This is a genomic window from Vibrio sp. V39_P1S14PM300 (genome assembly GCF_009904765.1).
GTDB lineage: Bacteria > Pseudomonadota > Gammaproteobacteria > Enterobacterales > Vibrionaceae > Vibrio > Vibrio proteolyticus.
In genome coordinates, this window is sequence record NZ_WXWP01000397.1 from 1 (window position 1) to 45,895 (window position 45,895).

35 protein-coding genes are annotated in these 45,895 nt (G+C 51.3%); 9 read left to right on the forward strand and 26 right to left on the reverse strand.

What is annotated here, in order from left to right:
- Positions 1–4: 4 nt before the first annotated feature.
- The 9 genes from rpsA to tig all read right to left on the reverse strand — a co-directional run bounded on the left by rpsA (position 5) and on the right by tig (position 11,407).
- The gene (gene rpsA / locus CAG65_RS20630; protein ID WP_021704017.1) at positions 5–1,675 is read right to left on the reverse strand and encodes a 30S ribosomal protein S1; all 1,671 of its coding nucleotides are present in this window, start codon (positions 1,673–1,675) and stop codon (positions 5–7) included.
- 108 nt (positions 1,676–1,783) lie between these two features.
- Positions 1,784–2,464: a (d)CMP kinase gene (cmk, locus tag CAG65_RS20635; protein WP_021704016.1), complete on the reverse strand. Its 681-nt coding sequence runs from the start codon at positions 2,462–2,464 to the stop codon at positions 1,784–1,786.
- Positions 2,465–2,617: 153 nt separating this feature from the next.
- Positions 2,618–2,914, reverse strand: coding sequence for a ComEA family DNA-binding protein (locus CAG65_RS20640; protein ID WP_202599476.1), 297 nt, complete (start codon positions 2,912–2,914; stop codon positions 2,618–2,620).
- A 138-nt stretch (positions 2,915–3,052) separates the two neighbouring features.
- Positions 3,053–4,906, reverse strand: a complete 1,854-nt coding sequence (gene ppiD, locus CAG65_RS20645; RefSeq protein ID WP_161454833.1) for a peptidylprolyl isomerase — start codon at positions 4,904–4,906, stop codon at positions 3,053–3,055.
- A 154-nt stretch (positions 4,907–5,060) separates the two neighbouring features.
- The gene (locus tag CAG65_RS20650) at positions 5,061–5,339 is read right to left on the reverse strand and encodes an HU family DNA-binding protein (protein WP_281169117.1); all 279 of its coding nucleotides are present in this window, start codon (positions 5,337–5,339) and stop codon (positions 5,061–5,063) included.
- 186 nt (positions 5,340–5,525) lie between these two features.
- On the reverse strand, positions 5,526–7,877 hold the full coding sequence (lon, locus tag CAG65_RS20655) for an endopeptidase La (RefSeq protein WP_161454834.1): 2,352 nt from the start codon (positions 7,875–7,877) through the stop codon (positions 5,526–5,528).
- 131 nt (positions 7,878–8,008) lie between these two features.
- On the reverse strand, positions 8,009–9,289 hold the full coding sequence (gene clpX, locus CAG65_RS20660) for an ATP-dependent protease ATP-binding subunit ClpX (RefSeq protein ID WP_021704011.1): 1,281 nt from the start codon (positions 9,287–9,289) through the stop codon (positions 8,009–8,011).
- Positions 9,290–9,373: 84 nt separating this feature from the next.
- The gene (gene clpP / locus CAG65_RS20665; protein WP_021704010.1) at positions 9,374–10,000 is read right to left on the reverse strand and encodes an ATP-dependent Clp endopeptidase proteolytic subunit ClpP; all 627 of its coding nucleotides are present in this window, start codon (positions 9,998–10,000) and stop codon (positions 9,374–9,376) included.
- A 105-nt stretch (positions 10,001–10,105) separates the two neighbouring features.
- Positions 10,106–11,407, reverse strand: a complete 1,302-nt coding sequence (gene tig / locus CAG65_RS20670; protein WP_161454835.1) for a trigger factor — start codon at positions 11,405–11,407, stop codon at positions 10,106–10,108.
- Positions 11,408–11,979: 572 nt separating this feature from the next.
- On the opposite strand from tig, the gene CAG65_RS20675 reads away from it, so the two are divergent.
- Both CAG65_RS20675 and CAG65_RS20680 read left to right on the forward strand, forming a co-directional pair.
- On the forward strand, positions 11,980–13,761 hold the full coding sequence (locus CAG65_RS20675; RefSeq protein WP_161454836.1) for a sensor histidine kinase: 1,782 nt from the start codon (positions 11,980–11,982) through the stop codon (positions 13,759–13,761).
- A 4-nt stretch (positions 13,762–13,765) separates the two neighbouring features.
- On the forward strand, positions 13,766–15,103 hold the full coding sequence (locus CAG65_RS20680) for a sigma-54-dependent transcriptional regulator (RefSeq protein WP_161454837.1): 1,338 nt from the start codon (positions 13,766–13,768) through the stop codon (positions 15,101–15,103).
- Positions 15,104–15,435: 332 nt separating this feature from the next.
- On the opposite strand, the gene CAG65_RS20685 is transcribed toward CAG65_RS20680, so the two are convergent.
- The 10 genes from CAG65_RS20685 to CAG65_RS20730 form a co-directional block, all read right to left on the reverse strand.
- The gene (locus CAG65_RS20685; RefSeq protein ID WP_161454838.1) at positions 15,436–16,797 is read right to left on the reverse strand and encodes a TRAP transporter large permease; all 1,362 of its coding nucleotides are present in this window, start codon (positions 16,795–16,797) and stop codon (positions 15,436–15,438) included.
- A 3-nt stretch (positions 16,798–16,800) separates the two neighbouring features.
- Positions 16,801–17,472, reverse strand: coding sequence for a TRAP transporter small permease (locus tag CAG65_RS20690; protein WP_161454839.1), 672 nt, complete (start codon positions 17,470–17,472; stop codon positions 16,801–16,803).
- A 65-nt stretch (positions 17,473–17,537) separates the two neighbouring features.
- The gene (locus CAG65_RS20695) at positions 17,538–18,536 is read right to left on the reverse strand and encodes a TRAP transporter substrate-binding protein (protein WP_161454840.1); all 999 of its coding nucleotides are present in this window, start codon (positions 18,534–18,536) and stop codon (positions 17,538–17,540) included.
- Positions 18,537–18,899: 363 nt separating this feature from the next.
- Complete coding sequence (locus tag CAG65_RS20700; RefSeq protein WP_021704002.1) at positions 18,900–20,015, reverse strand: ABC transporter ATP-binding protein; 1,116 nt, start codon at positions 20,013–20,015, stop codon at positions 18,900–18,902.
- Between the two features lie 5 nt (positions 20,016–20,020).
- Positions 20,021–20,878, reverse strand: a complete 858-nt coding sequence (locus CAG65_RS20705; RefSeq protein WP_021704001.1) for a carbohydrate ABC transporter permease — start codon at positions 20,876–20,878, stop codon at positions 20,021–20,023.
- Positions 20,875–21,798, reverse strand: coding sequence for a carbohydrate ABC transporter permease (locus CAG65_RS20710; RefSeq protein ID WP_161454841.1), 924 nt, complete (start codon positions 21,796–21,798; stop codon positions 20,875–20,877). Before CAG65_RS20710 ends, CAG65_RS20705 begins: the two co-directional genes overlap by 4 nt.
- 87 nt (positions 21,799–21,885) lie before the next feature.
- Entirely contained in the window at positions 21,886–23,133 is a 1,248-nt protein-coding gene (locus tag CAG65_RS20715; RefSeq protein ID WP_021703999.1) for an ABC transporter substrate-binding protein, read from the reverse strand.
- A 139-nt stretch (positions 23,134–23,272) separates the two neighbouring features.
- The gene (locus CAG65_RS20720; RefSeq protein WP_161454857.1) at positions 23,273–24,715 is read right to left on the reverse strand and encodes an ATP-binding protein; all 1,443 of its coding nucleotides are present in this window, start codon (positions 24,713–24,715) and stop codon (positions 23,273–23,275) included.
- A gap of 2 nt (positions 24,716–24,717) precedes the next feature.
- Positions 24,718–25,446, reverse strand: coding sequence for a response regulator (locus CAG65_RS20725; protein WP_161454842.1), 729 nt, complete (start codon positions 25,444–25,446; stop codon positions 24,718–24,720).
- A gap of 157 nt (positions 25,447–25,603) precedes the next feature.
- Complete coding sequence (locus CAG65_RS20730) at positions 25,604–27,079, reverse strand: protein adenylyltransferase SelO (RefSeq protein ID WP_161454843.1); 1,476 nt, start codon at positions 27,077–27,079, stop codon at positions 25,604–25,606.
- A 797-nt stretch (positions 27,080–27,876) separates the two neighbouring features.
- On the opposite strand from CAG65_RS20730, the gene katG reads away from it, so the two are divergent.
- The 5 genes from katG to CAG65_RS20755 all read left to right on the forward strand — a co-directional run bounded on the left by katG (position 27,877) and on the right by CAG65_RS20755 (position 35,086).
- Entirely contained in the window at positions 27,877–30,051 is a 2,175-nt protein-coding gene (katG, locus tag CAG65_RS20735) for a catalase/peroxidase HPI (RefSeq protein WP_161454844.1), read from the forward strand.
- A gap of 337 nt (positions 30,052–30,388) precedes the next feature.
- The gene (locus CAG65_RS20740; RefSeq protein WP_161454845.1) at positions 30,389–31,123 is read left to right on the forward strand and encodes a response regulator transcription factor; all 735 of its coding nucleotides are present in this window, start codon (positions 30,389–30,391) and stop codon (positions 31,121–31,123) included.
- The gene (locus CAG65_RS20745) at positions 31,124–32,764 is read left to right on the forward strand and encodes an ATP-binding protein (RefSeq protein ID WP_161454846.1); all 1,641 of its coding nucleotides are present in this window, start codon (positions 31,124–31,126) and stop codon (positions 32,762–32,764) included.
- Between the two features lie 106 nt (positions 32,765–32,870).
- Positions 32,871–33,869, forward strand: coding sequence for a DUF2860 family protein (locus tag CAG65_RS20750; RefSeq protein WP_021703992.1), 999 nt, complete (start codon positions 32,871–32,873; stop codon positions 33,867–33,869).
- 122 nt (positions 33,870–33,991) lie between these two features.
- A complete protein-coding gene (locus tag CAG65_RS20755; protein WP_161454847.1) occupies positions 33,992–35,086 on the forward strand; it encodes a PKD domain-containing protein in 1,095 nt (364 codons plus the stop codon).
- A gap of 98 nt (positions 35,087–35,184) precedes the next feature.
- Here CAG65_RS20755 and CAG65_RS20760 read toward each other — a convergent pair whose 3' ends face one another.
- From CAG65_RS20760 to CAG65_RS20790, 7 genes are all read right to left on the reverse strand, one after another.
- Positions 35,185–36,033 (reverse strand): ABC transporter permease, encoded by an 849-nt coding sequence (locus tag CAG65_RS20760; protein ID WP_161454848.1) that lies wholly within the window; start codon positions 36,031–36,033, stop codon positions 35,185–35,187.
- A gap of 3 nt (positions 36,034–36,036) precedes the next feature.
- Positions 36,037–37,317: an ABC transporter permease gene (locus CAG65_RS20765; protein WP_161454849.1), complete on the reverse strand. Its 1,281-nt coding sequence runs from the start codon at positions 37,315–37,317 to the stop codon at positions 36,037–36,039.
- Positions 37,314–38,459: an ABC transporter ATP-binding protein gene (locus CAG65_RS20770; protein ID WP_161454850.1), complete on the reverse strand. Its 1,146-nt coding sequence runs from the start codon at positions 38,457–38,459 to the stop codon at positions 37,314–37,316. Before CAG65_RS20770 ends, CAG65_RS20765 begins: the two co-directional genes overlap by 4 nt.
- 80 nt (positions 38,460–38,539) lie before the next feature.
- The gene (locus CAG65_RS20775; RefSeq protein ID WP_161454851.1) at positions 38,540–39,454 is read right to left on the reverse strand and encodes a dihydrodipicolinate synthase family protein; all 915 of its coding nucleotides are present in this window, start codon (positions 39,452–39,454) and stop codon (positions 38,540–38,542) included.
- A gap of 60 nt (positions 39,455–39,514) precedes the next feature.
- Complete coding sequence (locus tag CAG65_RS20780) at positions 39,515–40,489, reverse strand: ornithine cyclodeaminase family protein (protein ID WP_161454858.1); 975 nt, start codon at positions 40,487–40,489, stop codon at positions 39,515–39,517.
- A gap of 46 nt (positions 40,490–40,535) precedes the next feature.
- Positions 40,536–41,612: an ABC transporter substrate-binding protein gene (locus tag CAG65_RS20785; RefSeq protein ID WP_161454852.1), complete on the reverse strand. Its 1,077-nt coding sequence runs from the start codon at positions 41,610–41,612 to the stop codon at positions 40,536–40,538.
- 125 nt (positions 41,613–41,737) lie between these two features.
- Positions 41,738–42,994, reverse strand: coding sequence for an NAD(P)/FAD-dependent oxidoreductase (locus CAG65_RS20790; protein WP_161454853.1), 1,257 nt, complete (start codon positions 42,992–42,994; stop codon positions 41,738–41,740).
- A 111-nt stretch (positions 42,995–43,105) separates the two neighbouring features.
- Between CAG65_RS20790 and CAG65_RS20795 the strand changes: the two genes are divergently transcribed.
- Positions 43,106–44,107: a 4-hydroxyproline epimerase gene (locus CAG65_RS20795; protein WP_161454854.1), complete on the forward strand. Its 1,002-nt coding sequence runs from the start codon at positions 43,106–43,108 to the stop codon at positions 44,105–44,107.
- A gap of 12 nt (positions 44,108–44,119) precedes the next feature.
- Positions 44,120–45,640, forward strand: coding sequence for an aldehyde dehydrogenase (NADP(+)) (locus CAG65_RS20800; RefSeq protein ID WP_161454855.1), 1,521 nt, complete (start codon positions 44,120–44,122; stop codon positions 45,638–45,640).
- Positions 45,641–45,895 lie beyond the last annotated feature (255 nt).

A 45,895-nucleotide genomic window follows, 5' to 3' on the forward strand; every position in this document is an offset into this window, starting at 1 on the left:
AGAATTATTCGCCTTTAGCAGCTTTGAACGCGTCAGCCATAGCGTTACCGAATGCACCTTCATCTTGCTTGTTGATAGATGCCATTGCTTCTTGCTCTTCAGCTTCGTCTTTAGCTTTGATAGACAAGTTGATTACGCGGTTCTTACGGTCAACACCGGTGAACTTCGCTTCAACACTGTCACCAGCGCTCAGGATCAGAGATGCGTCTTCTACGCGGTCACGAGCAACTTCAGAAGCGCGGATGTAACCTTCTACGCCTTCTTCCAGCTCAACAGTAGCGCCTTTAGCGTCAACGGCTGTAACAGTACCGTTAACTAGAGTGCCTTTCTTGTTGTCTGCAACGTAAGCGTTGAATGGGTCATTTTCCATTTGCTTAACGCCCAGAGAAATGCGCTCACGCTCTGCATCTACAGCTAGAACAACTGCAGAGATTTCGTCGCCTTTCTTGTATTCACGTACTGCTTCTTCACCTGGAACGTTCCAAGAGATATCAGACAGGTGAACCAGACCGTCGATGCCGCCGTCAAGACCGATGAAGATACCGAAGTCAGTGATAGACTTGATCTTACCAGTTACTTTATCGCCTTTAGCTTGCGCTTCAGCGAAAGACTGCCATGGGTTAGCTTTACACTGTTTCAGGCCTAGAGAAATACGACGACGTTCTTCGTCGATTTCAAGAACCATAACCTCAACTTCGTCGCCTACATTAACAACTTTAGATGGGTGAATGTTCTTGTTAGTCCAGTCCATTTCAGAAACGTGTACCAGACCTTCAACGCCTTCTTCGATTTCAACGAAGCAGCCGTAGTCAGTCAGGTTAGTTACGCGGCCAGTCAGTTTGTGACCTTCTGGGTAACGCTTAGCGATTGCTACCCATGGATCTTCACCCAGTTGTTTCAGACCTAGAGATACACGAGTACGCTCACGGTCGAACTTCAGAACTTTAACAGTGATTTCATCACCAACGTTAACGATTTCTGATGGGTGCTTAACGCGTTTCCAAGCCATGTCAGTGATGTGCAGAAGACCGTCTACACCACCTAGGTCTACGAACGCACCGTAGTCAGTCAGGTTCTTAACGATACCTTTAACTTCGCTACCTTCTTGTAGAGTTTCCAACAGCTCATCACGCTCAACGCTGTTTTCAGATTCGATAACTGCGCGGCGAGAAACAACTACGTTGTTACGCTTCTGGTCTAGCTTGATTACTTTGAACTCTAGCTCTTTGTTTTCCAGGTGAGCAGTGTCGCGGATTGGACGTACGTCTACCAGAGAGCCAGGAAGGAAAGCACGGATACCGTTTAGTTCAACAGTGAAACCGCCTTTAACTTTACCGTTGATGATACCAACAACAGTTTCAGCTTCTTCGTAAGCTTTCTCAAGAACGATCCAAGCTTCGTGACGCTTAGCTTTCTCACGAGAAAGTTGAGTTTCACCGAAACCATCTTCAACAGCGTCTAGAGCTACGTCTACTTCAGCACCAACTTCAACTTCAAGCTCGCCAGCAGCGTTCTTGAACTGTTCAGCAGGGATAGCAGATTCAGACTTAAGACCAGCATCAACAAGAACGAAACCGTTCTCGATAGCTACTACAGTACCTTTAACGATGCTGCCTTGTTGGAATTCTGTTTCGTTTAGAAACTCTTCAAAGAGTTGAGCAAAAGATTCAGTCATTTAATTAATCTTCAATAAAGTAAACGTCCACGGGTATCCTACCTCATGGGGTTATTAACTTCGCCAGTCATCATCCATGCGACCGACGCTCTCAGCTTGATGAACTCGTTATTCAGCAAGCTTTGATTCGATATAGTTTAGTGCCTTTTCTACCACTTCGTCGATACTCATTGCAGTAGAATCCAGCAAAAGCGCATCCTCTGCAGGGCGCAATGGCGCCACCGGGCGGTTACGATCGCGATCGTCACGCTCTTGGATCTCGCTCAAAAGGTCGTCAAATCTAACATCTAAGCCCTTGCCTTGCAACTGTTTCAGGCGGCGCTGGGCACGCTCTTCGGCACTGGCATCTAAAAAGATTTTGACTTCAGCTTGCGGGAAGACGACGGTCCCCATATCTCTGCCATCAGCCACCAGACCTTTGCCGTCTGCAAACGCGCGTTGACGACGCAACAAAGCTTCACGCACTCGTGGCAACGCTGCCACTTTCGACGCGGCCATCCCCGTTTCTTCTTTGCGCAGCTCTCTGGAAACGTCCTCGCCTTCCAGAATCACTCTGACCAAATCTCCTTCGGCAATGAACTGGACATCCAGATGTGTCGCCAGGGGCACGAGCGCGTCCTCTGATTCTGTGTCCACGCCATGGTGAATGGCTGCCAGTGCGAGAACCCGATAGATCGCCCCGGAATCAAGAAGGTGAAAACCCAGCTTATCAGCCAACTGCATACAAAGCGTGCCTTTACCAGCACCACTTGGTCCATCAACGGTAATAACCGGTGTTTGAGAGGACATGTCTTACTCCATTTTGATTCTAAACCAAGTCAGAAAACTCTTGGTTTTTGACGGCACAGAATTATAAAGGGATTACCTAAGAGGTGCTAGCCGGGATCGGACAAAAGCCCATTTTTTAACGGACACGAGTCACACTTGACCGTGTCCATACTTTTACAGCTGAATTCGTGCGCGATTTTTTTCCACTAAGGCCGGGCCAATGCCTTTCACTTCTGCCAACTGTTCGGCTGACTGAAAGCCTCCATTTTGTTCCCGGTAGTCGACAATGGCCTGTGCTTTCTTCAGACCGACACCACTGAGCAACGTCGCCAGTTCTTCCGCACTGGCGGTGTTTACATTCACCGTAATTTCAATCCCTTCATACTTTTCCACCGAATCTGCGGCCTGCACCGATGCAACAGGCAACAGCAAGGCAAATAACGCTGTTGCCATCCATTTTTTCACTGACATGAGAGTTCCTCGTTTGATTGTTAACCGAAGACACAAACTAAAGTATCCTGTATCGCATCGCATTGCGGACTAAGGAAAAATAAAACGGGCTGCAAATGCAGCCCGTCTTTGTCTCATTGTCAGTTGCATGAAAACTGCTTACTGACTCACAGAGTAGTACTCAATGTCGGTGTTGGCGCGCAAGATACTCAGCACACCCGACAAATCTTTTTGCGAGTTCAACTGCGTCAGTTGAGTACCGATTTGTTGGTTGTACTGAGGATCAATGTCCGCTTCAACCTTCTCAAGCTGCACAACCGCAATGTCACCGTTCATCTCTTTTGCCTGTGCATACACTGGCTTACCGTCCTGAGGTTTGGCCATCGCATAAACCGTGTTGGCCAGCGGCGAACTGCGGTCAATTTTCTCTAGTTCACCAAACGCCAGATTGTTCTGAGACAACAACTCCTGCTTACCGACTTTCAGCTCAGCCACCAACTGCTCAGCCAGTTCAAGCGCTTGTTGCTCGCCTTTCACCTTAGACAGTTGGGTCACGACCTGCTCTTTCACGTCTTCCAAAGGCAGAACCGTTTCAGGACGAGAGTCGTCGACTCGTACCACAACAACGTGTTCAGGTGCCACTTCGATGACTTCAGAGTTCATGCCGTCTTCTTTCACTTCAGGCGACGTGATTGCCTGCATTACCGACTGATTTTTCAGTACATCAGGTGCGTCTTGCTGAGAAATAAAGTCCGTGGTGTGAACCGTTTGACCCACCGCTTTCGCCGCATCATCCAAAGAATCGGAAGATTCAAACGCCACTTTCTCAAGCGTGGTCTGCAGGTCATAGAATTCATTGACCGCTATCTGATCTTTCAACTCTTGTTTTATTGATGCCGCGACTTCCGAGTATGGTTTGGCGACGGCGTCTTTCACATCATCCAGCTTGATGATGTGGAAACCAAAGTCTGATTTAACCACGCCACTCATATCACCAGGATTCTTAAGACCAAATGCCGCCAGTTCAAATGCAGGGTCCATGACGCCTTGTTCAATCCACCCCAATGAGCCGCCAGATTCCGCACTGCCGATATCTTCCGATTGTTCCTTTGCTACCTCAGAGAAATCCGCACCACCTTTCAGTTCAGCCAGAACAGCGTCAGCTTTTTTCTCATCTTTGATCAAAATATGGCTGACTTTACGCTGAGCCTGCGAAGAGTATTTATCTAAATGCTCGTTGTAGTAGCTATGCGCTTCCTCATCTGACACCTTCAGCTTGTCTTTCATTTGTTGAGCTGACAGTTCAATGTAGGCAATTTTGTACTGTTCCGGACGCGTGAAACGCTCAGGGTTTTGCTGGTAATATTCCTGAATTTCTTCATCCGTCAGTTGTACTTTGTCTGCAAAGTCGCTCAAAGACAGTGTCAGTTTACGAATATCACGCGTCTGAGTGATCAATTTGCTCTGCGCTTCCACTTCACCTTTGAGAGAGAAATCACTGCCCTGAATTGCCGTTAGCAACTGGTTACGGACAAGATCACGACGCAGGTACTCAGCAAAGCTATCTGGCGAGAAACCTGCGCGGCGCAATGCGGCCTGATAAATTTCCTGATCAAATTTACCATCACTCTGAAACTGAGGCATTTCCAGGATCATCTGACGGACTTGATCGTCGCTAACGCGCAGACCCAACGACTCTGCGTGCTGTTCCAACAGAACGTCGTTGATCATGCGATCCAGTACAGATTTACGGAATGACTGAACATAACCTGGATCAGATAAAAGGGTTGAGAAGTAATCACCCAGTTGAGCCTGCATACGATTACGCTCGTTTTGATAAGCTTGCTCGAACTCGCCGCGACCAATTTCGGTACTGCCGACTTTGGCTGCTGCATTACTGCTACCGCTGACCAGGTAGCTACCTACACCCGCGAAAACAAAGGAAAGGATGATTAGTCCAAGTATAATTTTTACCGCGATGCTATTCACGCCTTCGCGTAATCGCTCCATCATAGTCTATCTGCTCTCCAGAAATGAAGTTTGCTACTTCAACGTCAAAATTTAATAGCGCGATGATATCAGAAAAAGAAATGCGCATCAGTAGGATGCGCATAAATTAAAAAGGTTCGAATTAATTTGCAGTTAGCCGCAAATTTCGAAATCAGGCTTAGTTACAAGCGTCTTTCAGAGCTTTGCCTGCTTTGAAGCCAGGTACTTTAGCTTCTGCGATTTGGATTTCTTCGCCAGTTTTTGGGTTACGACCAGTACGTGCAGCACGAGTGCGAACACTGAAAGTACCGAAGCCAACCAGAGCCACTTGATCGCCAGTCTGCAGCGTATCGCTTACTGCATCAATGAATGCGTCCAGCGCACGGCCTGCTGATGCTTTTGAGATATCTGCACTTGAAGCGATTTTTTCTACTAATTGTGTTTTATTCACTGTGATTCCCCTTTGCGCTACCTTAGTATTTTTATGGGTAGCATATTCGTTCCATTAAGTTTCAAATTTAGCCGGAGGCCCCGTTCCAAAAGGCTTTCCAGCTATGTTGGTAACGTTAGCGTCCAAAAAAAACGCTGACAAGCCTTTTTCGGCCTATCAGCGCAATCTTTTACTTATTTTTGCTGCACATCACTATTTTTTAACGTTAAATTCGACACCTGACGGGTCTCGCTCTAGCGCAACTTTGAGAACTTCATCAATCCACTGGACAGGGATCACGGTCAGGTCAGCAATCACGTTGTCCGGAATTTCTTCCAGATCGCGTTCGTTATCCTTAGGAATCAGCACCGTTTTAATGCCACCACGGTGTGCTGCCAACAGTTTTTCTTTCAAACCACCGATAGGCAGCACTTCACCACGCAATGTGATCTCACCTGTCATCGCAACGTCCGCTTTGACCGGGTTGCCTGTCAAGCTGGAGACCAGAGCGGTGCACATGGCGATACCCGCACTTGGCCCGTCTTTTGGTGTCGCCCCTTCCGGAACGTGCACGTGGATGTCTTTCTTCTCATAGAAGTCGTTATTGATGCCCAGCGCATCAGCACGAGAGCGAACCACTGTCATTGCAGCCTGAATCGACTCCTGCATCACATCACCCAGGGAGCCGGTTTGCGTCAGCTTACCTTTACCCGGCATTGACTGAGTTTCAATCGTCAGCAGATCGCCACCAACTTCCGTCCATGCCAGACCAATCACCTGACCAATACGGTTCATATCATCGGCTTTGCCGTAGTCATGACGTTGCACACCCAAGTAATCTTTCAGGTTGTCTATCGTGACGGTCACCGACTTGATGTCGTTGTCCAGCAAAATATTCTTCACCGCTTTGCGACAGATCTTGGAGATTTCACGCTCCAGGTTACGCACGCCCGCTTCACGGGTGTAGTAACGGATGATGCCGATGATCGCCGAATCAGCAATTTCAATTTCGTGCGGTTTCAGGCCGTTGCGCTTCACCTGCTTTTCAACCAAGTGACGCTTAGCGATATTGAGTTTTTCATCTTCGGTATACCCCGACAGACGAATCACTTCCATACGGTCTAGCAGCGGCCCTGGGATGTTCATTGAGTTCGATGTCGCAACAAACATCACATCCGACAGATCGTAATCAACTTCCAGATAATGGTCGTTGAACGAGTTGTTCTGTTCTGGATCCAGTACCTCAAGTAAGGCCGAAGCCGGGTCGCCACGCATGTCTGATGACATCTTGTCGATTTCATCCAGCAGGAACAACGGGTTCCGAACCCCTACTTTGGACATTTTCTGAATCAGTTTACCTGGCAGAGAACCAATGTAAGTGCGGCGGTGACCACGGATCTCCGCTTCATCACGAACCCCACCCAGAGCCATGCGCACATATTTGCGCCCAGTAGCAGCTGCAATCGAACGACCTAATGAGGTTTTACCCACACCCGGAGGCCCTACCAGGCACAGAATTGGGCCTTTAAGTTTGTTGATCCGGTTTTGCACAGCAAGATACTCAAGGATACGTTCTTTCACGCGCTCCAGGCCGTAGTGGTCTTCGTTCAGGATCTCTTCCGCTTTTGCCAGATTCTTTTTCACCTTAGAACGTTTGTTCCACGGTACGCTGACCATCCAATCGATGTAGCTGCGCACCACAGTGGCCTCCGCTGACATCGGGGACATCATCTTCAGCTTTTGCAGTTCCTGCTCGGTTTTTTCGCGCGCTTCCTGAGGCATTTTTGCCTCTTCAATCTTTTGCTTCAGCGCTTCAAACTCGTCCGGCGCGTCATCCATTTCACCCAGTTCTTTCTGGATGGCTTTCATCTGCTCGTTGAGGTAGTACTCGCGCTGAGATTTTTCCATCTGCTTTTTAACGCGGCTGCGAATGCGCTTTTCGACTTGCAGCAGGTCGATTTCTGACTCCATCTGCCCCATCAAAAATTCAAGACGCTCAGTCACATCCAGAATTTCCAATACTTGCTGCTTGTCGTTCAGTTTCAGCGGCATATGAGCGGCAATAGTGTCTGCCAGGCGAGCCGCTTCATCGATGCCATTCAGCGACGTCAATACCTCAGGTGGAATCTTTTTGTTCAGTTTGATGAAACCTTCAAACTGATTGATTGCGCTACGAACGATGACTTCTTGTTCTTTCTCGTCTAATTCAGGCGTCTGCAGGTATTCTGCATCGGCAAGAAAGAAATCGTCTTGGGTAATGGAGTGGATCTTGGCACGCTGCTGGCCTTCAACCAGCACTTTTACAGTACCGTCTGGCAGTTTCAGTAACTGCAGGATGGTCGCCACTGTCCCTACTTCAAATAGGTCCTCAACTGTTGGCTCATCGGTTTCTGCCTGCTTTTGTGCAACCAGTAACACTTGCTTGTTGTTATCCATCGCTGCTTCCAGGCAGCTGATTGATTTTTCACGGCCAACAAACAAAGGAATAACCATATGCGGGTAAACGACCACATCGCGCAGTGGCAGCACGGGGATCTCGATACGCTCGGAACGTTCCAAGTTCATATAATTCTCTCTTCCGCTATCACGTTTTAACTCTGACTGTTATGCAGTATATGGGGCCTAATTTGTTGGATTCAATGAAAGAATAAAAAAAAGGAGGCAATAATTGCCTCCTGTTTTATTTTGCTGTTTTGTTACTCAGCGCCAGCAGCCTGGTTGTCTGAGTTGGTGTAAATCAACAGCGGTTCAGACTCGCCATTGATCACCGATTCATCAATCACGACTTTGCTCACGTCAGTAGAAGACGGTAGCTCGTACATGGTTTCCAGCAGCACGCTTTCCAGAATAGAACGCAGACCACGAGCACCCGTTTTACGCTCCATCGCTTTCTTCGCGATCGCACTGAGCGCATCTTCACGGAACTCAAGCTCAACCTCTTCCAGATCGAACAAGGCAGCATACTGTTTCGTCAGTGCATTCTTTGGTTCACGCAGGATTTGGATTAGCGCGTCTTCGTCCAACTCTGTCAGTGTTGTTGTCACTGGCAGACGACCGATGAACTCAGGAATCAAACCGTATTTCACCAGGTCTTCAGGTTCTACCTGAGTGAACAGCTCACCGACAGTTTTGCTTTCGTCTTTCGAGCGCACTTCCGCACCAAACCCGATACCGGTTCCTTTGGCAACTCGTTGTTCAATCACCTTATCCAAGCCGGCAAATGCGCCGCCACAGATGAACAAGATCTTGGACGTGTCCACTTGCAGGAACTCCTGCTGAGGATGTTTGCGCCCGCCCTGAGGAGGAACAGAAGCAACCGTACCTTCGATCAATTTCAGCAGCGCCTGCTGCACACCTTCACCCGAAACGTCGCGTGTGATAGATGGATTTTCTGCTTTACGGGAAATCTTATCGATTTCGTCGATGTAAACAATGCCACGTTCAGCTTTTGCTACATCGTAATCGCATTTTTGCAGCAGCTTTTGGATGATGTTTTCAACATCTTCACCCACATACCCCGCTTCAGTCAGCGTGGTTGCGTCCGCCATAGTAAATGGTACATCCAGGAAACGCGCCAGCGTTTCTGCAAGCAGCGTTTTACCGCTACCTGTCGGACCAATCAACAGGATGTTACTTTTACCCAGTTCCACCCCTTCACTGGTGGTGTCACCGTTACGTAAACGCTTGTAGTGGTTATATACCGCAACAGCGAGCACTTTCTTCGCGTAATCTTGGCCAATCACATAATCATCAAGGTGTTCACGAATCTGCTTTGGCGTAGGTAACGCCTCCGACTGTTTCTTAGGCAGAACATCTTTGATTTCTTCACGAATAATGTCGTTACAAAGATCGACACACTCGTCACAAATGTAAACCGATGGGCCTGCGATTAGCTTGCGAACTTCGTGCTGGCTTTTGCCACAGAAAGAACAGTAAAGCAGTTTACTACTACCGCTCTCTTTGCTTTTGTCTGTCATTCGCTAACCTCTTAGCCTTTACTCATAATGTTTGAGTGTATATCAAATTAAGCCGAATTGCGTTACTCAATCGCCGCTTGTGTGTTACTCACCACGATGGGTTAGCACTGCGTCAACCAGACCATAGTCAACCGCTTGCTGAGCTGACATAAAGTTATCACGATCGGTATCACGCTCAATCACTTCCAGTGGTTGACCCGTGTGGTCAGCCAGCAGCGTGTTCAGCTTCTGTTTAATGCTCAGGATTTCTTGCGCATGGATCTGAATATCCGATGCCTGCCCCTGAAAGCCACCCAGCGGTTGGTGAATCATAACACGCGAGTTCGGCAGCACATAACGTTTACCTGGCGCACCGCCAGCCAGCAAGAACGCGCCCATTGAGCAGGCTTGACCGATACACAGGGTGCTGACGTTTGGTTTGATGAACTGCATAGTGTCGTAGATAGACATGCCAGCAGTCACACTGCCACCAGGTGAGTTGATGTACAGGAAGATATCTTTGTCAGGATTCTCCGACTCCAGGAAAAGCAGCTGAGCCACGACAAGGTTAGCCATGTGGTCTTCTACCTGACCCGTAAGGAAAATCACGCGATCTTTCAGCAGACGAGAATAGATATCGTAAGAGCGCTCGCCGCGGGAAGTCTGTTCAACCACCATAGGTACCAGTGCGTCCAGAATTGGCGACATTGCATTTTTTTCTTGGTAGCTCATATTCTTATGTCCCTAAAATAAATGGCCCGGATGATGTATATCATACGGACCATTGTTAGCAGAATAGTTAACTCATAGTCAACCTTCTACGCAAGATATTGCCTATTAAGCAGCAGGTTGGTTCATCAGCTCGTTAAAGCCAACTTGTTTTTCAGTCACCTGTGCTTTAGCGATGATAGCGTCAATTGCTTGCTCTTCCAGAGCAACGTTGCGCATGTTGTTCATCATTTGCTCGTTCTGCTCGTAGTAAGAGATCACTTCTGATGGATCTTCGTACGCTGTTGCCATCTCTTCGATCAGTGCTTTCACTTTGTCTTCGTCAGCTTTCAGCTCTTCAGACTTGATCACTTCACCCAGAAGCAGACCCACAACAACGCGACGTTTTGCTTGCTCTTCGAACAGCTCACGTGGAAGCTGGTTTGCTGCTTCTACGTTGCCACCGAAACGCTGAGCTGCCTGTTGACGAAGGACGTTGATTTCCTGGTCGATCAGTGCTGCTGGTACGTCGATTTCGTTTTCTTTAACCAGACCGTCGATAGCCTGTTCTTTGATGCGGTTCTTCACAGCTTGCTTCAGTTCGCGCTCCATGTTCTTACGAACTTCCGCTTTAAGCGCGTCAATGCCGCCTTCTGCAACACCGAACTTAGACACGAACTCATCGTTCAGTTCTGGAAGCTCGCGAGCTTCAACTTTGTTCACTTTGATGGCGAACTTCGCTGCTTTACCTTTCAGGTTTTCAGCGTGGTAATCTTCTGGGAAAGTCACGTCGATTTCGAATTCCATACCCGCAGTTTTACCTGTGATACCGTCTTCAAAACCTGGAATCATGCGACCTGCGCCCATTTCCAGAGGGAAGTTCTCAGCTTTACCGCCTTCGAATTCTTCACCGTCGATAGAACCAACGAAATCGATCGTTGCACGAGAGCCTTCTTCAGCCGCTGTGTCAACTTCTTTCCAAGTTGCCTGTTGCTTACGCAGAGTTTCGATCATCTCATCGACGTCTGCATCGTTAACTTCTGTTACTGGCTTTTCAACCGTGATGCTTTCCAGACCTTTCAGTTCCACTTCTGGGTAAACTTCGAAAGTCGCAGCGAAAACCAGGTCTTTACCTTCTTCGTTTTCTACCGGTGCGAAAGTTGGAGCGCCAGCTGGGTTGATTTTCTCTTTCACGATCGCTTCGATGAAGTGACGTTGCATAACTTCACCCATCACGTCTTGACGTACTGCTTTGCCGTACATCTTCGCAACCATTTTCATTGGCACTTTGCCTTTGCGGAAACCATCGAAACGACGGTTTTTCGCGATGTTGCGTAGTTCAGCTATCACTGCATCTTCGATGTTTGCAGCAGGAACAGTAATATTCAGACGGCGCTCTAGGCCTTCTAGCGTTTCAACAGTAACTTGCATTATATATAAACCTCAAAACAGGCCCAGCCAGGCTGAGCGTATGAGTTGGTGACTCACCAACTGCATCCTTGTCAAGTGCCGCTTGGCACTCATTTAAACTTGAGAATCGGTGTCAGCCGGAGCTGACGCCGGACTAATCAGCGATATCTTTCTATTTCTGCCGGCCTTGCCAGGAGAAAAAGGTATCTCCGATTAGTCTCAGGACAAAACGATTTTTAGACGCAGCATTCTAACGACCATAAACAGGCCTGTCGAGCTAATCCCTGATATCGTTACGCCATTGTTCTAAATTCCCGCACATTTGCCCTAAAATCGAACAAACGCTGAAAATCTTCGTTTGAAATGGGGACAATAATGGCTTTTTCAAGGGAATCGAGGCTTTTTTTCGTTAAATAACTTAAAAAGAGATCTCGCTCCTGTTTTACCCCGCAGAATCGCTATCTTTTTGAACACCTCATTCGCAATTCGCTTTACCTTATATACCAAGGGCCTGCGGTTGATTTCGCGTCATTCTTGCACGAGCAATTCACCAGGCCTGCTGAATGGATTTCGTTATTTCAGGAAAGGAAGTCATGCTGCGAATTCGACGAGCCAGCCTGATATTGCTGGTTGTATTTCTCCTGCTGGCCACCAGCGGCGCCCAACTCGTGTGGCGCTACAGTTACCAGAATCTGCTGGCTGAACATCAGGCTCAGCTGGATCGTTTTGCCAGCCATATTGCCACCAAGCTCGACAAATACGCTCACTTACCCCGGCTGTTGTCGAAAGACAAAGAACTGGTCGACGCATTGTTGCAACCGGACAACCCCGCTCAGATCGAAGTGACCAACCGTTATCTGGAACAAGTCAATGATGTCATTCAAGCTTCAGATAGCTATCTGCTCGACGCAAACGGAACCACCATCGCAGCCAGTAACTGGAATCTCGACCGCTCCTTTCTGGGACGTAACTTCGCCTGGCGACCCTACTTCAATATCGCCATGCAGGGCACTCGTAGCCAGTATTTCGCTTTGGGTTCGACTTCGGGACAACGGGGATACTACTACTCTTACCCTGTGGTGTATGCTGCGGAAATTATTGGCGTGGTAGTGGTCAAAATGGACTTGTCCGCCATTGAAGAAAACTGGGAAAGCAAAGACAGCACCTTCGTTGCCACCGACCCCAATCAAGTCGTTTTCATGTCCAGTAACCCGAAGTGGCTGTTCAAAAGCCTCATTACGTTATCTGAAGCCCAGCGCTCGACGATCACCAACAGCCGCCAGTACCTGGATACGCCCATCCGTTCGCTTGGCCTGAATGGCGATCTGAGTCACTCCCCGACAGAACTGAAAAACCCAAGGCGCGGCGGACTGGCGGGGGACTTTATCGTTTCTTCACGCCCCCTGAGCCAGCTGTCACTCAATATCCGAGTTCTGTCACCCAAAGTCACGCTATTCTGGCAAAGTCTCGGCTTTGTGGTGATTCTCAGTCTGGTGTTTGCGATCATCTATCTGGTCATGCTGCTGATCCACAACCGGCAACTGAAACACCGTCAATTGGAGCAGATTCAGTCTGAAGCCAAACAGAAGCTGGAGTACCTGGTGATGGAGCGCACCGCCAAGCTGCACGCAGAAATTGATGAACGCAGCCGAACTGAGGAAGCGCTGCGCCAGACACAGGCCGAACTGATTCAAGCCGCTAAGCTCGCCGTGCTGGGACAGATGTCAGCCAGTATCAGCCACGAACTGAATAACCCGTTGGCAGCCATTCGCAGCTTTGCTGACAATGGACGACGCTACCTGAACAAAGAAAACTACCCGAAGGTGGATGACAATCTGGCACGGATCGCGTCTCTGACCGAGCGCATGGCTAAGATCAGTGAGCAGTTAAAATCATTCGCTCGCAAATCTGACAGCAGTGAACGGGTCGTAACCCGCCTGCATCCGGTTATTCAGTCCACTCGCGAGTTGCTGGAAGCACAACTTAAGGCTCACCAGGTTACGCTGGAGATCAACAGCGACGATCTCGTCGAAGTGGAAATCAACCCTATCCAGCTTGAACAGGTCTTGATTAATCTGCTGACCAACTCGGTTCAGGCATTAGAAGAGCAGCCGCAACGTTTGATTCGCCTTTCGGTCAACGTTCACGCAGACTGCCTTCTGATCCATATTGATGATAACGGGCCCGGACTGAGTCAAGAACAACAAAATCAGCTGTTTGAACCGTTTTATACCACGAAAAAGAACGGTCTCGGTTTAGGGCTGTCGATTTCACAACAAATCATCAAAGCCATGAACGGTCTGCTCACGGTCTCTCGGTCGCCATTAAACGGAGCCCGCTTTACCATTCAACTGCCGCTGCCTATACAAGGATGAATCAATGCACGATGTATTTTTCATTGATGACGAACATGACATTCGCGAAGCCATCGCACAAAGCTTCGAACTGGAAGAGATTGAGGCGCAGTTTTTTGCCAGTGCCGAAGAGGCATTGCTGGCCGCCAAAGCCGATACGCTGCCTAAAGTGGTCGTGACCGATATTTGCCTACCGGGCTTGTCGGGCGAAAACCTGCTTCAAACAGTCCTCAATCAGGATCCGGAAGTGCCAGTGATTCTGATCACCGGTCACGGCGACATTTCCATGGCCGTCAGCGCGATGCATAACGGCGCGTATGATTTCATCGAAAAACCGTTTTCACCGGATCGGCTGGTAGAAACAGTGCGGCGCGCCATCGATAAGCGCAACCTAACCCTAGAAAACCAAGCGCTGAAGCGCAGCTTAAAAGCCAGTCAGACGCTGGGACCACGCATCATCGGCGACACCCAGTGCATCCGTGATCTGCGTGACACCATCACGCAGATCGCCGATACCGATGCCGATATTCTGTTGTTTGGGGAAACCGGCACCGGTAAAGAGCTGATTGCCCGCTCCTTACATGAACAGAGTGCACGACGCGAACAGAACTTCGTGGCCGTCAACTGTGGCGCCGTCCCGGAAAACCTGATTGAAAGTGAGCTGTTTGGCCATGAAAAAGGGGCGTTCACTGGCGCGGATGCCCAGCGCATTGGTAAATTTGAACATGCGCAAAATGGCACACTGTTTCTGGATGAAATTGAATCGATGCCAATGCAGGCACAAATCCGTCTGCTGCGCGTGTTGCAAGAGCGCGTTTTTGAGCGCATCGGCTCTAACACACTGCTGCCACTCAATATTCGCGTCATTGCGGCGACAAAGGTTGATCTCAGACAGGCCGCCGCAGACGGTACGTTCCGGCAGGATCTGTATTACCGCTTGAACATCGTCACACTCGACTTGCCGCCACTTCGTGAACGCAAAGATGATATTCCCGCCTTGTTCCATCATTTTTTACTGGTTGCTGCCGCCCGATACGGCAAGGCCGCCAATGCTTTGCCCGAGCATGATTTGCAGCAGTTGCTCAGTCACGACTGGCCGGGTAATGTCCGTGAGCTGCGCAACGCCGCCGAACGATTCGTACTTTTAGGCAAACTGACGCAATTGGGTGATGTACCTGCTTCAGTACCATCGTCGAGCCTGGCAGAGCAGGTCGCGGAATTTGAAAAGGCGGCAATTGAGCGCGCACTGATCGAGTGTGGTGGCAGTATCAAGCAGACGATGGAAAAACTGAACATCCCACGAAAAACGCTCTACGACAAAATGCAAAAGTATCAAATCGAAAAAGAGGCGTACAAAAACTAACCAGACAAAACCATGCACCCACACGTTTCATTTTTGAGACAATATACATTTTACCTCTTTGTACTGTGACACCCATCGCCTGCTTAGCCATACTAAGCGCAGGTTATTGGGTTTATCGGATGCGTATGGGCGAAAAAGTAAAAGTGCCGAACATCAGCGACACGGTGCTGATTGACGGAGTGTATCGCTGCGAACAACGTTCTGGCCAGGACAGGCGGAGGAACAAGCGTAAGTATCAATTTTACGAGCGCAGATTCACCCGTGACCCACGCGCAGGCTCAGGTACAAAAATAAACGAGGAGGTTTAACCCTCCTCGTTTTTTTGCCTGATGTTATTTAGTGATGATTTCCGGTCCCATCAGAGAAGTCGGTAACCAAGTTGAAACCCAAGGCACATACGTCACGATGATCAGGAACAGGAACATCACCGCCACCCATGGCAACGCCGCCTTCACCACACTCATCATCGACATTTTCGCCACCCCGGCGGTCACAAACAGGTTTAATCCCACAGGCGGTGTGATCATTCCGATTTCCATGTTCACCACCATGATGATACCGAGGTGAATCGGATCGATACCGAGTGCAATCGCTATCGGGAACACCAACGGTGCCACGATGATCAGCAAGCCAGACGGCTCCATAAACTGACCGCCGATCAACAGCAAGACGTTGACAACAATCAGGAAGGTGATCGGTCCCAAACCCGCAGACAACATGGACTCTGTGATCATTTGTGGAATACGTTCTTCGGTCAGAACGTGTTTCAGAATCAAAGCGTTGGCAATGATAAACAACAACATAATGGTCAGCTTGCCCGCTTCAAACAGCGTATGCTTGGTGTCCTTGTGGACAAAGGCTTGCAGGATTTTCACCACTGCTGGCTTGCGGTTTTGCTTGTCTGCAAACGGCCCCATATCGCGGTACACAAAGTTGGCAATCAGGAACGCGTAGACAGCTGCGACGGCCGCCGCTTCTGTCGGCGTGAAAATACCACCGTAAATACCGCCCAAGATGATCACTACCAGCAGCAAACCCCAGCTCGCATCTTTGGCCGCCTTTAACGCCTCGCCCCAGCCAACAAACGGCTGCTTGGGCAGATTTTTCACCCGGGCAGCTATGTAAATAGCAATCATCAGCATGACACCGGCCAGCAGTCCCGGGATCACGCCGCCTAAAAACATCCGGCCAACCGAGACATCCGTTGCCGCCGCATACACCACCATAACGATGGAAGGCGGGATCAAGATCCCCAAGGTCCCCGCATTACAAATCACACCCGCGGCAAACTCTTTGGAATAACCGTTTTTGATCATCCCGGCGATCACGATACTACCAATAGCAACCACGGTGGCGGGCGATGAGCCAGACAGCGCCGCAAACATCATACAAGCCACCACGGACGCCATGGCCAGACCACCACGGAACCAGCCCACCATGGCAATCGCAAAACGGATGATCCGCTTCGCCACACCACCGGTCGACATAAAGCTCGATGCCAGAATAAAGAACGGAATCGCCAGCAGGGTATAGTGACCTTCAAACGCGTTGAACAGCGTCTGTGCCACAGAAGCCAGAGACGCTTCCGAATGCCACATTAAAAACAGGATGCTCGACAAGCCCAGTGAGACCGCGATGGGCACCCCAACCAGCATAAAGCCGATAACAAGAAGAAATAACAGCAAAATATCCATGACTTAGTTCTCCTTGTTGTCGTGTTTGCTTTTTGGCGTCATCACGTCGCCCGCTTCTTCAGCCAGCTCCTCTTTGAGCGCCTCCAGCTCTTCCTCTGCTTCATGTCCGGCGATCAAACGATCCAGCTTACCGGTCATGATCTGGACGGCCAACTGAGCGAAACGGAAAGTTAAAAGTGCCATACCCAGTGGCAATGCCATATAAGGAATAAAGCGTGGTAGTTTTTCGTAGCGTTCACCTTCATTCAACCAGTCAGCCAGAAACTGAAACATGTCCGGCATGGGAATATCGTCGGTTTCATACCAGGCACGTTCTGAAATAAACGGATACCAGTAGTTCCACGAGCCAATCAGCAGCAGTACAGAAAATACCAGGCAGCAGCCTACCGCTAATAGCGCCAGTACTTTACGCCCCCCTTCTGGGGCCAGATTGATGACCACATCCACCCCAATGTGAAAGTGCTTTTTGACGCCATAAGACGCCCCGACCAGCACCATCCAGGCAAACATGAACACGGTCAGCTCCAGTGCCCAAAGAATATTGTCGTTAAAGAGATAACGCATGATGACGTTAATGAATGTCAGCATCGTCATCGCGCCGAGGAAGAAGGCAATCAATGTCTCTTCTACCTTGTCGGTGAACTGACCGACTTTCGCAAAAAATGACTGTTCCATGTGATACATCGCTCGAATCAGGTAGAGATGGCTCCCGACGCGCGGGAGCCTGTTATAGTGATGAGTTATTTCTGATTGGCAGCCAGTGCCGCATCGATCAGATCAGAACCGATGTCTTTTTCAAATTTCTTCCAGACCGGCTTCAGCGCTGTTACCCATTCCTGACGCTGCTCCGGTGTCAGTTCACGTACGACACCGCCCGCTTCAATCACATACTGCTTGTTCTGCTGCTCCACTTTGTTGGATTCGGCATTACGGGTATCTGTGACTTCTTTCAGGATCGTTGCGAACTGATCACGCACATCGGCCGGGAGTCCGTCCCACCATTTGGTCGACGTCACCACCAGGTAATCCAAGATACCGTGGTTGGTTTCAGTGATACCGTCTTGTACTTCGAAGAACTTCTTACCGTAGATGTTCGACCAGGTATTTTCCTGACCATCGATAACTTTGGTCTGCAGGCCGCCGTACACTTCCGCAAATGACATTTTCTGTGGATTTGCACCAAGCTGCTCGAACTGAGCCACCAGCACGTCTGAAGCCTGAACACGGAATTTCAGACCTTTCGCGTCTTCAGGGTGAATCAAGGGCTTGTTGGCGGAGATTTGCTTCATGCCGTTATGCCAAAACTCCAGACCGCGAACGCCACGGCGGTTCATGGCATTTTTTAGCTTCTCACCAGCATCAGAACTCTGGAAGCGGTCCACCGCATCTACATCATCAAAAAGGAAAGGGAGATCGAAAATACGGAACTTTTTGGTGAATTTTTCGAATTTAGACAAAGACGGTGCTGCCAGTTGAACATCACCATTTAGCATCGCTTCCAGAACTTTGTCATCATCGTACAGTGTTGAGTTTGGGAATACCTGCATACAGGCTTTACCATTCATCTCTTCATTGACCCGCTTTTCCAACAGCGACGCCGCAATCCCTTTCGGGTGCTTGTCGGTATTGGTTACGTGACTGAACTTAATCACGATTTCACCAGGGTCACAGTTCGCCGCGGCGTTGAAACTGGTGACAGCAAGAATAGAGGCAGATAGTAGAGTTAAAGGCTTTAACATGTTGTTCTTCTCCTTGTGGATAATCACAGCCCCATCTATGGGCACTGATACCCTTTAGTAAAGGCAACTTACAGGCCAACCTTTAACATTTTTGCTACAACCTTTAAGTTACAATAAGTTAGATGTGAAAATGCATCCGAGAAAGCAGCAGAGTTCACCCAACAGAATGATAAAATGGGTGGGAAATGACCCATCGAAATTGATGAATGAGTCAAAAGTGACTCATTGAATTTGGGAATGATCAGAAAGAGGCGAAGGAATAAAAGCGGCGAGTTGGCAGGAAGTGCATCCCCACGCTGAACTGCAAGCACCGCTCAGCGCCCTCCCCCGTGGACATTGATGTGGGGACACACTTAACCTGGTTTAATGGAAGTCGATGCGCTGCTCCGACTGGGCGTCAAAAAATACCGCTTTGGACAAATCAAAATGCAGAGGGGCAACCTGACCTACACTGGCGTCAAACTCAGGCGACAAGCGGCACGCCACTTCCTGATCATTCACCTTGATCATCGCGATGGTATCCGGTCCGGTTGGCTCAAGCACCTCAAGCTGCAACGTCAGTTCCGTTGACGCCACAGAGTCCGGGTTGGCCGACTCCGTGATGTGTTCCGGCCTTAGACCAATCACGATCTCCTTACCGTCCTGAGCACGCATGGAGTCTGGTAATCTGATGTGATGCTCCTGGCCATTACCACCGGTCACTTTAATCACAGGTTTGTCATGCTCGTCCAGATCCACCATGGTGTGAATAAAGTTCATCGACGGAGACCCCATAAAACCGGCAACAAACATGTTGTTCGGTCGGTTATAGATTTCTTGCGGCGTGCCAAGTTGCTGCAAAATACCGTCTTTCATCACGGCAATCCGGTCAGCCAGCGTCATGGCTTCAATCTGGTCGTGGGTTACGTACACGATCGTGGTACTCAACTGCTGGTGAAGACGTTTGATCTGATGACGCATTTCAACTCTGAGCTTAGCGTCCAGATTCGACAACGGCTCATCAAACAAGAACAGTTTTGGCCGACGAGCCAGCGCACGTCCCATCGCCACCCGCTGACGCTGTCCGCCGGACAGCTGAGAGGGTTTGCGTTCCAGCAATTGATCAATTTGCAGCATCTTTGCAACCCGTTCGACTTCCGCATCAATTTTTGCCTGAGGCAATTTACGGATCTTAAGGCCAAATTCAATATTGCCTCGCACGGTCATGTTCGGATACAGCGCGTAAGACTGGAAGACCATCGCAATATCACGATCTTTTGGCTCGACACTCGCAACATCGATACCATCAATCACAATCTCACCTGAGCTGATGTTTTCCAGCCCCGCAATGGTATTCATCAGCGTCGACTTACCACACCCAGACGGGCCAACCAGGATCAGAAACTCCCCGGAATCAATGCTGATGTCGATGCCTTTGAGGGTTTCCTGTTCCGCTTTCGGGTACGTTTTACGGATCTGTTTCAGTTCCAGTGTTGCCATGTTAATTATCCTTTTACTGATCCCGCGGTCAGGCCACGAACAAAATACTTTCCTGCCAGTACATACACAACCAGCGTTGGCAATGCCGCGATGATCGCCGCCGCCATATCCACGTTATACTCCTTCACCCCGGTGCTGGTGTTGACCAGGTTATTCAATGCCACCGTAATGGGCTGCGTATCGGACCCGGAGTAAACCACCCCAAACAGGAAATCATTCCAGATGGAGGTAAACTGCCAGATCACCGTCACCATGATGATCGGCGTCGACAACGGCAGCAGAATTTTGAAGAAAATAGTAAAAAAGCCTGCCCCGTCCAGCTTAGCCGCTTTGATCAGCTCATCCGGTACCCCGATATAAAAATTACGGAAGAACAACGTGGTAAAAGCCATACCGTAAATCACGTGCACGGTGACCAGACCTGCTGTGGTATTCGCCAACCCCAACTTACCCAGCACCGCCGCCATCGGCAGCAAAATAACCTGAAACGGAATAAAGCAGCCGAACAGCAACAAGCTGAAAAACAGGTTGGAGCCACGAAATTGCCATTTGGTCACCACGTAACCGTTGAAAGCGCCCAGCAACGTAGACAAGGCCACTGCCGGGATCACCATTTGGAACGAGTTCCAGAAGTAACCCTTTACCCCTTCACATTTCACACCGGTACAGGCACTGTCCCAGGCTTTGTACCAGGCATCAAACACCCACTCTTGAGGCAAACTCATCAGGTTTCCGGCACGAATATCCGGCAGGGTTTTAAACGAGGTGATCACCATGACAAACAGTGGCATCAGATACACCAGACAAAAGAATACCAGCGCCGTGTAAATCAACGCCCGGGAGAGGTTCATTGTGGAATTCATGATTTTTTCTCCCTCAGTTCCGAATACAGATACGGCACCAGAATGGCCAGAATCCCCGCCAACATCATCATGGCACTGGCCGCCCCCAGGCCAACCTGGCCGCGGGTGAATGAGTGTGCGTACATGAACAACGCCGGTAAATCGGACGAATAGCCGGGACCACCGGCGGTCATTGCCGTCACCAGATCGAAGCTCTTAATCGCAATGTGAGAGGTGATGATCACTGCGCTGAAAAATACCGGACGCAAACACGGCAGAATAATTTTCCAGTAGATGGTCGGCAGGCTGGCGCCATCAATCTTGGCCGCCTGAATAATGGATGAGTCAATACCACGCAGCCCAGCCAGAAACATCGCCATAACAAAGCCGGAAGACTGCCACACCGCCGCAATCACTAAGGTGTAGACCGCCATGTCAGAGTCCACCAGCCAGTTGAAACTGAAATGTTGGAATCCCCAGTCATGCATCAGTTTCTCCAGGCCAAGCCCCGGGTTAAGAATCCATTTCCACGCGGTACCCGTCACGATAAAGGACAGTGCCATCGGGTAGAGATAGATGGTGCGGATCGCGCCTTCCTGACGAATATTCTGATCCAGTAGAATAGCCAGCCCAACCCCGAGCACAATCGCGATGAACATAAACAGCACACCAAACAAACCAAGGTTGGTGATAGAAGTGATCCAGCGGTCGTTTTCCATCAGTTTTTCATACTGGATAAAACCAACGAAATTAAAACTGGGCAGAAAACGTGAGTTGGTCATTGAAAGTGCAGCCGTCCAGAAGATATAGCCGTAAATGCACACCACGGTGACCACCATGGTCGGTGCAAGTACAATCTTTGGCAGCCAGTGTTGAAGTCTGTCGGCGAAACCGGGTTTCGGTGCCGACTTCGTCGTAGACCGAGTCAAAACATGCTCCATAACGATTCCTTGTTGCAAATGCTCCGGGAGCCCCCACTCCCGGAGCAACAGCAAACCGGGTTCCCCATAAACCCGATTCCCTACGCTTTAGATAGCCGCTTTCACTGCTTTCGCCAGCTTCTGTGCAGCCTCTTTCGGATCCGCGTCAGGATCGTTAAAGAAGTTTGTCACCACATCAAAAATCGCGCCTTGTGCGTAACTGGTGGTCGACATGCCATGTGCCATACTCGGCACCAGATCACCTGACTTCGCCGTGGCTTTGAACGCCGCCATTGAGTCCAGTGCACAGCTGTCGAATTTCGACATATCCATATCCAGACGAACCGGAATCGATCCTTTGTTCAGATTGAACACTTCCTGAAACGCAGGTTCAAGGATGGTTTTTGCCAGTGCTTTCTGGGCTTTCTTGTTCTCAGCATCGCTCAGCTCAAAAAACGCAAAGCTGTCGACATTGTGGGTAAACTGACCGGATGTGCCTGGCGCTGGCACACAAACGTAGTCTTTGCCCGGCATTTTGCCCGCAGCACTGAATTCGCCTTTGGCCCAGTCACCCATGATTTGCATCGCAGCATCACCATTGATGACCATCGACGTTGCGACGTTCCAGTCACGTCCCGGAGAGTTAGCGTCAATGTAGTCATGCATTTTCTGGAACTTGGTAAACACCTCTACCATCTTGTCGCCAGACAGCGTGTCCATATCGAGATCGACAAACGCCTTCTTGTAATCATCACTGCCAAGCACACCCAGCGCAACCGCTTCAAAAACCGTGGCATCCTGCCAAGGCTGGCCACCATGAGCCAGTGGCACGAAGCCCGCCGCTTTCAGCTTATCGCCAGCTGCAAAGAATTCGTCCATAGTGGTCGGGATTTTAGCGCCGGCCTTTTCAAACACCGCAGGGTTGGCCCAAAGCCAGTTCACCCGATGCACGTTCACCGGTACCGCCACATATTCACCGTTCCATTTCATGATGTCGGTGATCATGGAAGGCACAACCTCATCCCAGTGGCCTTCTTTGGCAACATCATCCAGATTAGTCAGAAAGCCTAATCCACCCCATTCTTGAATATCATGGCCTTTGATCTGCGCCGCAGAAGGCGGGTTTCCTGAAACCGCGCGGGTTTTCAGTACGGTCATCGCACTTTCACCGCCACCACCGGCAACCGCAAAGTCTTTCCAGCTGTGGCCCTGCTCTTCGAGCATCTGTTTTAACACTGAAATGGATTTCGCTTCGCCACCGGATGTCCACCAGTGCAGCACTTCCACTTCACCGGCTTGTGCGAATGAGGTAGCAGATAAAAGAGATAAGGTCAGTAGGGTTTTGGTCATTTTCATTGTTATCTTCCATGTATCGGATTAGACACTCCCGGTCCTTGCCGGGCACAGGCTTTCATGCCCGTTCATCCGCAAGTCTATCCAACTCAAAAACAAACACTGAAACAAACCGTAACCCACAGGTAACAATATTGTTACATTACACTTCCAGGCTAGGTGGGATAAAGACTCGAGCGCGAAGCCCGCCCTGAGGCAGATTGTCGATAATGAGATCTCCGCCGTGTCCATGCAGAATATTGCGGCAAATGCCCAGCCCAAGGCCGTGACCGTTGTCATCCTCAGACAGACGAAAATACGGCTCAAACACCGCTTCGAGTTTACTGTCAGGAATTCCAGGCCCCTGATCAATAATGGTGACGGTCACCCAATCTGGTGTCTCGTCCACCTGAATATTGGCGCGCAGTCCGTACTTGACCGCATTGTCAATCAAATTGGCCAGAACCCGCTTAATGGCCAGCGGCTTCGCAACGATAGGCTCGATTTCAGCCGGATGAAATTCAACCCGGATTTGCTGATGATTGAGCGGCTCAATCACCGACTGTATAACCTCATTCAGGTCAACATACGCATTGTTTTCGTGCAGATCCGTATCTCGAACACACTGCAATGCCGATTTCACCATGATCTCCAGCTCATCAAGATCTTTGTTGAACTTCTCTCGTTTGTGAGCACTTTCCAGTAGTTCGGCTCGCAGCCGCAAACGGGTGATCGGGGTTTTTAAGTCATGTGAAATGGCCGAAAACAGGTGATCCCGGTCGGCCACATAACGCCGGATACGCTTCTGCATCCGGTTGAAGGCGCGAGTCGCCATGACCAGTTCGCTTGCCCCTTCTTCCACCAAGGGGCGTTGCTGGATGTCCATGCTCATCTCATTGGCTGCCTTCGCCAACCGCTTAAGCGGTTTCACTTGACGACGGACCAGCAAATAGGTCAATCCCAACAGCAAGCTGGTGGAAAAGAACAAGAACAGCACTTGCTCCCGACCCAAAATGGTGTCGTCCAGTGTGATATAAGGTGCGGGCAACAGCGCTGCAATGTACAACCATTCATGATCTTTCAGCTCGATCTGAACCACCAGCACTGGCGGGTTAATGGGTGCCAGCGTCAGCGTATGGTGGGCCCAGGATTTAGGTAAGTCGCTCAGATAGATGTCGTTTTTCAGCAAACGCAAGGTTTCCGGACGGGAGAAGTCTACCGACACCGACTGGACATGATTGAGTTTCTCATTCAGCACCGTCCTGATGGCATCGACCGATGCCCGTTTTAGCCTCGTATCGCCGATCGGTTCAACAAGCAGTTTTTCTTTATTGAACGAGACAAAAAAACGTGTTCCGCCCATATTGCGGATCTGATCGAGCACAATGTGGCGATAACGAATTGGCAGAGACTGAAAAAAGTTCACCGTGGAAGCAAACATGTTCGCCATACTCGATGACGCTGAGCGGATACCCGCCAGTTCTTTGTGTTTTGACTCGCTATACCAGATGGCGGTGGCGATGCCCTGCGCGATCACCACCGCCAGCAAGGTCAGCAACAGAGTTCGTGCCACCAAAGAGTTGGGTTTTAAGCTCGGCCAGCGCATCATCAGTGCTCGTAATTGACAGGCACCGAGAGTATGTAGCCGTTACCACGCATGGTTTTGATGTATTGCGGGTATTTACCACTGTCCCCAAGGCGATGACGCAGGCGACTCAGTTGAACATCAATGCCACGTTCAAACGGTAAGGCTTCCCGGCCACGCGTAGCGTAGGAAATGGTGTCCCGGTCGAGTACCTCATTAGGCCGGCTGAGAAACAGCATCAACAACGAAAAATCACTGCCGGAAAGGTCATGCACCTTATGATTGTCCAAGTGCGTGATCTTATGAGCCAGCGTATCCAAACGCCAGTCACCGAAGACGATCGACTTCGGCAACGTATCCGCAACCTTGTCATCCTGACTCTGAACCCGACGCAGCACGGCTTTTATCCGGGCAGTCAACTGACGGGGATTAAACGGCTTTGCGATGTAATCGTCCGCACCAATTTCCAACCCGATAATCTGGTCGGTTTCATCCGACACGGCTGTCAGCATAATAATAGGAACATCTGACTGACGCCGCAATTGCTGACACAGCGTAAAGCCATCGCTGCCCGGTAGCATAACGTCGAGCAAAATGAGATCCGGGTAATCGTTCGTGTTGATATGTGTCAGTAACCCATCACCATCAGCGACACTGCCGACTTCAAAGCCAGCCTTACTCAAGTACTCTTCCAGTAATTCTCGAATATCAGCATCGTCATCGACTACCAAAATACGACTCTGGTTGTGCATGGTTGAATTCCGTTGTTACAACTTATTTACACAGTGTATAGATGACGATGCGACTTGATTATTGATATTTCAGTAAAGTTTGAATTGCGTCTCGCGCGGCTTCACAATTTCTTCATACTCCTCACGGCGCGCCGACGCACATCCCCTTTCGAGACATTTACGATGAACAGCTGATTTCCATTTTCTTGCCCCATTCAGGAGGCAACTGAGCATAATGTTCACACTCAGGCTGAGCGTCGAAAGGATGTCGCAGCAGCCTCGCCAAACGGTTTACTTCGCTGTAATCACCGTCTTCCGCTTTGTCGATAGCCTGTTGTGCCAGGTAGTTACGCAAAATGTATTTAGGATTGACGCTGCGCATCTGGGTACAACGTTGCTGGATCGTCACCACATCACCTTGTTCATCCGTTTCTGCTGCGCAGCGCGCCAGATAGGTATCCAGCCAGTGTCGCGCGGCTTCACGGTCAATAAACAGATCAATCACGCTTTGAGGCTCTGCCTGATCCAATTCCGATAGTTGACGAAAGAAACGCGTGTAATCCACCTTGGTCTGAGTCATTAACTCAAACAGACCGTTGAACAGTTGGCTGTCACCATCCCGTTTATTGAACAACCCGAGTTTGGCACGCATTTTATGGCTGAAATAGTGATTAAGCTGAGGTTCGAACTGGCTGAGCGCGTGGTCGAGATCCTCTCGCTCAATCAGCGGTGACAAAGCATGCGCCAACGCAGACAAATTCCACAAGGCGATACGTGGTTGCTGGTCAAACGCATAACGCCCCTGATAATCAGAATGGTTGCAGATGTAGCCCGGCTCGTAGTCGTCCAGAAACCCAAACGGCCCATAATCAAATGTCTGGCCGAGGATCGACATGTTATCGGTATTCATCACACCATGTGCAAACCCGACGGATTGCCAGTCTGCGATCATTTCCGCCGTTCTGTCGACAATGATGTTGAACATACTGACGTACGGTTTGTTGTCTTCACGACATTGCGGCCAGTGCCATTCGATGACTTTATCCGCCAGCAACCGTTGTTCTTCAAGTTGATTGGTATAAAAGAAATGTTCGAAATGACCAAATCGAATGTGGCTCTCCGCCATGCGGATCAGCAGTGCACCCGGTTCACTTTTTTCGCGATAGACCGGTGTTTCACTTGCCATCATCCCCAGCGCGCGCGTGGTCGCAATTCCCAGTCCGGCCATCGCCTCACTGCACAAATATTCCCGAATGGTGGAGCGCAACACAGCCCGTCCATCCCCCATGCGAGAATACGGCGTTAGGCCTGCTCCTTTCAGATGAATATCAAACACCCGTCCGGATTTACTGGTGATCTCCGCCAGCAGGAGTCCCCGTCCATCGCCCAGGTCTGGGTTATAGACGCCAAACTGATGCCCGGCGTACTTCATCGCCAACGGAAAAAACGCCTCCGGCATCGCTTCTCCGGAGAAGGCATGCAGCAGTTCCGGCGTGTAATTCGGATCGGAAGGCAAGCCAAACTGCGCGGCAAATTGGTCGTTCCACACCACCCAGTGTGTATCGGTCAAAGGTTGTGGATCGACGGGCGTGTAAAAGCTTCGGGGAAGGTCCGCAAAACGATGGGAAAAAGGCAGTGCACTAAACAACGACATGGCGTTTCCATTAACAACAACAGTTAATATAAACGCTAGCACATTTTAGGTAAAGATAACCAGAAAAGCCTTACCAATAAGGAGTTACACAGTAAGTAACCACTAATAGTGTAAGGCTTTCGTTGCGGGTGTTAAATCAGAGCGAAGACACCGACGATGGTCAACAAAGAGAATAGGCACGTACGGCTGATTACTCCAAATTCGCTCGGTTGGATCATTTCTTGATGCTGCATACTATCTCCTCGTTATATTTATTGTGACACCTTAATGACACTATGATGAATTTTTATCCGCAGCTCAAGACACACTAAGATTAAATTTTTATGACATCAGGTAAAAAACTTCACCAAAATGTGGAGCATAGCTCGTTAGTGAGTATACACCCTACCTAAAGTCAACCACCGTCTACTCTGACTTTTTGTTTAGTTTTTAAGACAAGCTGGCGCACAGGCTGAACCAATCAACGGTTAATACACGTTATCACACGGTTCTTTACCCGACTTCGATTTTGCCTATCGATAGTATAGATAAATCGAATTTGTTTTTATCCCATATGTGACTTAAGTTTTTCATAACAAATAAAAAACGTTTTCATGACACGAGAAATAAACGATTACATTTATTCTTTTTTCTCGTAGAGAATCGTGAAAAACAGCACATTTGTCTGATGATATTCAGGTGAAGATTAATCACACTCTTTTGTGTCGCAATGCGTTTATTCAGACCTAAAGGGACGCAGAATATCAAAAAGCTCGACGCTGTGAGTTGTGCAGCATGTCACTCTTAAGGAGATAAAAATGAACAATAAAGGTACGGGTCAAGGCGGTAAATGTCCGGTGATGCACGGGGCACTTACCTCGACAGATAAGTCGGTAATGGACTGGTGGCCAAAAGCATTAAATCTCGACATTCTCAGCCAGCACGATACGAAAACCGACCCTCTGGGAGCGGATTTCAGCTATCGTGAAGAACTGAAAAAACTGGATGTAACGGCACTCAAACACGATCTGAAAGCACTGATGACAGACAGTCAGGAGTGGTGGCCGGCAGACTGGGGTCACTACGGCGGCCTGATGATACGGATGGCATGGCACGCCGCAGGCTCTTACCGTACCGCCGATGGCCGTGGGGGCGGTGCCACAGGTAACCAGCGTTTCGCTCCCCTCAACTCCTGGCCGGACAACGCCAACCTTGACAAAGCGCGTCGTTTACTCTGGCCAATCAAACGCAAATACGGTAACCAAATCAGCTGGGCGGATTTGATCATTCTTGCCGGTAACATGGCGTATGAATCGATGGGCTTTAAAACTTTCGGCTTCGGTTTCGGTCGTGAAGACATTTGGCACCCGGAAAAAGACACTTACTGGGGCTCAGAGAAAGAGTGGCTGGCGACCAGTGATGCAGAAAACAGCCGATACTCCGGCGAGCGCGATCTGGAAAACCCTCTCGCCGCTGTAATGATGGGCCTGATCTATGTCAACCCTGAAGGGGTGGACGGCAACCCAGACCCGCTGAAAACCGCCAAAGACATGCGCGTTACCTTCTCCCGAATGGCGATGAATGATGAAGAAACCGTGGCTCTGACCGCCGGTGGTCATACCGTGGGTAAATGTCACGGTAACGGCGATGCCGCGAACCTCGGCGCTGAGCCTGAAGGCGCTGAAGTGGAAGAACAAGGTCTCGGCTGGAACAACAAGGTTTCTCGTGGTATCGGCCGCAATGCCGTGACCAGTGGTATCGAAGGCGCGTGGACAACGCATCCGACTCAATGGGATAACGGCTATTTCGAAATGCTGTTCAACCATGAATGGGAATTATCGAAGAGCCCGGCAGGCGCGTGGCAATGGGAACCGGTTGATATTAAAGAGGAAGACAAACCGGTAGACGTAGAAGATCCCAGCATCCGCTACAACCCAATTATGACCGATGCGGACATGGCACTGAAAGTCGATCCGGAGTACCGCAAAATTGCCGAACGTTTCCGCAATGATCCGGCCTACTTCGAGGACACGTTTGCACGTGCATGGTTTAAGCTGACTCACCGTGACATGGGGCCGAAAGCACGTTACATCGGTCCGGATGTCCCGGCAGAAGATCTGATCTGGCAAGATCCGGTCCCAGCAGGTCGTAGCGACTACGATGTGGATGTAGTCAAAGCCAAAATCGCGGCCAGTGGCCTGAGCATCTCAGAGATGGTTTCCACCGCCTGGGACAGCGCACGAACGTTTCGTGGATCAGACAAACGTGGCGGTGCCAACGGCGCGCGTATCCGTCTGGCCCCACAGAAAGACTGGCAAGGTAATGAGCCTGCTCGTCTGGCCAAGGTTCTGAACACACTTGGAAACATCGCTGCCGAGACCGGAGCCAGCATTGCCGACACCATCATACTTGCAGGTAACCTGGGCGTTGAACAGGCCGCCAAAGCAGCTGGTTTTGATGTAGCCGTGCCATTCGCACCGGGACGAGGCGACGCCACACAAGAGCAAACCGATGTAGAGTCGTTCGATGTACTGGAGCCACTGGCTGACGGTTTCCGTAACTGGCAGAAAAAGGACTTCATCGTCAATCCGGAAGAAATGCTGCTCGACCGCGCGCAACTGATGGGCCTGACGGCACCGGAAATGACGGTTCTGATCGGTGGTATGCGTGTACTCGGTACCAACCACGGCGGTACGGCACACGGTGTCTTTACTGACCATGTTGGCGCACTGACTAATGACTTTTTCGTCAACCTGACCGACATGCGTTACATCTGGAAACCGACTGGCCGCACTACCTATGACATTTGTGACCGCAAAGACGGCCAGGTGAAATGGACGGCCACTCGCACGGATCTGGTCTTTGGTTCCAACTCGATCCTCCGTTCGTATGCCGAGCTGTACGCTCAGGATGACAGTAAAGGCAAGTTTGTCGCAGACTTTGTTGCCGCCTGGACAAAAGTGATGAACGCCGACCGTTTCGATTTGGTTTAACATCGTCATCCAGAAACTTCGCCCCGTCCTTTTGGCCGGGGCTTTTTTATGGCACCGCCCATACCCTTTACTAGCCGTCCTGAGTGAAACCAGCCTAACCCATTGCTTATTATTATATTTTCCACGCAATCAAGCGAAATGTATTATGATTTTTTATAAGAAACCATTAGCATCAGTTCACACCCCATCCAGACATCATTCTGCACATTGAGCACGTGGCTCATATGCGAACCACAGCGATGCCCCCTGACTGGCATAAATGGTCACAAACCGTCACAGGATAGGATACCGCGCTGAGATACGATACGTTGGTGGCAAAGGTATTTAAGGAAAAAGTATGCAGCCAGAAAATGGTAGCGCCGAAACGAAATACACCATCGCTCTGATCGAGGATGATCTGGAATTGGCGGGTCTCATCAGTGAATTTCTTCAGGCCCATGAGTTTTGTGTTGAGGTCATCAGTGATGGCTTAAACGCTGTCGAGTATATTCTTACTCGCCATCCGGATTTGGTGATTCTCGATATTATGCTGCCTGGTTTATCCGGGATGGATGTGTGTCGGCAGATACGTAACCGCTACAAAGGCATGATACTGATGCAAACCGCTCTGGACGACGATATTGATCAGGTGATGGGACTAGAGCTCGGCGCGGATGATTACATCATTAAACAAGTTCAGCCTCGTCTGCTGCTGTCACGTATCCGCGCGCTGCTGCGCCGGATGAATCGAGCACCTGACGATGAAAGACAAGACAAGTTGGTGGTGGATCAATTGGAAATCGATATTCAGCGCCGTACGGTACGTTTTGAGCAGCAGGCGGTGGATCTCACGACCGCCGAATTTGAGCTATTGTATCTGCTTGCCCAGCATGCGGGGGAAGTAGTGTCGCGTGAAGCGATCATGCAGCATATCCGCGGCTTCGAGTATGACGGCCTCGACCGGTCGATCGACCGACGGATATCGCGACTTAGGCGTTCGCTGTGCGACGATTCAACTTATCCGCAGTTGATCAAAACCATTCGCGGCGTCGGCTATCAATTGTGCGTCTCTGCGATGGCTCAAGCGAGGTGAATGATGTTAAAAGCCTTTTCGATCCTCTGGTTAGCGATTTTTATTCCGTTGATTTTTCTGGTGATGCCAACCGGGTTTGGTCCGGTGAGCTACCTGAGCGAGCGGATGATGTACCGCTTCTACACCCAAGTCTACGACGATACCCTGCGGATTATTCATCAAGAGCTGACTGAGCTACCTCAGGCCCACTGGCCCGGCCACATTGACCAGTTGAGTGAACACTTTGGCTCTCAACTCAAACTGGTGAGCATGGGCGACTACCAACACGACAGTGAGGCGCAGGCCTTGCTGGCCGCCGGTGAGCTAGCCATGGATTACAATGATCCGGTCGCACTGCTTAAACGGATCGAACACAGCGACTGGGTGCTGTATTACGCGATGAACCTGTCGCAGGCAGAGCTGGTTGCAACTCAGTCGCAGGGTGCACTGTATATTTTAAGGCGCTCACTACTGAGATTGCCGCCAGAGCAGTGGGCGGCCTACCTCAGCTCAGTATCAGAAAATCGCCCCTTTGATGCCCGTTTGGTCGAAATCAACGATGTGCCTCTGACCAATCAAGAACTCAGGCGCCTCAATAACGATAAAGTGGTCGGTCACGTGCAGCAAAATGGCGGGATGCTGCTGTACACCCGACTCAATGATCAGTATCTGGTCGGTATTCTCGATGTGCACAGTCAGCATTCTCAACAGCAGTTACAAACCACCTTGATTGGTCTGTTTGTTGTCACTATTTCCGGCGCCTTGTTGCTGTGGCTATTCCCGTTGTGGCGCGATTTACGTCGTCTGGCTAAAACCGCCGGTGAGTTTGGCGAAGGGCGATTGAACCAGCGGGGCAAACTGTCCCGTCTGTCGGTCGTCGCTCAGCTCGGCAGCGCGTTTAACACCATGGCAGACAACATCGAAAAGCTGATCAATGGACATCGGGAGCTTACCAATGCAATTGCTCACGACTTGCGTACGCCGCTTTATCGCCTGAGATTCGCATTTGAAATGCTGTCCAATGACGGCATTAGCCACGATCAAAAAGAAAATTACCAGAAAATCATCAACAACAGCATTGATGACCTCGACCATCTGATTAACCAGACTCTGGTTCTATCACGCTACAGCATGAACAGCCAAACCAGCCAGATCCAGCACTGCCCGCTGCCCGCCTTATTAAAAAGAGAGCTGTCCATGTTCGCGGATGAATGGCCAGAGCTGGACGTCAATCTTACCTGCCCCGACAGTCCACCGGATCAGACCATCGCCGTTGATCAGCGAGCGATGTTGCGGGCGCTGAATAACCTGCTGAACAACGCCAGTCGCTTCGCCCGCAGTCAAATCAGGGTGCGTTTATATCGACAGGATACCCATTGGATATTGGTGGTCGAAGATGACGGCCCCGGGATTCCGGAGAGCATGCACGCACGTATATTTGACCCCTTTACCCAGGTGGACAATCAACAGCGTGATACCCGACAGGGACACGGCCTTGGCCTGGCGATCGTACGCCAGATCGTCCTGCTTCATCAGGGCGATGTCACGCTGGATCGTTCTTCGTTGGGAGGCGCCCGTTTTACACTCCGCTGGCCCGCGGCTCTATCGCCACAATCCACCTCCGGCGACCACAAAACGGCAACGTCAATTCAACAGCCCTGATATATGGTGGTGTCCAACTTGGTCACAATGTGTCCCACAGTTGGTCTGTTGATTCCCACTCAGCCGCTTAGCATGGTACCTGACACACTAACTTGTGAGGAAAACCATGAAAGTTGCACTTTGGCTGGCCCCGACCCTTGGGCTGCTCTGCGCGGGTGTTAACGCCCGCCCTTCCCCCGAAGAAGACATGACACCAGGCTGGGGCGGCACCATCAGTGCCAACGGCTTTGTGATCCATCAACGCTCTCAGTTTAACACCGATGATGACAACGCCATTACGAAAGATCTGAACAATCGCGGTCAGGCGGTAACGCAGTACCAAGCTATTCCGTTAGGGCGGCTGCACTACACCACCGCCAGTGGTAGCACCCAGTTTTTTATTGGCCAGAGTAAAGATCAGGTCATTGAGGGTCAGTTGCAGGCAGAAGCAGGGATCACTCAACGCCTTGGCCGTTTCGGTACGCTGACAGTAGCGTACTTTCCCAAACTCCCCGGAGTCAGTGAAACCTGGCGCGATCCGTTTCTCACCAACGCAGAGCGTGACGCCACGGATGTTTCCACGCACGGTGGCCGCATCGCGTTTTCGCCGGCGTTTATTCCACTCACTTTCCGTTACGCCTATGTCGACTACCAACTGGATGACGAGGACTCAGGAAACAGCCTGTTGATTTCGTCATCTGAACGTAAAGCCCTGGTGCGTGACAGCGACTATCATCAGGCAGCGATTGAGTTCCCGATCCCGCTCAGTCGTCAGATAACTCTGCTGCCAAGGCTCAACTACACATTCCGTCAGGCCGAGGGGGATGCAAATGACTTCAACGCCTGGGGCTATCAGCTCGGTCTCAATATGGACTTCGGTCGCCACAGCCTCAATACCGTACTCCGCTACTCCGATCAGGACTATCAAAACCACCATCCCGTGTTCGGTCAGGAACGCGATGCGACCCAATGGAGCGCCAGTTTGCTCTATCTCTATCACGCACCATTTGGCTGGCAAAATGCCTACCTCAACCTGCTCAGCTCAGCAGAGCAAACCGACAGCGATATTCGTTTCTACCAAAGTCAGGGCTATTACCTGTCTGCCGGGATCGGTTATCGCTTCTGAGCATCACAGACCGTGTGTGAGGTGGTCACAAAGCGTCACATACGGTCAAACTATCACCACAGCGTGTTCTTGGGCGCTCCCTTACCCTGTAGTCAATACAACAAACTATTAACGAGGCACTTATGACATCTATTCCTTTTCAGCGTCAGTTGATGGCCGGAACCGTACTGGCTCTGGCACTGCTCTCTGGTTGCAATTCCGGCTCCAGTGATGCGAAAAAACTGACCAAACCGACCGTGAACGCCGGACGTGATCAACTGTTGACTCTCCCCCTCGAGCAGATAGCCCTTGATGGGAAAGTCAAAAGTCACCTGGAAGCGTTCGACATTGAAAAAATTCGCTGGAGTCTTGATTCCGGCCCTCAGCCCGTCACTATTCTTGACAACGATCGCGAAGATGCCACCGTACTCAATGTCACTATGGCGGGCACCTACATCTTCAAGCTATGGGCCGAAGATTCAGCCGGCCGTGACAATTCAGACACCGTCAAAGTAGTGGTCAACGCAGCGACAGAGAATGCCTCGTCTGCAGCCACGGCCCGTCATCAATCCCGTTCGTCGTCCGTGTTCCTGTCCGACACAGTAGCCTCGCAAGCCGTGGTTGAATCCTATCTTCTCAATCACACCTTTACGCCAGCGGCAAGCGATGCGCCTATGCTTTCATGGGGAAAAACTGAACAAAATCTTGGTATTGTTCAGGTGCATCATCTTGATCAGCAAAGCCGGGATCACATCAATCAACAGCTAGACAGTATGGTGAATGCGCTGTCCGACAGCGATGCCATTGTAGTCGATCTGAGCGGTAGTCAAGGTGGCTCATATCTGACTGCACAACGCGTGGCTGAGCGCTTTTTTGATACCACATTGCCGGTATTCAGCCTGGAAAGCGGCCAAGGTAACGTGTACACCGTGAACGTCACGCCGGCAGCGTCTCGTCTCGAACAGACCAACATTTACCTGATTACAAACGGCAATACTGCTGGCGCCGCAGAAGCATTAACGCTGGCCATGACCTTGTTGCCACAGGTTGTGCATCTTGGCGAGACTACACAAGGACGCGACCTTGAACCGGTAGCGTCCGGCACCACACCGGACTACTGGCTACTTAACCTCAACGGAGAGCGTCTGGGCCAATCAGGCATCACCCCTTATCTGGATTTGGCCGATGAGCCGTCGCCGCACCGTGCTGCCTACGAGTGGATCAACCAGCGACATTAAATATAGAAAAAGCGCCCCGAGTCACCAGGGGCGCTTGAGGCCAAGCAAAGCATTATGGGTATCCTGGACGTGGTCACTTTACGCTGACGACCCCTAAATTATTCCGCAACTCCCCGTATTCTGGCGTTGCGCCGACGCAGCAATTCCAGGGTAACCAGCAATAATACCGACATCAGAATCAACATACTGGCCACCGCCAGAATGGTTGGGCTGATCTGCTCCCGGATCCCTGACCACATTTGTCGTGGCACCGTTTTCTGCTCAGCACCAGTGAGAAACAGGGCCACCACCACCTCATCAAACGACGTACCAAACGCAAACAGAGCACCGGATATCATTCCCGGCCGAATCAGGGGTAACGTCACGTGACGGAAGGTGTATACCGGCCCAGCTCCCAGGCTGTATCCGGCTTTGACCAGTGTGTGGTCAAAGCCACTTAAGGTCGCGGTCACCGTGATGACCACAAATGGCGTACCGAGCGCGGCATGCGCCAGAATAATTCCGACGAATGTCTGAGAAATACCCAGCCGGGTATAAAAGAAGTACATCGCTGCGGCGGAGATAATGAGCGGCACAATCATGGGAGAAATCAACAACGCCATGATGGTATTACGCAGTGGCAGACGGCTGTTGGCCAGCCCCATGGCCGCCAGAGTGCCCAGTACCGTTGCAATCAAGGTAGCCGCCAAGGCAATGAAAGTGCTGTTTTTCAGCGCCAGCAACCACTGCTCACTGGTCAACATGGCCTGGTACCAGCGCAATGAGTAGGCGTCGGGATCTAAATTCAGCATCCCCTCGGTAAACGTAAAGTAAGGTGTGGCATTGAACGACAGCGGTACAATGATCAAAATCGGCGCAATCAAAAACAGCAACACTGCGGCACAAAACAGCAAATAGATGTAATAGACAACGCGCTCCGTGGCGCTGGCATAGGTAGGTAACGTCATCTCTTAGCCTCCCACTTTAAGATTGTTTATCCCGACCAAACGGTTAAACAGATAAAAAAGCAGCAACACCACCAACAGTAGTAAACCGCCCAAAGCCGCGGCCATTCCCCAGTTGAGTGAAGTCTGCATATGGTAAGCAATCATATTGGAAATCATCTGGCCACTGCGCCCCCCCACCAACGCCGGTGTGATGTAAAAGCCGATAGACAAAATAAAGGTCAACAGAGCGCCTGCACCAATACCAGGCAGCGTCAGTGGCATGTAGACACGAACAAACGCCAGCAGCGGTGTTGCGCCCAGCGAACGAGCCGCGCGAAAATAGCTCGGGCTGATGCCTTTCATTACGCTATACAGTGGTAAAATCATGAACGGCAACAAAATATGCACCATGGATACTATGGTACCGAAGGTGTTGTGGATCATCTGAATCCGTTCGCTGGTGAGGCCACTCCAAATCAGCAAATCATTGATCACTCCCTGATTTTGCAATAGCACGATCCAGGAGGTCGTGCGCACCAGCAAAGAGGTCCAAAATGGCAACAGCACCACAATCATCAGCAGGTTGGCTTTCCGATCCGGCAGATTGGCGAGCAGGTAGGCCAGTGGGTAGGACAGCAATAAGCAAATCACGGTGATCGTCAGCGACATCCAGAAGGTTTTGTAGAACAGTTCCAGATAAATCTGACGCGAAGGCGGCTGGTCGACCACGTTCCCTTGATCGTCAACCTTGTAATCGAGCGCTGCCAGGTAATGGTTGGCGGTATACACTGAGCTGAGGTTCTTGAATGCCGACCAGTAACGAGGCTGGGACCACCGCCTATCCACAGCGGCCAGCTCAGCGACAGATGCGGGCAAGTCACTAGCGGCAGAGAGCTTTCGTCCAGTTTTCATCAACAAAGAACGCATGCCGGACACTTCGACGTTCATCCGGTTAGCCAGCTTGGGCAAGGTTTTATCCTGATAATGTGCCCGCAACTCGTTCGCCAGTGCGACGGCCGTTGTGTCTTGCGGTAGCCCTTGATAGGACCAGTGTTGTAAAGACGTCATGGTCTGCGGGAACGCACCGGGAAGTTCCTGATTGTCGACGCTGCGATACAGCATTTCCACAATCGGAAACGCAAACGTCACCAGAATAAAGCAGACCAAAGGGAGGGTCAGAAGAAGAGAGCGGATCTGCTTGCGACGTTCAGCACGTTGCAACTGGCGGCCCAGATCAGGCTGATGTTCAGAGATCGGCTGGCCGATGGCCGCTACCGATCTTAGCGTGGTCAACTCGCGACTCATGTCGCCACCTCCTGAGCCAGACTTCGTACCTGTTGAGGTTTATCCAGACTGGCGCAATCCAGCGCGTGACAGTCCTGACTGTGCCAGCCAATACGGCAAATGTGTCCGGGGATAAGCGGCTGCGTATCACGGGTATTATTGGGCACTTTCAACACCAGCACACCCAGAGAAGCGACTTCAACCACCAACCGGTAGTGATCCCCATGATAGATCTGCTCGCGCAGACATCCTTCGACCAGATTGTCACAACCATCACGCTCTGGCTGAATGGAAATTTTTTCCGGCCGGACTGACAAAACGGTCTCCTGCCCCGGCGTGTCAACGCACACCCGACGCGCACGAAGCCGGTAATCCCCCGCAGACACCGTGCATACATCGCCCTGAAGCTGCTCGACCGTCGCACACAGCTGATTATTTTCACCAATGAACTGCGCGACAAACGCGTTGCTCGGTGATTCATACAGCTCGGTGGGTGTGGCCAGTTGCTGCACGGCACCGTCATTAAAGACCGCAATCCGATCAGACATGGTGAGCGCTTCAGTCTGATCGTGGGTCACGTATAAAATCGTGATGCCGAGTTTTTCATGCAGATGTTTGATTTCCATCTGCATCTGTTCTCGCAACTGCTTATCCAGCGCGCCCAGTGGCTCATCCATTAATACCAGTTTGGGTTCAAACACCAGTGCACGCGCAAGGGCAACGCGTTGCTGCTGACCCCCAGATAACTGTTTGGGATAGCGGTTAGCGACATGTGCCAGCTCCACCATGTCCAGTGCTTGCGTCACTTTTACATGCACCTGCGAAGAACTGAGTTTGCGCACTTTGAGCGGAAAGGCCAGGTTTTCCGCAATGGTCATGTGAGGAAACAGCGCATAGTTTTGAAACACCATACCGATATCACGTTTGTGCGGTGCCAGGTGATTGACCGCCACACCATCAATGTAGATTTCACCACCGGTGGCGGTTTCAAACCCCGCTAACATCATCAGACAAGTGGTTTTTCCGGACCCGGACGGCCCCAGCATGGTGACAAACTCGCCGGGCGCGATATCCAGATTAAAATCTTTGACCACCAGGTTTTTGCCATCGTAGGTCTTTTGTACGTGCTGAAAACACACGTAATTTTGTTGGGTTGTGTTCATGTCGTCTTCCTTCCTGTTGTCAGTACCGTCGGACTTTCTGAAAGGGGCGCCAGCGGCACCCCATTCATTGGCATTTCGCCTTATAGGTTGTACTTGGAAAGATCCGGACGTGTGGCGATAGCCTGTTCCACTAAGGCAATCACTTGTTGGCGCTCAACCCCCTGAAGAAGTTGTCGCGGCGCGCGGACTTGCTCCGAGCCACGGCCACACACTTGCTCGGCCAGTTTGATGCACTGAACCAAAGTCGGAATGGTGTCCAGTTTCAGCAATGGCAGGAACCAACGATAGATTTCCAGCGCCTCGGCATAGCGCCCCTGGCTGGCAAGCTTATAGATCGCCACGGACTCTTCCGGGAAGGCGTTGGTCAGACCGGAAATCCAGCCGGTGACGCCCAGCATAAGCGACTCCAGAGCAATATCATCAACGCCGCTGAACACTGTGAAACGATCGTCAAAACGGTTGTACAGCTCGGTAATACGACGCGTATCCGTTGTCGACTCTTTCACGGCGACGATGTTATCCAGCTCAGCCAACTGAGCCATGATGTCGAGATTCACATCCACCCCGTAAGCCACCGGGTTGTTGTAAATCATGATCGGCATCTCCGGCGTCGCCTGTGCGAGCGTGCGATAGTACGCCAGCGTTTCACTGTCTGATGTGCGGTACACCATGGCAGGCATCACCATGCAACCGTCAATGCCAATATTCAGTGCATCCTGCATGTATTTCACTGAGGCTCCGGTGATCGATTCTGCGGTTCCGGCAATCAAAGGAACCCGGCCGTTCACCACTTCTTTAGCGGCCTGTAGAACCTGGCGTTTCTCTTCCGGGTAAAGAGCGCAATTCTCTCCCACGGTGCCAAGACAAATAATGCCGTTCACACCATCGTTGATCTGATTGTCGATCACGGTTTGGGTAGCATCGAGGTCAATCGACTGATCCTGACGAAACTGAGTACTGACAGCGGGGTACACACCTTTCCAATCTACGTTCATTAGTTTTCTTCCATATGTATATTGTATGCAATTTTGCAAGACGAGCGAAAATGCTCAGAGTTATCCGGCGTTCAAACCGGACGAATGTTTTAATACCGCCTTCACCGCGGCCAGGTCAGCCAGCGCACTGCCGACGGATTTGTATAACGTCACTTCTTGCGTGGTCTGACGACCATTTACAGTAGCGGCGCACAACTCGGGCAGCTCGCCGCAGATATCACCAGCATCAAACACGCCTTCATCGATGGGGATCAGCAGATCACCAGCCTCAGCCAATACGTTGATCCGGCTGTCCACGTAAACCCGGGAACGAATCACGACCTGAGTATCGCACTCGCGCTTATCCCGGTCGTGATTGCCGATCAGGTCCACGTGGGTGCCGGCCCGAACACACGCCCCATCAAACAGAGGATCAGCAGCCCCTGTGACACAGGATATGATGTCGGCTTCCTGCACCGCAGCCGTCATGTCTTCAACCATGCTGACGCTGAATTGGCGCTCCGGTGGCAAAGCACGATATTCATCGCCGGACAAGATACGGTCTACGGCAGCCAGAGCCTTGTGCCGATCCCGTCCCCACACCTGTACCTGTTTCAGCGGACGAACCGCAACATAGGCCCAGGCCACGTAGGCGGCCAGGTTTCCAGTGCCACAGATCAACAGCCGCTCCGCATCCTGGCGGGCCAGGTAATCGGCCGCGAGCGCTGACGCGGCCGCGGTGCGCCAGTACGTGAGCACTTTCCCGTCCACCAGCGCCAAAGGCTCTCCATCGCCGCGACGAAACACCAACAACTTGGATGACAATACCTCCTTACCCTGCGCCGGATTTTGCGGCAGATAGGTAAAGGCTTTGACGGTAATTAACTCCTCATTCCACGCTGGTAATAATGCAAAGGCGTCATGGCCGCCCTCTTCCAGCGGCATTACCCGACGCTGTGGAATGGTTGCCGGCCGGGCGTAGGTCGCACGCATAACCTCAATCAGTGAAGTCATGGTCAGGCTGTCTGCCACTTGTCTGGCATCAATGGTTATCATGTGTCCTCCCGGGCGCTGCATCGCAGCGCCATTGATGGTTTTGGGGTTAATTGAGCAACCAGGTGTTGAATTCTTCATTCAGTTCATCGGCATAATCTGACCACCATTCGTCGTTCATCAGAAACGCGGTGGCAAAATTGTCTGGTGCGGTCGGCAGATTGGCTAAAATGGTCGGGCTGACATAAGCCGCTGACGATTTTCGAGTGGGTCCGTATGCCACGTACTTCGCTTGCTCTGCCAACGGCTGCGTCCCGGACGAAAATGCAATAAAGTCACGCGCCAGCTTGGCATGACGGCTGCCTTTGGGAATTGCCCAACCGTTCATGTACCCCATCTGGTGATCCCAGATGATGCGAAATGGCTGGCCTTCATCCTGACGTGCATTGTGAATTCGGCCGTTAAATGCCGACGCCATCACCACCTCTTTATCCGCCAGCATTTGTGGTGGCTGTGCGCCAGTGGTCCACCACAACACGTAAGGTTTGATGGTATCGAGTTTGGCAAACGCGCGGGCCCGGCCCTCCGGTGTCTCCAGTAACGGATACACCTTATCCGGGGCGACACCATCCGCCAGTAACGCCCATTCCAGATTTCCCTGCGGCTGCTTTTGCAATGCCCGGCGCCCCGGGAAGCCGTCGATATCAAACAGGTCGGTGAGTTTGGATGGCATAGTTTTGCCTTTGAAAGCGTCTTCATTGACCGCTAGTACGGTCGAGACCACGATGGTATTGACGGCACATTCATGGATCGCGCCGGGAATAAAATCTTGCTCGGCTGGGGTGCCATCAGCTCCCGCAGGCAGGATGGACGGATCAACTGGCTCAAGCAGACCTTCAGCACAGCCGCGAACAATATCCGGCTTGTCGAGCGACACCAAATCCCAGCGAACATTATTGGCTTCGACCTGCGCTTTGATCTCGGCTAAACCGCCACTGAAATCTTCCGAGACAATCTCCACACCAGTGTGTTCGATAAACGGCTTATGGTAAGCCTCGACCTGGCTTTTGGTAAACGCCCCGCCCCAGGAAACCACCGTCAGTTTCTCTTCCGCCGATACGCTACCAGCGCCCAACAGCATACCTGAAATCAACATGGCAACCGGTGCCAGAGTCATTCGTGACATGTTTTGCTCCTTTTCGTGTTGTTCAGAGAGGCATCTTGTTACCGCTGTCAGACGCGCTCGCTTGTTAACCTTTTATTAACATAAACACCAAATATATTTTATACAATATTTAATTTTAAGATTTTCTAAGCAAACCGCTGGAGTGTGAACGGCGCCACATCCAACGCTGGAGTGTCATCATTTACCATCGCTGCAATCAAATCAGCGGTAATCGCCGCCTGAGTCAACCCCAGATGTTGATGGCCAAACGCCAGTAAAATTCGGCCGTCAAAACACTGATCGATAACCGGCAGAGAGTCACAGGTCGACGGCCGGTTACCCATCCAGGTGTCGCCTTTTTGCTCTGGGCTGAGGCCTTGCTCCAGCAGCGTATCCGCCATCGAAAGCAGCATATCGGCACGGCGCATATTGGCTGGCGCATTGATATCGGCATACTCGACCGTACCAGCCAAACGCAAACCGCCGGTCATCGGGGTCATAATAAATTTTCGATCGGCAGAGCTGATCGGAAACGGCAATACCGGCGCCGGGTTAGATACCATCAGGTGATAGCCGCGCTCGGCTTGCAGCGGCACCCGAACTCCTGTTAAATCCCGAACCAAAGGCGCTGAGTAAGCGCCGGCGGCGATGATCACCTTGTCGCAGGTAACCTGTCCACGTTCTGTCAAAAGCGTGCCGCCGGGGCGAATCTTCATCACTTCACACGCTTCCACGCTCCCTCCCAATTGGAGCAGCGCCCGTTCCAGTGTTTTACACAAATGGTAAGGCTCAATGCTATGACCGGTTTGAGGGAAAAACACCCCCGCATGCACCTGATGACTGAGCGCTGGGACCCGTTCCCGAATGTGCTCAGCCGACCAGATTTCGCACGCGACACCCGCCGCACGCAACGCTTTGAGCGTGGGTTGATAACGTTGAAAGAGTCGTTCACTTTCAAACGTGAGCAGCGAACCGTCCATTTTGAGCAGCTCGCGCCTACCGATGGAATCGAGCAACGTGTACCAGCTTGCCACCGCTTTCTGATTCAGGCCGATCAACGCCTGAGTTGCGCGCGCCGTCGCCTTGGGTCTCGCCTGGAACAAAAAGCGCAGCATCCAGCCCAGAGTTTTCGGCAAGTCCTGCCAACGGACAGACACCGGTCCATCAGAAGCCCACAGCATCTTAGGCAATTGCGGCAGCAAGCCCGGAGTCGCCAGAGGAAAGATCTGCTCAGTGGCAATGTGTCCGGCATTGCCTTTTGAACAACCATTACCCGCGCCATGAGGGTCAAACAAGGTCACCTGATAACCTTGTTGTTGCAGTTTCAGACCAATGGCCAGACCAATCACGCCAGCCCCGACTACACCTATGGTGCCTTTTTTCGTCTCACCCTGATTCATCATGAGTTTTGCTCCGCATCACACTTCATAAAATAAATTGTATAAAATATATTTAACATCACGATAACATTGATAAGGTGTAGTTCAATCGATTTCTTATTCAAGGAGCTGAAAATGAGACAGGGGACCTTTTTCTGTATCGATGCCCATACCTGTGGCAATCCGGTACGTTTGGTCGCGGGCGGCGTTCCGCCTTTGCAAGGCAACACCATGAGCGAAAAGCGCCAGTACTTCCTTGAGCATTACGACTGGATTCGCCAGGCACTGATGTTTGAACCCCGCGGCCATTCGATGATGTCAGGTTCTGTGGTGCTCCCTCCTTGCAGCGACAATGCCGATGCCGCCATTTTGTTCATTGAAACCAGTGGCTGCCTGCCGATGTGCGGCCACGGCACCATCGGCACGGTCACCGCCGCACTTGAGCATAAACTGATTCATCCCAGACAACCTGGACGCCTGATCCTTGATGTCCCGGCCGGTCAGATTGAGGTTCACTATCAGACACAAGGTGACAAGGTCACCTCAGTGAAAATCTTTAATGTCCCGGCTTATCTGGCCCACCGCGATGTCAAAGTCTATGTCGAGGGACTGGGTGAGATCAGTGTCGATGTGGCCTACGGCGGTAACTACTACGCCATCGTGGATCCGCAATCTAACTTTCCCGGCCTTGAACACTACTCGCCGGACGAAATCCTGATGCTCAGCCCGAAAGTTCGTCTGGCCGTCTCTGAAACGGTGCAATGCGTACACCCAGACGATCCCACCGTGTGTGGCGTCTCCCATGTGCTGTGGACCGGCGCCCCGACTCAGGAAAATGCCACCGCGCGCAACGCGGTGTTCTACGGCGACAAAGCCCTCGACCGTTCACCGTGTGGTACGGGCACCAGTGCTCGCATGGCGCAATGGCATGCCAAAGGGCGACTGGCTGAGGGAGACAATTTCATTCACGAGAGCATTATCGGCAGCCTGTTCCATGGCCGCATCGAAGGCACCACGCAAGTCGGCGATCAACCGGCCATTCTGCCAAGCATCGAAGGCTGGGCACAGGTCTACGGACACAACACCATCTGGGTCGACGACGATGACCCATACGCCTATGGCTTTGAAGTGAAATAACAAGGATTGACCATGACCACTAAGACCCATTTTCAGGCCGTCAATGCATTTGACGGCACACTCCTGCCCGGCGATTTTCCGGTGCACGGTAAGAGCGATGTTGATCAGGCGGCGAAGGCGGCGGCCGGTGTCGCCCGTTTTTTCCGCCAGACCAGTGATCATAGCCGTGCTGAGCTATTGCGCTGTATCGCTGCCCAACTTGAATTACAGCAAGACGCGATTGTTGAGCGGGCCCATTTGGAAACCGCCCTGCCGCATGCACGCCTGAACGGCGAGCTCGCGCGGACAACTCACCAACTCCGCTTATTTGCAGAGGTCGTGATCGCAGGCCACTGGCATCAGGTCATCATGGATACGCCGGATAGCCAACGCCAACCACTGCCCAAGCCCGATATCCGCCGACAACAGGTTGCGCTCGGTCCGGTTGCGGTATTCGGTGCTTCCAACTTCCCGCTGGCCTTTTCCACCGCTGGTGGTGATACCGCGTCGGCGCTGGCAGCTGGATGCCCGGTGATTGTCAAAGGACACACGGCACATCCCGGGACCAGCGCGATGGTCGCGGAATGTATCCACCGGGCACTGGAAGAAAAAAACCTCCCCCACGAGATTTTCACTCTGCTACAAGGTGTGGAGCGTGAGCTGGGCCAGTCTCTGGTCAGCCATCCGGCCATTAAAGCGGTCGGGTTTACCGGCTCTGTCGCGGGTGGCCGCGCGCTGTTCAACCTCGCTCAGCAACGTCCGGAGCCGATTCCCTTCTATGGTGAACTGGGGGCGATTAATCCAACGTTTCTTCTGCCAGCAGCGCTTGAGTCCAACCCGGAACTGGCGCAGCAGTTCGTCCAGTCGATGACACTCGGCTGTGGTCAGTTCTGCACCAAGCCCGGCGTGGTTTTTGTCCTCAACAGCCCGCAGGCACAGGCCTTTATTGAAACCGCGCAAACCCTGATCCGTCGGCAACCCAGTGTCACCCTGCTCACCCAAGGGATTGCTGACAGCTACCGCCAATACACGACCCAGCGCGCAGCCGATCCCGGTCTGAGCGTATGCACCACACCGGAAGCCGCCACTGATATTGCGCCTATGCTGTTTGTCACCTCCGCCCAACAATGGCAGCAAAACCCGCAATGGGAAGAGGAAATCTTCGGCCCGCAGTCGATGATTGTCGTCTGTGATTCTACCAAGGAAATGCTGACGCTGGCTCAATCACTGACCGGATCGCTGACCGCGACACTGCACGCTGCTGAAGCCGATTTTCCGTTGGCGGCACAATTGCTGTCCAGGCTGGAAGAGCTGGCCGGACGCATCGTCTTCAACGGTTGGCCAACTGGTGTCGAAGTCGGTTACGCCATGGTTCACGGCGGCCCCTACCCGGCCTCGACGCAATCGGCCTCGACATCCGTGGGCGCCGAAGCCATCCATCGCTGGTTGCGACCGGTCGCTTATCAATCGCTGCCGGACGCACTGCTGCCTGAGGCACTGCAAAGTGACAATCCGCTGGCGCTCGTTCGTCAGGTTGACGGCCACTTCGATTAAGCCGAACAAACAGGCACTAGTTGGGTGTAATTCACCACACATCACTAAGCCCGCATACATTGCGGGCTTTTCATTGTTTGCCTTTTAAGCATTTCAAACGATTTCGCTTTAAAACTTATAATGTTGAAGAAATGCCCAACAAGGGCGACTTATGAAAATGTTTAAACCCACCCGCTCTGAATGTGGTGGCCGGCGCACAACAATAAAAACAAGTCAGCGCGAGAATAAAACGCTCCATGTGCTTTCTTGTGATTG

What these genes read in the sequence shown, in the direction of transcription:
- rpsA (WP_021704017.1), bottom strand. Translation starts at nt 1,675, where the DNA reads ATGACTGAATCTTTTGCTCAACTCTTTGAAGAGTTTCTAAACGAAACA.
- cmk (WP_021704016.1), bottom strand. Translation starts at nt 2,464, where the DNA reads ATGTCCTCTCAAACACCGGTTATTACCGTTGATGGACCAAGTGGTGCT.
- CAG65_RS20640 (WP_202599476.1), bottom strand. Translation starts at nt 2,914, where the DNA reads ATGTCAGTGAAAAAATGGATGGCAACAGCGTTATTTGCCTTGCTGTTG.
- ppiD (WP_161454833.1), bottom strand. Translation starts at nt 4,906, where the DNA reads ATGATGGAGCGATTACGCGAAGGCGTGAATAGCATCGCGGTAAAAATT.
- lon (WP_161454834.1), bottom strand. Translation starts at nt 7,877, where the DNA reads ATGAACTTGGAACGTTCCGAGCGTATCGAGATCCCCGTGCTGCCACTG.
- clpX (WP_021704011.1), bottom strand. Translation starts at nt 9,289, where the DNA reads ATGACAGACAAAAGCAAAGAGAGCGGTAGTAGTAAACTGCTTTACTGT.
- clpP (WP_021704010.1), bottom strand. Translation starts at nt 10,000, where the DNA reads ATGAGCTACCAAGAAAAAAATGCAATGTCGCCAATTCTGGACGCACTG.
- tig (WP_161454835.1), bottom strand. Translation starts at nt 11,407, where the DNA reads ATGCAAGTTACTGTTGAAACGCTAGAAGGCCTAGAGCGCCGTCTGAAT.
- CAG65_RS20675 (WP_161454836.1), top strand. Translation starts at nt 11,980, where the DNA reads ATGCTGCGAATTCGACGAGCCAGCCTGATATTGCTGGTTGTATTTCTC.
- CAG65_RS20680 (WP_161454837.1), top strand. Translation starts at nt 13,766, where the DNA reads ATGCACGATGTATTTTTCATTGATGACGAACATGACATTCGCGAAGCC.
- CAG65_RS20685 (WP_161454838.1), bottom strand. Translation starts at nt 16,797, where the DNA reads ATGGATATTTTGCTGTTATTTCTTCTTGTTATCGGCTTTATGCTGGTT.
- CAG65_RS20690 (WP_161454839.1), bottom strand. Translation starts at nt 17,472, where the DNA reads ATGGAACAGTCATTTTTTGCGAAAGTCGGTCAGTTCACCGACAAGGTA.
- CAG65_RS20695 (WP_161454840.1), bottom strand. Translation starts at nt 18,536, where the DNA reads ATGTTAAAGCCTTTAACTCTACTATCTGCCTCTATTCTTGCTGTCACC.
- CAG65_RS20700 (WP_021704002.1), bottom strand. Translation starts at nt 20,015, where the DNA reads ATGGCAACACTGGAACTGAAACAGATCCGTAAAACGTACCCGAAAGCG.
- CAG65_RS20705 (WP_021704001.1), bottom strand. Translation starts at nt 20,878, where the DNA reads ATGAATTCCACAATGAACCTCTCCCGGGCGTTGATTTACACGGCGCTG.
- CAG65_RS20710 (WP_161454841.1), bottom strand. Translation starts at nt 21,798, where the DNA reads ATGGAGCATGTTTTGACTCGGTCTACGACGAAGTCGGCACCGAAACCC.
- CAG65_RS20715 (WP_021703999.1), bottom strand. Translation starts at nt 23,133, where the DNA reads ATGAAAATGACCAAAACCCTACTGACCTTATCTCTTTTATCTGCTACC.
- CAG65_RS20720 (WP_161454857.1), bottom strand. Translation starts at nt 24,715, where the DNA reads ATGCGCTGGCCGAGCTTAAAACCCAACTCTTTGGTGGCACGAACTCTG.
- CAG65_RS20725 (WP_161454842.1), bottom strand. Translation starts at nt 25,446, where the DNA reads ATGCACAACCAGAGTCGTATTTTGGTAGTCGATGACGATGCTGATATT.
- CAG65_RS20730 (WP_161454843.1), bottom strand. Translation starts at nt 27,079, where the DNA reads ATGTCGTTGTTTAGTGCACTGCCTTTTTCCCATCGTTTTGCGGACCTT.
- katG (WP_161454844.1), top strand. Translation starts at nt 27,877, where the DNA reads ATGAACAATAAAGGTACGGGTCAAGGCGGTAAATGTCCGGTGATGCAC.
- CAG65_RS20740 (WP_161454845.1), top strand. Translation starts at nt 30,389, where the DNA reads ATGCAGCCAGAAAATGGTAGCGCCGAAACGAAATACACCATCGCTCTG.
- CAG65_RS20745 (WP_161454846.1), top strand. Translation starts at nt 31,124, where the DNA reads ATGATGTTAAAAGCCTTTTCGATCCTCTGGTTAGCGATTTTTATTCCG.
- CAG65_RS20750 (WP_021703992.1), top strand. Translation starts at nt 32,871, where the DNA reads ATGAAAGTTGCACTTTGGCTGGCCCCGACCCTTGGGCTGCTCTGCGCG.
- CAG65_RS20755 (WP_161454847.1), top strand. Translation starts at nt 33,992, where the DNA reads ATGACATCTATTCCTTTTCAGCGTCAGTTGATGGCCGGAACCGTACTG.
- CAG65_RS20760 (WP_161454848.1), bottom strand. Translation starts at nt 36,033, where the DNA reads ATGACGTTACCTACCTATGCCAGCGCCACGGAGCGCGTTGTCTATTAC.
- CAG65_RS20765 (WP_161454849.1), bottom strand. Translation starts at nt 37,317, where the DNA reads ATGAGTCGCGAGTTGACCACGCTAAGATCGGTAGCGGCCATCGGCCAG.
- CAG65_RS20770 (WP_161454850.1), bottom strand. Translation starts at nt 38,459, where the DNA reads ATGAACACAACCCAACAAAATTACGTGTGTTTTCAGCACGTACAAAAG.
- CAG65_RS20775 (WP_161454851.1), bottom strand. Translation starts at nt 39,454, where the DNA reads ATGAACGTAGATTGGAAAGGTGTGTACCCCGCTGTCAGTACTCAGTTT.
- CAG65_RS20780 (WP_161454858.1), bottom strand. Translation starts at nt 40,489, where the DNA reads ATGATAACCATTGATGCCAGACAAGTGGCAGACAGCCTGACCATGACT.
- CAG65_RS20785 (WP_161454852.1), bottom strand. Translation starts at nt 41,612, where the DNA reads ATGTCACGAATGACTCTGGCACCGGTTGCCATGTTGATTTCAGGTATG.
- CAG65_RS20790 (WP_161454853.1), bottom strand. Translation starts at nt 42,994, where the DNA reads ATGATGAATCAGGGTGAGACGAAAAAAGGCACCATAGGTGTAGTCGGG.
- CAG65_RS20795 (WP_161454854.1), top strand. Translation starts at nt 43,106, where the DNA reads ATGAGACAGGGGACCTTTTTCTGTATCGATGCCCATACCTGTGGCAAT.
- CAG65_RS20800 (WP_161454855.1), top strand. Translation starts at nt 44,120, where the DNA reads ATGACCACTAAGACCCATTTTCAGGCCGTCAATGCATTTGACGGCACA.